At 73.8% G+C, this 57,379-nt stretch carries 47 protein-coding genes and 1 pseudogene (1 of these 48 cut by a window edge); 30 read left to right on the top strand and 18 right to left on the bottom strand.

Going from position 1 to position 57,379, the window contains the following annotated elements; translation table 11 throughout:
• Window positions 1-958 carry the 5' portion of a cryptochrome/photolyase family protein gene (locus tag ABT354_RS28715; RefSeq protein ID WP_351499080.1) on the bottom strand. 404 nt of this gene lie to the left of the window's left edge, so the window shows 958 of its 1,362 coding nt (coding positions 1-958); the start codon lies at window positions 956-958; its stop codon lies off the left edge, out of view.
• A 710-nt stretch (window positions 959-1,668) separates the two neighbouring features.
• The gene (locus ABT354_RS28710; RefSeq protein WP_351498997.1) at window positions 1,669-2,619 is read right to left on the bottom strand and encodes a hypothetical protein; all 951 of its coding nucleotides are present in this window, start codon (window positions 2,617-2,619) and stop codon (window positions 1,669-1,671) included.
• A 303-nt stretch (window positions 2,620-2,922) separates the two neighbouring features.
• Here ABT354_RS28710 and ABT354_RS28705 point away from each other — a divergent pair, with 303 nt between their 5' ends.
• Window positions 2,923-3,651, top strand: coding sequence for a MerR family transcriptional regulator (locus ABT354_RS28705; RefSeq protein WP_351498995.1), 729 nt, complete (start codon window positions 2,923-2,925; stop codon window positions 3,649-3,651).
• 222 nt (window positions 3,652-3,873) lie between these two features.
• Here the strand turns inward: ABT354_RS28705 and ABT354_RS28700 are convergent, their stop codons facing one another.
• Together ABT354_RS28700 and ABT354_RS28695 are read right to left on the bottom strand one after the other, a co-directional pair.
• Entirely contained in the window at window positions 3,874-4,722 is an 849-nt protein-coding gene (locus tag ABT354_RS28700; protein WP_351498993.1) for a siderophore-interacting protein, read from the bottom strand.
• Window positions 4,723-4,809: 87 nt separating this feature from the next.
• Window positions 4,810-5,715, bottom strand: coding sequence for a 5'-3' exonuclease (locus tag ABT354_RS28695; RefSeq protein WP_351499078.1), 906 nt, complete (start codon window positions 5,713-5,715; stop codon window positions 4,810-4,812).
• A 334-nt stretch (window positions 5,716-6,049) separates the two neighbouring features.
• On the opposite strand from ABT354_RS28695, the gene ABT354_RS28690 reads away from it, so the two are divergent.
• From ABT354_RS28690 to ABT354_RS28675, 4 genes are all read left to right on the top strand, one after another.
• A complete protein-coding gene (locus tag ABT354_RS28690) occupies window positions 6,050-7,267 on the top strand; it encodes a quaternary amine ABC transporter ATP-binding protein (protein WP_351498991.1) in 1,218 nt (405 codons plus the stop codon).
• Window positions 7,260-9,050, top strand: coding sequence for an ABC transporter permease/substrate binding protein (locus ABT354_RS28685; RefSeq protein WP_351498989.1), 1,791 nt, complete (start codon window positions 7,260-7,262; stop codon window positions 9,048-9,050). Before ABT354_RS28690 ends, ABT354_RS28685 begins: the two co-directional genes overlap by 8 nt.
• A 175-nt stretch (window positions 9,051-9,225) precedes the next feature.
• The gene (locus ABT354_RS28680; protein ID WP_351498987.1) at window positions 9,226-9,831 is read left to right on the top strand and encodes a helix-turn-helix domain-containing protein; all 606 of its coding nucleotides are present in this window, start codon (window positions 9,226-9,228) and stop codon (window positions 9,829-9,831) included.
• A 2-nt stretch (window positions 9,832-9,833) separates the two neighbouring features.
• Window positions 9,834-10,601, top strand: a complete 768-nt coding sequence (locus tag ABT354_RS28675) for a helical backbone metal receptor (RefSeq protein WP_351498985.1) — start codon at window positions 9,834-9,836, stop codon at window positions 10,599-10,601.
• Here ABT354_RS28675 and ABT354_RS28670 read toward each other — a convergent pair.
• The 3 genes from ABT354_RS28670 to ABT354_RS28660 all read right to left on the bottom strand — a co-directional run bounded on the left by ABT354_RS28670 (window position 10,503) and on the right by ABT354_RS28660 (window position 13,632).
• On the bottom strand, window positions 10,503-11,243 hold the full coding sequence (locus ABT354_RS28670) for a gamma-glutamyl-gamma-aminobutyrate hydrolase family protein (RefSeq protein WP_351498983.1): 741 nt from the start codon (window positions 11,241-11,243) through the stop codon (window positions 10,503-10,505). The two genes, ABT354_RS28675 and ABT354_RS28670, sit on opposite strands and share 99 nt — an antisense overlap.
• Window positions 11,240-12,700, bottom strand: coding sequence for an ethanolamine permease (gene eat, locus ABT354_RS28665; RefSeq protein WP_351498981.1), 1,461 nt, complete (start codon window positions 12,698-12,700; stop codon window positions 11,240-11,242). The genes ABT354_RS28670 and eat overlap by 4 nt, the downstream gene beginning before the upstream one ends.
• Window positions 12,701-12,876: 176 nt before the next feature.
• Complete coding sequence (locus ABT354_RS28660) at window positions 12,877-13,632, bottom strand: FadR/GntR family transcriptional regulator (protein ID WP_351498979.1); 756 nt, start codon at window positions 13,630-13,632, stop codon at window positions 12,877-12,879.
• A 77-nt stretch (window positions 13,633-13,709) separates the two neighbouring features.
• Between ABT354_RS28660 and ABT354_RS28655 the strand changes: the two genes are divergently transcribed.
• From ABT354_RS28655 to ABT354_RS28645, 3 genes are all read left to right on the top strand, one after another.
• Entirely contained in the window at window positions 13,710-15,074 is a 1,365-nt protein-coding gene (locus ABT354_RS28655) for a glutamine synthetase family protein (protein ID WP_351498977.1), read from the top strand.
• An 81-nt stretch (window positions 15,075-15,155) separates the two neighbouring features.
• Window positions 15,156-16,562: an aldehyde dehydrogenase family protein gene (locus tag ABT354_RS28650; RefSeq protein ID WP_351498975.1), complete on the top strand. Its 1,407-nt coding sequence runs from the start codon at window positions 15,156-15,158 to the stop codon at window positions 16,560-16,562.
• A gap of 5 nt (window positions 16,563-16,567) precedes the next feature.
• Entirely contained in the window at window positions 16,568-17,371 is an 804-nt protein-coding gene (locus tag ABT354_RS28645) for a 3-oxoacyl-ACP reductase (protein WP_351498973.1), read from the top strand.
• Window positions 17,372-17,395: 24 nt separating this feature from the next.
• Here ABT354_RS28645 and ABT354_RS28640 read toward each other — a convergent pair whose 3' ends face one another.
• Entirely contained in the window at window positions 17,396-18,598 is a 1,203-nt protein-coding gene (locus tag ABT354_RS28640; protein WP_351498971.1) for an amino acid deaminase/aldolase, read from the bottom strand.
• Window positions 18,599-19,527: 929 nt separating this feature from the next.
• Here ABT354_RS28640 and ABT354_RS28635 point away from each other — a divergent pair.
• On the top strand, window positions 19,528-20,673 hold the full coding sequence (locus ABT354_RS28635; RefSeq protein WP_351498969.1) for a hypothetical protein: 1,146 nt from the start codon (window positions 19,528-19,530) through the stop codon (window positions 20,671-20,673).
• Window positions 20,670-21,863: a type VII secretion-associated serine protease mycosin gene (gene mycP, locus ABT354_RS28630; protein WP_351498967.1), complete on the top strand. Its 1,194-nt coding sequence runs from the start codon at window positions 20,670-20,672 to the stop codon at window positions 21,861-21,863. The genes ABT354_RS28635 and mycP overlap by 4 nt, the downstream gene beginning before the upstream one ends.
• 27 nt (window positions 21,864-21,890) lie before the next feature.
• On the opposite strand, the gene ABT354_RS28625 is transcribed toward mycP, so the two are convergent.
• Window positions 21,891-22,493: a serine hydrolase gene (locus tag ABT354_RS28625; protein ID WP_351498965.1), complete on the bottom strand. Its 603-nt coding sequence runs from the start codon at window positions 22,491-22,493 to the stop codon at window positions 21,891-21,893.
• A 186-nt stretch (window positions 22,494-22,679) separates the two neighbouring features.
• Here ABT354_RS28625 and ABT354_RS28620 point away from each other — a divergent pair, with 186 nt between their 5' ends.
• Window positions 22,680-23,411: an SseB family protein gene (locus tag ABT354_RS28620; RefSeq protein ID WP_351498963.1), complete on the top strand. Its 732-nt coding sequence runs from the start codon at window positions 22,680-22,682 to the stop codon at window positions 23,409-23,411.
• Window positions 23,412-23,475: 64 nt separating this feature from the next.
• Here ABT354_RS28620 and ABT354_RS28615 read toward each other — a convergent pair whose 3' ends face one another.
• Entirely contained in the window at window positions 23,476-23,856 is a 381-nt protein-coding gene (locus ABT354_RS28615) for a DUF1844 domain-containing protein (protein ID WP_351498962.1), read from the bottom strand.
• Between the two features lie 334 nt (window positions 23,857-24,190).
• Between ABT354_RS28615 and infC the strand changes: the two genes are divergently transcribed.
• The 9 genes from infC to ABT354_RS28570 all read left to right on the top strand — a co-directional run bounded on the left by infC (window position 24,191) and on the right by ABT354_RS28570 (window position 34,518).
• On the top strand, window positions 24,191-24,907 hold the full coding sequence (infC, locus tag ABT354_RS28610; protein ID WP_351499076.1) for a translation initiation factor IF-3: 717 nt from the start codon (window positions 24,191-24,193) through the stop codon (window positions 24,905-24,907).
• A 124-nt stretch (window positions 24,908-25,031) separates the two neighbouring features.
• The gene (gene rpmI, locus ABT354_RS28605) at window positions 25,032-25,226 is read left to right on the top strand and encodes a 50S ribosomal protein L35 (RefSeq protein ID WP_073920388.1); all 195 of its coding nucleotides are present in this window, start codon (window positions 25,032-25,034) and stop codon (window positions 25,224-25,226) included.
• Between the two features lie 129 nt (window positions 25,227-25,355).
• Window positions 25,356-25,742 (top strand): 50S ribosomal protein L20, encoded by a 387-nt coding sequence (gene rplT / locus ABT354_RS28600; protein ID WP_323448328.1) that lies wholly within the window; start codon window positions 25,356-25,358, stop codon window positions 25,740-25,742.
• Window positions 25,743-25,948: 206 nt separating this feature from the next.
• The gene (locus tag ABT354_RS28595) at window positions 25,949-26,785 is read left to right on the top strand and encodes a TrmH family RNA methyltransferase (RefSeq protein WP_351498959.1); all 837 of its coding nucleotides are present in this window, start codon (window positions 25,949-25,951) and stop codon (window positions 26,783-26,785) included.
• Window positions 26,786-26,923: 138 nt separating this feature from the next.
• Window positions 26,924-28,090, top strand: a complete 1,167-nt coding sequence (locus tag ABT354_RS28590; protein ID WP_351498957.1) for a sensor histidine kinase — start codon at window positions 26,924-26,926, stop codon at window positions 28,088-28,090.
• Between the two features lie 284 nt (window positions 28,091-28,374).
• Window positions 28,375-29,496 carry a phenylalanine--tRNA ligase subunit alpha gene (pheS, locus tag ABT354_RS28585; RefSeq protein ID WP_351498955.1) on the top strand — a complete coding sequence of 374 codons (1,122 nt, stop codon included), beginning with the start codon at window positions 28,375-28,377 and terminating at the stop codon, window positions 29,494-29,496.
• Window positions 29,496-32,054 (top strand): phenylalanine--tRNA ligase subunit beta, encoded by a 2,559-nt coding sequence (gene pheT / locus ABT354_RS28580; protein ID WP_351498953.1) that lies wholly within the window; start codon window positions 29,496-29,498, stop codon window positions 32,052-32,054. Before pheS ends, pheT begins: the two co-directional genes overlap by 1 nt.
• A gap of 452 nt (window positions 32,055-32,506) precedes the next feature.
• Entirely contained in the window at window positions 32,507-33,847 is a 1,341-nt protein-coding gene (locus tag ABT354_RS28575) for an NsdA family TPR-like regulatory protein (protein ID WP_351498951.1), read from the top strand.
• A 140-nt stretch (window positions 33,848-33,987) separates the two neighbouring features.
• Window positions 33,988-34,518 carry an NUDIX hydrolase gene (locus tag ABT354_RS28570; protein WP_351499074.1) on the top strand — a complete coding sequence of 177 codons (531 nt, stop codon included), beginning with the start codon at window positions 33,988-33,990 and terminating at the stop codon, window positions 34,516-34,518.
• 63 nt (window positions 34,519-34,581) lie between these two features.
• Here the strand turns inward: ABT354_RS28570 and ABT354_RS28565 are convergent, their stop codons facing one another.
• Window positions 34,582-35,442, bottom strand: coding sequence for a 3-hydroxybutyryl-CoA dehydrogenase (locus ABT354_RS28565; RefSeq protein ID WP_351498949.1), 861 nt, complete (start codon window positions 35,440-35,442; stop codon window positions 34,582-34,584).
• A gap of 170 nt (window positions 35,443-35,612) precedes the next feature.
• Between ABT354_RS28565 and ABT354_RS28560 the strand changes: the two genes are divergently transcribed.
• Complete coding sequence (locus ABT354_RS28560) at window positions 35,613-36,872, top strand: glycoside hydrolase family 10-like protein (protein WP_351498947.1); 1,260 nt, start codon at window positions 35,613-35,615, stop codon at window positions 36,870-36,872.
• Between the two features lie 162 nt (window positions 36,873-37,034).
• Here ABT354_RS28560 and ABT354_RS28555 read toward each other — a convergent pair whose 3' ends face one another.
• Entirely contained in the window at window positions 37,035-37,226 is a 192-nt protein-coding gene (locus tag ABT354_RS28555) for a DUF1918 domain-containing protein (protein WP_351498945.1), read from the bottom strand.
• Window positions 37,227-37,360: 134 nt separating this feature from the next.
• Window positions 37,361-38,368, bottom strand: coding sequence for a DMT family transporter (locus ABT354_RS28550; RefSeq protein WP_351498943.1), 1,008 nt, complete (start codon window positions 38,366-38,368; stop codon window positions 37,361-37,363).
• On the opposite strand from ABT354_RS28550, the gene ABT354_RS28545 reads away from it, so the two are divergent.
• Window positions 38,367-39,806, top strand: a complete 1,440-nt coding sequence (locus tag ABT354_RS28545; RefSeq protein ID WP_351498942.1) for an aminotransferase-like domain-containing protein — start codon at window positions 38,367-38,369, stop codon at window positions 39,804-39,806. The two genes, ABT354_RS28550 and ABT354_RS28545, sit on opposite strands and share 2 nt — an antisense overlap.
• On the opposite strand, the gene ABT354_RS28540 is transcribed toward ABT354_RS28545, so the two are convergent.
• Window positions 39,796-40,473: a CGNR zinc finger domain-containing protein gene (locus ABT354_RS28540; RefSeq protein ID WP_351498940.1), complete on the bottom strand. Its 678-nt coding sequence runs from the start codon at window positions 40,471-40,473 to the stop codon at window positions 39,796-39,798. The two genes, ABT354_RS28545 and ABT354_RS28540, sit on opposite strands and share 11 nt — an antisense overlap.
• A 38-nt stretch (window positions 40,474-40,511) precedes the next feature.
• Between ABT354_RS28540 and ABT354_RS28535 the strand changes: the two genes are divergently transcribed.
• The gene (locus ABT354_RS28535) at window positions 40,512-41,207 is read left to right on the top strand and encodes an MFS transporter (RefSeq protein ID WP_351498938.1); all 696 of its coding nucleotides are present in this window, start codon (window positions 40,512-40,514) and stop codon (window positions 41,205-41,207) included.
• Window positions 41,208-41,329: 122 nt separating this feature from the next.
• The gene (locus ABT354_RS28530; RefSeq protein ID WP_351498936.1) at window positions 41,330-41,833 is read left to right on the top strand and encodes a hypothetical protein; all 504 of its coding nucleotides are present in this window, start codon (window positions 41,330-41,332) and stop codon (window positions 41,831-41,833) included.
• Here ABT354_RS28530 and ABT354_RS28525 read toward each other — a convergent pair.
• On the bottom strand, window positions 41,793-42,248 hold the full coding sequence (locus ABT354_RS28525) for a carboxymuconolactone decarboxylase family protein (RefSeq protein WP_351498934.1): 456 nt from the start codon (window positions 42,246-42,248) through the stop codon (window positions 41,793-41,795). The genes ABT354_RS28530 and ABT354_RS28525 overlap by 41 nt on opposite strands.
• 184 nt (window positions 42,249-42,432) lie before the next feature.
• Between ABT354_RS28525 and ABT354_RS28520 the strand changes: the two genes are divergently transcribed.
• Entirely contained in the window at window positions 42,433-44,652 is a 2,220-nt protein-coding gene (locus ABT354_RS28520; RefSeq protein WP_351498932.1) for an NADP-dependent isocitrate dehydrogenase, read from the top strand.
• 96 nt (window positions 44,653-44,748) lie between these two features.
• Here the strand turns inward: ABT354_RS28520 and ABT354_RS28515 are convergent, their stop codons facing one another.
• Entirely contained in the window at window positions 44,749-46,185 is a 1,437-nt protein-coding gene (locus ABT354_RS28515) for an FAD-dependent monooxygenase (protein WP_351498930.1), read from the bottom strand.
• Window positions 46,186-46,487: 302 nt separating this feature from the next.
• The gene (locus tag ABT354_RS28510) at window positions 46,488-47,678 is read right to left on the bottom strand and encodes an MAB_1171c family putative transporter (RefSeq protein ID WP_351498928.1); all 1,191 of its coding nucleotides are present in this window, start codon (window positions 47,676-47,678) and stop codon (window positions 46,488-46,490) included.
• Between the two features lie 698 nt (window positions 47,679-48,376).
• Between ABT354_RS28510 and ABT354_RS28505 the strand changes: the two genes are divergently transcribed.
• The 4 genes from ABT354_RS28505 (at window position 48,377) to ABT354_RS28490 (ending at window position 55,908) form a co-directional block, all read left to right on the top strand.
• The gene (locus ABT354_RS28505) at window positions 48,377-49,624 is read left to right on the top strand and encodes a serine hydrolase domain-containing protein (protein WP_351498926.1); all 1,248 of its coding nucleotides are present in this window, start codon (window positions 48,377-48,379) and stop codon (window positions 49,622-49,624) included.
• Between the two features lie 88 nt (window positions 49,625-49,712).
• Entirely contained in the window at window positions 49,713-50,690 is a 978-nt protein-coding gene (locus tag ABT354_RS28500; protein WP_351498924.1) for a hypothetical protein, read from the top strand.
• Between the two features lie 205 nt (window positions 50,691-50,895).
• The gene (locus tag ABT354_RS28495) at window positions 50,896-52,755 is read left to right on the top strand and encodes an HSP90 family protein (protein ID WP_351498922.1); all 1,860 of its coding nucleotides are present in this window, start codon (window positions 50,896-50,898) and stop codon (window positions 52,753-52,755) included.
• Window positions 52,756-55,908, top strand: coding sequence for a tetratricopeptide repeat protein (locus tag ABT354_RS28490; RefSeq protein WP_351498920.1), 3,153 nt, complete (start codon window positions 52,756-52,758; stop codon window positions 55,906-55,908).
• Window positions 55,909-55,993: 85 nt separating this feature from the next.
• Here the strand turns inward: ABT354_RS28490 and ABT354_RS28485 are convergent, their stop codons facing one another.
• The gene (locus ABT354_RS28485) at window positions 55,994-56,809 is read right to left on the bottom strand and encodes a hypothetical protein (RefSeq protein ID WP_351498918.1); all 816 of its coding nucleotides are present in this window, start codon (window positions 56,807-56,809) and stop codon (window positions 55,994-55,996) included.
• A gap of 211 nt (window positions 56,810-57,020) precedes the next feature.
• Between ABT354_RS28485 and ABT354_RS28480 the strand changes: the two are divergent.
• A pseudogene (locus ABT354_RS28480) lies at window positions 57,021-57,379 on the top strand (N-acetyl-gamma-glutamyl-phosphate reductase); the annotation flags it as partial.

Below are 57,379 nucleotides of genomic sequence, written 5' to 3'. Positions count from 1 at the left end.
GCTGCCGCATCCCGGCGTCCACGATCGGGCAGCCGGTGCGGCCCTCCTTCCAGGCGGCGATCTCCTGGGTGTCGTCGCGCCAGTGGTCCCCGCGCGGACGGTAGTCGGCATGGGCCGCGTCCGGCCGCGCCGCCAGCACCTGGTGGTGGAAGTCGCGCCAGGCCAGCTGGCGGATGAAGGCCTCCGCCCCGGCCCCGCCCCGCCGGCCCGCCCGCTGGACCAGTTCGGCGGCGGAGAGGGTGCCGAAGTGCAGATGGGGCGAGAGCCGGGAGGTCCGGTCGCCGGAGAGATCGTCGTGCTGGTCCTCGTAGGAGTCCGCGTCCCGGGAGAGCCAGGCGCCGAGGCGGGCGCGGCCGTCGTGCTCACCGCCCCGGGGCAGCGCGGGCGACACCCCGGTGACCGCCCGGCGGCCGGGGAGCGGAACGCCCGCCAGCTCCGGGACCCGCACCGTGCGGGGGGCGGCGAGGACCGCCCGGGTCCCGGTCGCCGCCCAGCGGCGGAAGTACGGGGTGAAGACGGCGAAGTGGTCCCGCCCGGCCGGGGTCACGGCCCCCGGGGGCAGCGCGGTGACCACGCCGTCGTGGACCCGGAGCGCGCAGCGGACCGCTTCCAGTCCGGTACGGAGGCGGTCCTCCCGGCGGCGGGCGTAGGCGCTGACGCCCGCCGCGACATGGACGGAGCGGGCGCCGGTCTCGGTGACGACCCGGCGCACCTGCTCGACAGGGTCCCCGGTACGGACGACGAGCCGCCCGCCGCGTTCGCGGAGCCCGGTGTCGAGGGAGGCGAGGCAGTCGGCGAGAAAGGCGCGGCGGTTGGGCGCGTCGAAGCCGGCGCGCGCGATCCCGGGGTCGAGGACGAACAGCGGCACCACCTGGTCGGCCTCCCGTACGGCGGCGGCCAGCGCGGGATGGTCGTGCACCCGGAGATCGGAGGTGAAGAGCATGACGGAGACGGTCATTCGCCGTCCTTCCTCGGGCGGGGCGGTCGTCGCGGTCATCGAGGCTGTCGAGGTCATCGACAGGGGGTGGCTCGTCGTCCGCGCGGGCGTGCGCAGATGGTCGCACGCGCGGGGCGCCGCCGATGCCGGCGCCGCCCCTGCGGCGTTCCTCCCTTCGGGTGAATACCGGGTGCGCGATCCGTACCCGTGCCCCGGCCCGGCGCGGGAGCCGAGCCCTCGCCCGTGGCTCCGCCGGTGTCCGTGACCCGTCCGGCCGCGGCGGTTCCCCGCACGGCACTTCCCGCCGTACGGGCGAGCACCCGGCCTGTCGCCGGGCCCGGGTGCTCGCGGCGGGGCCCGGCGCCACGGCTGTGCCGATGCTGTCGGCCGATACCTGGTCCGGAGTCAGGGCCCGCTGACCCTAAGGCTGTTGGCCGAGTGCTGCTCCGGGCGGGTCGGAGGGAGGGCCGGACCCTCGCCCATGGCCGCGGCGGTGTCCCTGGTCCGGTGGCCTGTCCGGCTGCCGCGGCTCCTGGCAGGGCACTTCCCGCCGTGCGGGTGAGGACCGGGCTGTCGGCCGGCACCCGTTCGGGCTCAGGATCCGCCGGCTGTCCAGCCGTTGACGGAGTGCCGGGGCGGGGCGTCGGCAGGGGAGCGGGTGCCCCGTCGTGCGATCAGGATCCGGTGGCCGGGCGAGGGCGTCCGCGAGGGGCGGACGCCGTGGCGTGGGGTCAGGGCCCGGTGACCGGGCGGGGGGCGGGTGATCGGAGGGAGAGCCAGACGCCCGCCGCCGTCGCGGTGAGGATCGCCGCCAGGGTGGCGAGGGTGGCGGCGTCGGGGCTGAGCAGGGGCTGGCCGCGCAGGGCCTGCCAGGTGGTCAGGGCGACCAGCGCGGCGTAGCCGAGGGACGCGGTGACGGTCAGCCGGACCAGGGTGTGCTCCGCGCGCAGCCGGGGGAGCCGCCCGGCGAGCAGGGTCAGCGCGAACACCAGCAGGGGCAGCAGCTGGAGGGCGTGCATGCCCACGAAGTGGGGGATCCGCAGATCGCCGCCGGTGGTGGACCAGTCGGTCAGCGGCATCGACGGCCCGCCGTCGGGCACGCCCACATTGTGCGCCCCGGAGATCGGCGGAACGCCGTCCCCCGCCTTGTCGAGCTGCTCCTCCGTCGGCATGGTCATGAGGAAGCCGAGCGCGGCACCGGCCAGGGCGATCACCGTGCCGAGCCGCAGCGCCCAGGCTCCCGCGCGGTCGGCGAGCGGGGAGCGCATGAGCAGGACGGCGATGACCAGCGAGGCGGCCCACAGGACGACGACGGTGTTCCCCATGACGCTGAAGACGGCCTCGTCGAAGGGCGTCTCCTGGTTGAAGTGGCTGCGCTTGCCCCGGATGACCTGGGTGATGATGAGCGCCATCTCCACGGCGACGGCCACCGCGACGACCGTCCCCGACCACCAGCCCAGCCGCCGGGCACGGGTCGAGAGGGAGAGCATCCACGCCAGCGAGAGCGTGTACACCACGAACGAGAGCGAGAACTTCAGCGGCTTGAGCCAGATGGGCGCGCCGGTGAGGACCCGGTCGTCCACGATCAGACCGATCGCGCAGACCACGGTGAGGACGGCGACCAGGGCTGCGGCGGCGAGGAGCGGCCGGTGCCAGTGGGGCCAGTCGCCGAGGGAGCGCATCAGGGGCGGCGCCGACGCGCGGGCCTCGGCGGGGCCGGAGGAGGGGCGGGCATCGGGGGTCCGCGTGGGCCTGGGGCCGTCCGGGGCGCCGGCTGCCGGGGTGGGCGGCGGCTGCGGTGCCCCGGACGGCAGGGGACCCCCGTGGGGGTCCGGAAGGGAGGTCTGGCGGGATTTTCTGGATATGCGGAACGGTCGATCAGGCATACTTCCCCCCGGAATATAGATAGTGGAGATGTCCACTATCTATGGGCCACTATCTATGATGGGGAACGGAGAGAGCAAGTACGGAGAGGTGACAGCGCCTTGCGCATCGGCGAGTTGAGCCGCAGGACCGGCGTACCGGTCCCGACGATCAAGTACTACGTCCGGGAGGGGCTGTTGCCCCCCGGGCGGCTCACCAGCCCCAATCAGGCGTCCTACGGCGAGGCGCACGAGCACCGGCTCCGGCTGATCCGCGCACTCCTTGATGTGGGCGGGCTGAAGATCGCGTCCGTGGTGGAGGTGCTCGCGGCGGTCGACGACCCGGATCTCTCCGTCTACAAGGTGCTGGGGGTCGGGACGGATCTGCTGGTGCCGCAGTACCCCGAGGGCGAGCAGGACGAGGCGCTGGCGGCGGCGCGGGCGCGGGTCGAGGAGCTGATCGAGCGGCGCGGCTGGCGGATCGGGCCCCACTGTCCGGCCCAGGATTCACTGGCCGCGGCGCTGGCGACCCTGGAGCGGCTGGGGCACGGCGACTTCACCGAAGTCCTCGACACCTATGCGGCGGCGGCGGAGCGGATGGCCGTGGCCGACCTGGAGTATGTGACCGCCGACGACGACCGCGACGGGCTGGTGGAACGGGCGATCATCGGGACGGCGGTGGGCGGCGCGATGATGGCCCCGCTGCGGCATCTCGCGCATGTCGACCGGTCCGCCCAGCTGTTCGGCGACGGGACGGCGGAGCCCGGCACGGCCCCCGGGTCCCCGAAGCACGCGGTGGAGCCCCTGCCCCGTGCGGGGTCCGGCGCGGGCGCGGGGGGCCGTACCCGCTGACCCCGGTGCCGGGCGGGCCCCGGCGGGCAGCACGACGGCCCGGCCGCCAGGGGCGACCGGGCCGTTTCTCCGTGCGGTGCGGTGCGGTGCGGGGGCGGGCGGATCGGACCGCTCACCCAGGGCGGCTCACCCCCGAGGGTGGCCCACCCGCCGGGGCAGCTCACCCCCGAGGGCAGCTCACCCCCGAGAGCGGATCGCGCCGCCCTGCTCCGGGGCGGGGTATCAGACCGCCGGGGTCTGCTCCTGCTCCCGCTCGACCTGCTCGTTCCACTCGCGCTTGACCGCGCGCCAGGCCTCGTCGTTCTTGCCGAGCCGCCAGTACCCGGAGATCGACAGCTGCTCGCGGGCCACTCCGCGCTCCAGCCGCAGATGGCGGCGGAGCTCCTTCACACACCCGGCCTCGCCGTGGACGAAGGCGCACACCGTGCCCTCGGGGAACTCCAGCGTCCGTACGGCCTCGACCAGTGCCTGGCCGGTCGGCCGGCCCGCGCGGTGCAGCCAGCGCACGGCGACCCCGTCCGGGGTGATGATCTTCTGCTCGTCCTCCGGCCCCTCGATCTCGACGAAGGCGTGGACGACGGCGCCGGGCGGCATGGCCTCCAGTGCCGAGGCGATGGCGGGCAGCGCGCTCTCGTCGCCCGCCACCAGATGCCAGTCCGCCGCCGGGTCCGGGGCGTAGCCGCCGGCCGGGCCCAGGACCTGGAGCACATCACCGGGCACCGCGCGCCCGGCCCACGGCCCGGCGAGCCCCTCGTCGCCGTGGACCACGAAGTCGATGGTCATCTCGTGCCGGACGGCGTCCCAGCTCCGCACGGTGTAGGTGCGGTTGGCGGGCCACTGGTCGCGCGGCAGCTCGGCGCGGACCCGGTCGATGTCGAACGGCTCCGGGTAGCTCACACCCTCCTGCGGGAACAGCAGCTTCACATAGGAGTCGGTGAACCCCTCCACGGCGAACTGCGCCAGCCCCTCGCCACCGAAGACCACCCGGGTCATATGGGGCGTGAGTCGTTCGGTGTGGACCACACGCGCCTCATAGGACGTCGGTTCCTGGCGGGCCGGTCGTTCTGCCACGGCGGTCTCCCTGGGCTCGTCATCGTGCTTAGGCAAGCCTAAGTTAACATCCCGTGAGGGAGATCTCAGCCCGGGGAAAGCGCTTCCTCAGTCGCGCAGGGTCACCAGCAGCCTCTGGAGAGCGCTCCCGAGGCCCCAGCGCGCCGAGAGCGCGTCCAGGGTCGCGGGGTCGCGCGGGGTGGCGGGCAGCGCCGGATCGAAGGGCGGCAGCGGTGCGTCGGAGGCGACCCGCACCACCTTGGGGGCGACCGCGAGATACCCCCGCGCCTCGTCCAGCCGGCGGCGCTGGGCCGGGGTCAGCCGGGAGGCTGGGTCGTCCACCGCCGCCATGATCCCGGCCAGATCGCCATAGCTGTCCAGCAGCTTCGCCGCCGTCTTCTCGCCGACTCCCGGCACTCCCGGCAGTCCGTCGCTGGGGTCGCCGCGCAGCAGTGCCAGATCCGCGTATCCCGGGCCGTCCACGCCGTACCTCTCGCGCAGCCAGGACTCGTCCGTCAGCTGGAGCGTCCCCACCCCCTTGATCGGATAGAGCACCCGGCGCCCCCGGGCGTCGTCCACCAGCTGGAAGAGATCGCGGTCGCCCGTGACGATGTCCACCGGCCCGGTGGCCCGTGCGGTGAGGGTGCCGATCACATCGTCCGCCTCGTAGCCGTCGGCGCCGACCCGGGCGATACCCAGGGCGTCCAGCACCGCGGCGATCACCGGGACCTGGGGCGCCAGGGTGTCCGGCGTCTCCTCGGTGTCCGGCCCCGCCGCCGTCTCCTCGGCCACCCGATGGGCCTTGTACGAGGGGATCAGCTCCACCCGCCAGTGCGGCCGCCAGTCGTTGTCCCAGCAGGCCACCAGCTCGTCCGGGCGGTGGTCCTGGACCAGCCGGGTGATGAACTCCAGCAGCCCGCGCACGGCGTTGACCGGGGTGCCGTCCGGGGCCCGGATCGTATCGGGGACCCCGAAGTAGGCGCGGAAGTACAGGGAGGCGGTGTCGAGGAGCATCAGGCGTCGCGTCACACCCCGATCATGCCGCAGCCCACTGACAGTCGCGCCGCCAGTCGCCGCCGGGCGCCGGAAGCCACCGCCGGGCGCCGTCGGACGTCGCCGGGCGCCGTCGGACGTCGCCGGTCCCCGCCGGCCGCCGCCCACCGGGGTGATGTGAAGTGGATCACTTTTCCGTTTCGTCCTGGAGTGCGGGGGCAGGCGCGGACCCGGAGCCGACCCCGTTGCACGTTACAACGACTTTTCGGGGTGGCGCGGGCCGGTCCCGCCGGGCTCCACGGCCCGCCCGCCGGGGGTGGTGGCGGACCGTTTCGTTCCAACCCGTGAGGTGTATGTGTCCAGGCTCCAGGCCGAGCACGTCTACAAGGTCTTCGGCAGACGACCCGAGGAAGCGATCCGCAGGCTGGAAGGGGGTGCCGACCGCGAGGAGCTCCGTAACGAGGGCACGACCGCGGCCGTGATCGACGCATCCTTCACCGTCGAGCCGGGCCAGATCTTCGTGGTCATGGGCCTCTCGGGATCCGGCAAGTCCACCCTGCTGCGGATGCTCAACGGCCTGCTCGGCCCCAGTGGGGGCCGGGTCCTCTACGACGGTCAGGACCTCACCTCGCTGAGCCCGGCGGAGCTGCGCACCGTCCGCTCCACCCGGATCAGCATGGTCTTCCAGCACTTCGCGCTCTTCCCCCATCGCAGCGTGCTGGAGAACGCCGGATACGGCCTGGAGGTCCAGGGCGTCCCCCGGCCCGAGCGCGACCGCCGGGCCGCCGAGGCGCTGGCCCTCGCCGGGCTCAAGGGGTGGGAGGAGTCCTGGCCGGACGAGCTGTCCGGCGGTATGCAGCAGCGGGTCGGGCTCGCCCGCGCCCTGGCCACCGACGCCGATCTGCTGCTCATGGACGAGTCCTTCAGCGCGCTCGACCCGCTGATCCGCCGGGACATGCAGGACCAGCTGCTCCAGCTCCAGAAGACCCTGAAGAAGACCATCGTCTTCATCACCCATGATCTGAACGAGGCCATGCGGCTCGGTGACCGGATCGCCGTGATGAAGGACGGCAGGATCGTCCAGCTGGGCACCGCCGAGTCCATCCTCACCAGCCCGGCCACCGAGTATGTCGCCTCCTTCACCCAGGACGTGGACCGCTCCCGGGTGCTCACCGCCGGGGCGATCATGGACGGCGTCCCCGGTTCCGCCACGGTCCCGGCGGCATGCGCCGGCCGGGACCCGGAGTCGGTGATCGCCGACGCCCCCGCCGTGGTCCGGCGCGACACCCCCATCGTCGAGCTGTTCACCCCCTGCTCCGCCAGCGGCGCGCCCGTGGCCGTGGTGGGGGAGGACGGCGCCCTGGTCGGCGTGGTGCCCCGGGCCCGGCTCCTCGAAGTCCTCGGCGAGCCCATGCCCGCGGTGGACACCGCTCCCGACACCGCTCCTGACACGATTGCCGAAACCGCGACCGACATGGCCACCGAAACCGCGACCGACATGGCCACCGAAACAGCTCCCGGCACGGCCACCGCTCCGGCCACCGGCGAGCCCCAGGCGGTGACCCGTGCCTAGGATCCCGCTCGGTGACTGGGTCGACCGCGGTGTCGACGCCCTCCAGATCCACCTCGAATGGCTCTTCGACGCCATCAGCGCCGTGGTCACCGGTATGTACGACGGTGTCGACGCCGCCCTCTCCGCCCCCGAGCCGCTGCTGTTCGCGGGCATCCTCGCCGTCGTCGCCTGGTGGCTGCGCGGACTGCTGGCCGGTGTGCTCGCCTTCGCCGGTCTGGCGCTGATCGACTCGGTCCAGCTGTGGGACGAGGCGATGTCCACCCTCTCCCTGGTGCTGGTCGCCACCGTCGTGACCCTCGCCATCGCCCTGCCGCTCGGCATCTGGGCCGCCCGTTCGCAGACGGTCAGCGCGGTCGTCCGCCCGGTCCTGGACTTCATGCAGACCATGCCGGCGATGGTCTATCTGATCCCCGGCATCATCTTCTTCGGCGTCGGGGTCGTCCCCGGCATCATCGCCACCATCATCTTCGCCCTGCCGCCCGGCGTCCGCATGACCGAGCTGGGCATCCGCCAGGTCGACCCGGAGCTGGTGGAGGCGGCCGAGGCCTTCGGCACCACCCCGCGCGACACCCTGCTGCGGGTCCAGCTCCCGCTGGCCGTCCCCACCATCATGGCCGGGGTCAACCAGGTCATCATGCTCGGTCTGTCCATGGTCGTCATCGCGGGCATGGTCGGCGGCGGCGGCCTCGGCGGCGCGGTCTACCGGGCGATCGGCAATGTCGACATCGGCCTCGGCTTCGAGGCCGGTGTCTCCATCGTCATCCTCGCCATGTATCTCGACCGGATCACCGGCGAGCTGGGCCGCCAGGCGTCCCCACTGGGCCGCCGCGCCCAGGCCCGCGCCCGGGCCGCCGCCGGTACCCGGATCTGGCGGCACCGCCCCCAGGCGTCCTTCGCCGTGGTGGGCGTGGTCGTCCTCGCCCTGGTCGCGGGCGGGATGAGCGTCTTCGGTGAGGACAAGGGCAAGGCCACCCGCGGCTCCGGCGTCGGCAGCGGCCAGGAGATCACCATCGGCTACATCCCCTGGGACGAGGGCATCGCCTCCACCTTCCTCTGGAAGGAGGTGCTGGAGCGGCGCGGCTTCACCGTGGAGACCCAGCAGCTGGAGGCCGGAGCCCTCTACACCGGCCTCGCGGGCGGGCAGATCGACTTCCAGACCGACGCCTGGCTGCCGGTCACCCATGACCAGTACTGGAAGAAGTACGGCGACCGCCTGGAGAACCTGGGCTCCTGGTACGGACCCACCTCGCTGGAACTCGCCGTGCCCTCCTATGTGCGGGGGGTCGACTCCCTGGACGACCTCAAGAAGCACGCCGGGACCTTCGACGGCCGGATCATCGGCATCGAGCCCAGCGCCGGAATGATGGGCCTGCTCAAGGACGAGGTCCTGCCCCGGTACGGACTGGAGGACACGTACACGGTCGTGGACGGCTCCACCCCCGGCATGCTGGCCGAGCTGAAGCGCGCGTACCAGAAGAAGGAGCCGATCCTGACCACCCTCTGGTCACCGCACTGGGCCTACAGCGGCTTCGATCTGAAGAAGCTCAAGGACCCCAAGGGTGCCTGGGGCAAGGGTGACACCATCCACACCGTCGCCCGCAAGGGGTTCTCCTCCGATCACCCGGAGATTGGAGCCTGGCTGAAGGACTTCAAGTTGACCGAAAAGCAGCTGACCAGTCTGGAAGCCGAGATCCAGCGCACCGGAAAGGGCGAGGAGCAGACCGCCGTACGCTCCTGGCTTTCGAAGAATCCGCAGGTCGAGGAGGCCATGGCGCCGGTGTGACGCCCCCCGGGGCGCCCGGTCCGCCATGACGCTCCGGAACGGGGTGGTTCCCGCCGGTGGCGGGGCCACCCCGTTCCGCTTCCCCTTCCGGCCCCGCCGCCGGACAATCGTAGGCACGCGGCCCCTGCCGGAAGCTGCGTATGGTGGGACAGGACCAGGAAGGGGAGCCCGGCGGATGGAAGCCAAGGACGGCAAGGAGCCCAAGGAGACCGAGCGTCTTCGGGTGGGCGCCGCCGTGCGCCGGCGCCGGCGGGCGCTGGATCTCACGCTCGCCGCCGTCGCCGAGCGCAGCGGTCTGTCCGTGCCCTTCCTCAGCCAGGTGGAGAACGAGCGGGCGAGACCCAGCAAGCGTTCCCTGGAGCGGGTCGCCGACGCGCTGGAGACCACGGTGGCCAAGCTCATCGAGGCGTCCGACGCGGCCAGGACCGTCGCCGTGGTGCGCGCCCTCCCGCCGTGCGACACCGAGGGGGAGACCGCCCCGGGCCTGCCCGACCACACCCCCCGTACCCGCCGTCTGGTGCGCGGCCGGCATCAGCTGGAGGCGCTGGAGTTCACCGGTGAGCACGACACCGACGGAGAGTTCCAGCACCGCAACGACGAGCTGATGTATGTCGCCGACGGCGCGGTGGAGGTCGAGGCCGAGGGCCGCGCCTACCGCCTGGGGCCGGGCGACACCCTCTTCCTCTCCGGCGGGGTCCTGCACCGCTGGCGGGTCACCGTCCCCGAGACCCGGGTCGTCGTCGTCACCGTCGCCGACCACATCGAGACGCCGGACGCCTGACCGTGCGGGTGGTGTCGCTGGTGCCCTCGCTGACCGAGGCGGTGGCGGTCACCGCACCCGGGCTGCTCGTCGGGGTCACCGACTGGTGCACCCATCCGCCGGGGCTCGACGCGGTACGGATCGGGGGCACCAAGAACCCGGATGTCGCCGCGGTGCTGCGGCTGCGCCCCGATCTGGTGATCGCCAATGAGGAGGAGAACCGCCCCGCCGACCTCGCAGCGCTGCGGGCCGGTGGCGCCGAGGTGCTGGTGACCGAGGTCCGGGGCCTGGAGCAGGGGCTGAGCGAGCCGGCCCGGGTCCTGGCGGGGTGCGGGCTGGCCCGTCCGGAGTGGCTGGACCGGGCGGCGGCGGCCTGGGCGGCCCTGCCGGAGCCGGGGGAGCGGGTCCCGGCGGTGATCCCGGTCTGGCGGCGGCCCTGGATGGTCCTCGGCCGGGACACCTTCGCCGGTGATCTGCTGGCGCGGCTGGGCGTACGGAATGTGTACGCGGACCACCCCGAGCGCTATCCCCGGATCCCCCTCGACGGACCCGGCGGACTCCGGTCGGCCGGGGCCCGTCTGGTGGTGCTGCCGGACGAGCCCTACCGCTTCACCGCCGACGACGGGCCCGAGGCGTTTCCCGGGCTGCCCGCCGCACTCGTCGACGGGCGCGCCCTCACCTGGTACGGGCCCTCACTCGAAGCGGCGCCCGCCGTGCTCGGCGCCGCCCTGGGCGCGGCGCTGGGTCGCGTGCTCCCGGGCGGCGGCCACCAGGGCGCCCATCACCCGTAGATCGCCGCCCATCTCCGGGTGCCACTGGACCCCGAGGACCCAGGGCCCGCCGTCCCGGTCCGGCTCCACCGCCTCCACCGTGCCGTCCTCGGCGCGGGCGCTCACCGTCAGCCCGGGGGCGATCCGGTCCACCGCCTGGTGGTGGTAGGTGGGGACCTCGGTGGCCTCGGGGACGACGGCGGCGTACCGGCTGCCGGGCACCGGTTTGACGGTATGGCTCCCGATCACGCCCTCGCCCGCCGTGTGCCCGTCCAGATGCTGGTGGAGGGTGCCGCCGAGGGCGACATTGAGCAGCTGCATCCCCCGGCAGATCCCCAGCAGCGGGATCCCGGCCGCCAGGGCGGCGTGGACCAGGGCGAGTTCCCAGCTGTCGCGCTCCGGTGAGGGGGGTCCGGTACGGGGGTCGGGGGCGGCCCCGTAGCGCGCGGGGTCCACATCCGAGCCGCCCGCGATCACCAGGGCGTCGATCCGGGCGACGACCGCCCCGGCCTCCTCGGCCGCCGCGGGCGGCAGCATGACCGCGAGCCCGCCGGCCCGCTGGACATGGTCGGGGTAGGCGGCGGGCAGCAGTGCGGCGGGCAGGTGCCACACCCCCCAGGAGGCGGGGCTGAGGTAGGTGGTGACACCGATGAGGGGCTTCATGGCTGCTTCCTGTCGAGTTCGGCCTCGGCGGCGGCCAGCGCCGCGAACTCCTCCTCGGGCGCCCTGGCGACCAGCCGGAACCGACTGTAGGACGCGAAGTAGACGATCGCCACGGCGTAGACGGCCAGCGCGATGAAGGCCGCGTCCGGGTCCACCAGGAAGGTCGCCACCAGTGCGGAGAGGGCGAGGACCAGGGCGACGGTGGAGGTCGCGACCCCGCCGGGGGTGCGGTACGGGCGGTGCAGGCCCGGTTCGCGCAGGCGCAGCACGATATGGGAGAGGGCCATCAGCGCGTAGCTGATGGTGGCGCCGAAGACGGCGATATTGAGCATGCGCGGCCCGTCGCCGGTGGAGGCGGCCAGTGCGAAGCCGATCGCACCGGGGATCAGCAGCCCCAGATAGGGGGATTTGCGACGGCTGGTCAGGGAGAGGAAGCGGGGCAGGTATCCGGCCCGGGAGAGGGCGAAGAGCTGCCGGGAGCCCGCGTAGATGAGGGAGAAGAAGGAGGCGACCAGACCGGCGAGACCGGCGTAGTTGACGAGGCGGCTCAGTGGGGTGGGCTCGCCGTCCGGCTGGAGCGCCTGGACGAGGGGGTCGCCGACGTCCTTGAGGGCGGCGGATCCGGCGGCGCCGGTGGCGGCGAGGAAGGTGATCAGGGCGAGCAGGGCGAGGATGCCCATGGAGACGGCGAGCGCCCGGGGGAGCGAGCGGACCGGGTCCTTGGCCTCCTCGGCGGCGAGGGGGACGCCCTCGACCCCGAGGAAGAACCACATGCCGAAGGGGAAGGCGGCCCAGATGCCGAGGAGGCCGTAGGGCAGCCAGGAGCTGGAGCCGAAGGCGTCGGGGTCGGCGGGGATGTCATCGAGGTTGCCGCCGTCGAACTCGGTGAAGGCACCGGCCGCGAAGATCAGCAGGGCGACGACGGCGATCACGGTGACGACCAGGCTGAAGCGCAGGGCCTCGCCCACGCCCCACAGATGGATCCCTATGAAGACGGCGAAGCAGGCGAGGTAGACGGGCCAGCCGGACTCCAGGCCGAACAGGTTCAGGGATTCGATGTAGTCGCCGATGAAGATGGAGATCGCGGCCGGGGCGAGGATGTACTCGATGAGGATCGCGGTGCCGGTGAGAAAGCCGCCGAGGGGGCCGAGCGCCCGGCGGGCGAAGCCGTAGCCGCCGCCCGCGGTGGGCAGGATCGCGGAGAGTTCGGCGAGGGCGAAGACCAGACAGGCGTACATCACGCCCATCAGGAGGGTGGCGATGGCCAGTCCGCCGAAGCCCCCTTCGGCCAGGCCGGTGTTCCAGCCGGAGAAGTCGCCGGAGACGACATAGGCGACCCCGAGGCCGGTGAGCAGCAGCCAGCCGGCGCTGCCCCGGCGCAGGGCCCGCCGCTGGAGATAGCGGTCGTCCACCGAGGTCGGCGATGCGGGGTCGGGGGTGGTGTTTCCTTCGGCCATGGGCGCTCCTGGCGTTCAAAGGTATAGGCGGAGTACCTTTGCGGCAGAAGCGGTCGGAGCGCAAGGGGTTCCGCACAACACCCCGATGACGCAAGGCCGTCGGTCCGGCTCGTCGAGGGTCGTGAGGCCCCGGATGTCCTGAGGACCGGATGTCCTGACGCCCCGGGGTTCCGCGCTCAGGAGAGAAAGCCGCGCAGCAGCGCCGCCGTGCCCTCGCAGTGCTCCCGCATGACCCGCCGCGCGCCCTCCGCGTCCCCGCGCAGCACCGCCTCGACGATCGTGGCGTGCTGCCGCTGGGAGTGCTCCAGATTCCGCACCAGCAGCGGTATGCAGTCGAGCAGGTCGTTGAGGGTCGCGCGGACCGCCGCGTACCGCGTGGTCAGCGTCGGGGAGCCGGACAGCTCCGCCAGGGTGAGATGGAAGAGGGTGTCCTGGCGGCGGTACTCCGCCAGCGGGGCGTCCCGGGTGGCCGCCAGCGCGCCGCGCAGCCGCCGCGCCTCGTCCGGGCCGAGCGGATACGCCGCGCACAGCCCCGCCGCCCCCGTCTCCAGCACCTCGCGGAAGCGCAGGGTGTCCTCCACGTCCACCGCCACGTCCGCGACCCGCCGCCGCAGTTCGTCCTCGCCCGCCGGATGCTCCGCACGCTCCCGTACGAAGGTCCCGCCGTAACGCCCCCGGCGGCTCTCCACCAGCCCCTGGTCGGTGAGGACCTTCAGTACCTCGCGCAGGGTGACCCGGCTGATCCCCAGCCGCCCGGCCAGCTCCCGTTCGGCCGGGAGCCGCGCGCCGCCCGGCACCAGACCGAGCCGCAGCAGCTGGAGGATCTGCTCCAGGGCCTCCTCGAAGCCGTTGCCCCCGCGCACCGGGCGCAGTACCGCCGCCAGCCGGCCGTCGTTCCCCGGGTCGCCCGTCGCATCGCCCGCTGTCGCCACGTCGCAGCCCCTCTTCCCAAGCAATGGTCTTCAGCAATACCTTATGGCTTCCGGCTGATCCAAGGAGGCACGACCCCGTGGCAGACCGCACACCCCCGCTCCCGGTCGAGGAGCTGCGTGACCTCGTCGCGAGCGGCGAGATCGACACCGTGGTGCTCGCCTTCCCCGATATGCAGGGACGGCTCCAGGGCAAGCGGTTCGCCGCCCGGTTCTTCCTCGACGAGGTCCTGGAGCACGGCACCGAGGGCTGCAACTACCTGCTCGCCGTCGACACGGAGATGAACACCGTCGACGGTTACGCCATGTCCTCCTGGGACCGGGGCTACGGTGACTTCGCCATGCGCCCCGATGTCTCCACGCTGCGCCGCGTCCCCTGGAACGAGGGCACCGCGCTCCTCGTCGCCGACCTCGCCTGGAACGACGGCTCCCCGGTCGTCGCCGCGCCCCGCCAGATCCTCAGGCGCCAGCTCGACCGGCTCGCCGAGCACGGACTCACCGCCCGGGTCGGCACCGAGCTGGAGTTCATCGTCTTCAAGGACACCTACGAGCAGGCGTGGGACCGCTCCTACCGGGGACTGACCCCGGTCAACCAGTACAACATCGACTACTCCGTCCTCGGCACCGGACGGGTGGAACCCCTGCTGCGCCGGATCCGCAACGAGATGGCCGCCGCCGGACTCACCGTCGAATCCGCCAAGGGCGAGTGCAACCCCGGCCAGCACGAGATCGTCTTCCGCTACGACGATGCCCTGGTCACCTGTGACCAGCACGCCATCTACAAGACCGGGGCCAAGGAGATCGCCGCCCAGGAAGGCGTCTCGCTGACCTTCATGGCGAAGTTCAACGAACGCGAGGGCAACTCCTGCCATATCCATCTCTCCCTCGCCCGCACCGACGGCAGGACCGCCATGAGCGGCGAGGGGCCCGGCGGGATGTCGGCGGTGATGCGGCACTTCCTCGCCGGACAGCTCGCCGCGCTGCGCGACTTCTCCCTGCTCTACGCGCCCAACATCAACTCCTACAAGCGCTTCCAGCCCGGCTCCTTCGCGCCGACCTCCGTCGCCTGGGGATACGACAACCGCACCTGCGCCCTGCGCGTCGTCGGCCATGGCGCGTCCCTCCGCTTCGAGAACCGGCTGCCCGGCGGTGATGTCAATCCGCACCTCGCCGTCGCCGGGCTGATCGCCGCCGGACTCCACGGCCTGGAGCAGCGGCTGGAGCTGCCCGAGGAGTGCGTGGGCAACGCCTACGCCGCCGACTGCGCCCAGGTCCCCACCACCCTGCGCGAGGCCGCCGAACTCTGGGAGAACAGCCCGCTGGCCAAGGCGGCCTTCGGCACCGAGGTCGTGGACCACTACACCAATATGGCCCGCGTCGAACTCGCCGCCTTCGACGCCGCCGTCACCGACTGGGAGCTGCGCCGCTCCTTCGAACGACTGTGACGTTCAACCGACTGTGACGTTCAACCGACTGTGACGTTCAACCGACTGTGAGGTTCGAATGATTGTGAGGTTCGACCGACTGTGAGGGACGACGTGTCCGCACCCCCGACCGCACCACCGTCCGCACCCGACGCCCATGACATCCTCGACCCGTCGACCGGCGAGCGGATCGCGACCGTACCGGCGACCACCCCCGCCGAGGTCGACGCCGCCGTCACCCGCGCCGCCCGCGCCCAGCGCCTCTGGGCCGCCCTCGCCCCCGCCGACCGCGCCCGCGCGCTGCGCCGCTTCGCCGCCGCCGTCGACGGCGCCGCCGAGGAACTGGCCCTGCTGGAGGTCCAGGAGGCCGGCCACACCATCGGCACCGCCCGCTGGGAGGCGGCCAATGTCCGCGATGTCCTCGACTTCGCGGCGGGCGGCGTCGAACGGCTCAACGGCCGGCAGATCCCCGTACCCGGCGGACTCGACATCACCCTGCTGGAACCCCTCGGCGTCATCGGGGTCATCGCGCCCTGGAACTACCCCATGCCCATCGCCTTCTGGGCCACCGCCCCCGCCCTCGCCGCCGGGAACGCCGTCCTCCTCAAGCCCGCCGAGACCACCCCGCTCACCGCGCTCCGCCTCGCCGGGCTGGCCCTGGCGGCGGGCCTGCCCGAGGGCCTCTTCCAGGTCCTCCCCGGCGCCGGGCCGGTGACCGGGACCGCCCTGGTCGACCACCCCGGAGTGGCGAAGATCGTCTTCACCGGCTCCACCCGGGTGGGCAAGGAGATCATGGCCCGCTGCGCCGCGCGGGTGAAGCGGGTCACCCTGGAACTCGGCGGCAAGAGCCCCAATATCGTCTTCGCCGACGCCGACCTGGAGGCCGCGGCCGCCGCCGCGCCCATGTCCTTCCTCGACAACAGCGGCCAGGACTGCTGCGCCCGCAGCCGCATCCTGGTGCAGCGCTCCGTCTACGACCGCTTCCTGGAACTGCTCGCCCCCGCCGTCGAGTCCGTGGTGGTCGGGGACCCCCGGGACGAGAAGACCCAGATGGGCCCGCTGATCTCGCGGCTCCAGCTCGACCGGGTCACCTCCCTGGTCGGCCCGGAGCCGGCCGGGATCCGGGGCAGCGCCCCCACCGGCCCCGGCTTCTGGTTCCCGCCGACCGTGCTCACCGGACTCGCGCCGGACGCCCCCGCCGTCCGTGAGGAGATCTTCGGACCGGTCGCCGCCGTGCTGCCCTTCGAGGACGAGGAGGACGCCGTCCGCCTCGCCAATGACACCGCGTACGGGCTCTCCGGCTCCCTCTGGACCCGTGACCTCGGCCGCGCCGTCCGGGTCTCCCGCGCCGTCCAGGCCGGGAACCTCTCCGTCAACTCCCACAGCAGCGTCCGCTACTGGACCCCGTTCGGCGGCTACAAGCAGTCCGGGCTCGGCCGGGAACTCGGCCCCGACGCCCTCGCCGCGTTCACCGAGACCAAGAACGTCTTCTTCAGCACGGAGGCCTGAACCCCATGACCGAGCCCACGACCGAGCCCACGACCGAGCCAGTCTGCCGCCGCCTGGTCGGCCGTACCGCCGTCGTCACCGGAGCCGGCAGCGGCATCGGACTCGCCACCGCCCGCCGGCTCGCCGCCGAGGGCGCCAACGTCGTCTGCGGCGATATCGACGCCACCGCGGGCAAGGCCGCCGCCGAGGCCGTCTCCGGCACCTTCGTCCAGGTCGACGTCACCGACGCCGAGCAGGTCGAGGCGCTCTTCAGGACCGCGTACGAGACCTATGGCTCCGTGGACATCGCCTTCAACAACGCGGGCATCTCACCCCCCGACGACGACTCCATCCTCACCACCGGTCTGGACGCCTGGAAGCGCGTCCAGGACGTCAACCTCACCTCCGTCTACCTCTGCTGCAAGGCCGCCATCCCCTATATGCGGCGCCAGGGCCGGGGCTCGATCATCAACACCGCCTCCTTCGTCGCCCGGATGGGCGCCGCCACCTCGCAGATCTCCTACACCGCGTCCAAGGGCGGCGTCCTCGCCATGTCCCGGGAGCTGGGCGTTCAGTTCGCCCGGGAGGGCATCCGGGTCAACGCGCTCTGCCCCGGCCCGGTCAACACCCCGCTGCTCCAGGAGCTGTTCGCCAAGGACCCCGAGCGGGCCGCCCGCCGGCTGGTGCACATCCCGGTGGGGCGGTTCGCGGAAGCGGAGGAGATCGCCGCCGCGGTGGCCTTCCTCGCCAGTGACGACGCCTCGTTCGTGAACGCCGCCGACTTCCTGGTGGACGGCGGGCTCTCCGGGGCGTACGTCACCCCGGTGTAGCGGTAGTGGGGCGGGGGCGGGGGGCTACAGAAACGTCTGCCCCTCGCCCCGGTAGGTGGGGACCGTCGCCGTCACCCGGTCCCCCTCCACCAGACACAGCGCCGCGAACCGCTCGCACAGCTCCCCGGCCTTGGCGTGCCGGAACCACACCTTGTCCCCGATCAGCAGATCGTCGGCGGCGGACCCAAGGAGCGGGGTCTGCACCTCGCCCGCGCCCTCCCGGGGGTCCAGCCGCAGCCCCCTCGGCAGATACGGCACCGGGGCACGGTCCGGGCCCGTCGCCCCCGACGCCGGATAGCCGCCGCCGAGCACCGTCACCGCGCCGACACCCGGACGGCGCACCACCGGCTGGGCGAAGAGCGCCGCCGGGCGGCCCGTGTACGAGGAGAAGTCGTCGAACAGCCCCGGCTGATAGAGCCCGGAGCCCGCCGCGACCTCGGTCACCGCCGGCTCCGCCACCGTGGACTGCACACTGCCGGTGCCGCCGCCGTTGACGAACTCCAGCTCCGGGGCGACCGCCCGGACCGCGCGCACCGCCTCGGCCCGGCGCGCCGCCAGCTCCTGGCGGGAGACCCGCTGGAGGAGCCGTATCCCCAGGGACCGCACCGCCGCGCCGGGCACCCGGTCGGGGACGCCCGCGATCTGGGCCTCGTACCCCATGACGCCCACCAGCCGGAAACCCGGCCGCCGCACCACCGAGCGGGCCAGCCCGGCGAGGTGCGCCGGTGCGTGCAGCGGTGAGCGGCGCGATCCGATCCGTATCCGCCCGCCCAGCAGGCGCAGCGCCGTGTCCAGCTCCAGACAGACCCGTATCTCCTCGGAACCGCCCGCCCGTGCCGCCTCGATGAGGTCGAGGTGCGCGGGGTCGTCCACCATCACGGTCACGGCGGCGGCGAGCCGGGGGTCGCCCGCCAGTTCGGCGAGGGCGGCACGGTCCGTGGTGGGGTAGGCGACCAGGAGGTCCCGCACCCCGGAACGGGCCAGCCAGAGGGCTTCGGCCAGGGTGAAGGCCATCACCCCGGAGAAACCTTTCATCGAGAGCACCCGGTCGAGCAGCGCCCGGCACCGCAGCGACTTGCTCGCCACCCGGATCGGCTTGCCGCCCGCCCGCCGGACCAGATCCGCCGCGTTGGCGTCGAACGCCGCCAGGTCCACCAGGGCCAGCGGGGCGTCGAGATGGGCGGTGGCCCGGTCGTAACGGGCCCGGTCCAAGGCGTGCGGCGTCATGCGGAGAGCCTGCCAGACAGGGCTACCGGGTGGTAGGGGGATGTTCTGGGCAGATCACCATGGAGCCCGGGACACGGTCCCGCCAGGAGCGTTCCAGCCCGTAGAGTGACGCGGGAAGCGTTGGCGGACCGGTCTGTTCGGACAGTTCGGATGGTTCGGACGATTCGGATGGTCCGGGTCCGGGCAGGAGGAGGACGGCCGGCGCGGGTGGTGCGGAGACGGGGGGCGGCATGAGTACGGGCACACCACGCCCCGGGCGTCCCGACGGTGCCCCGGACCGGGTGACCGGAGAGCGGCCGCCGTCCCCGGTGCCGGGTGAGCCGGGCGTACGCGCCCCGCAGCAGCGTCGCCCGTCCGGGTCGGAGCCCGAGTGTCCGGGCCCCCGGGCGGGGGCCGTGCCCACGGCCCCGGACATGCCGCCGATACGGCCGGCCGCCGGAGCCCCGTGGGCCGGGGCCGACCGCGCCGGACGCGCCTCGATACGGCCGGGTGCCGGACCGCTGCCGGACGAGACCGCCCCCGCGCGCCGTACCGGCCGAGGCGGCTCCCCGCGCCCGGCGGCGATTCCGCCCCCGCGCACCGACATAGCCCCCGCCGCCCCTCCCGCCCCCGCGTCGGGCCGGGACCCCTTCCCCCGCGACCCGGCCCCCCGTACGCCCCCCGCCGGCCGCGCGTTCCCCCCGGGCCCCCCGGCTTCGCCCCGGCGCGGTACCCCCGACGGCGCTCCCGGTACGCCGGGTGGGCGCCTTCCCCGCCCGCGCGGAGGCCTGTCCGCACCGGGCCCGGTGGCCCGTGACGGCGTCGCGGACCCGCGGAGTTCATCCGGTACGGGTGGCGCCTTCCCCCATGGCGGCGCGGGCCCGGTGGGCCCGGGACGGCCCCGTGGTGCGGATGGCGTCGCCGGTACGCCGGGTTCATCCGGCACGGGTATGGCGGGCCGTGTCCCCGGTCCGCAGGGCTCGCCCGCATCGGCTCCCGGCCGGCGGAACGGCGCTTCCGGTACGGGGAGTTCGCCCGAGGCGTCCGACGGGGGCGGCCCGGGCGGTGCGCCCGCCCGGGGCGGGTACCCGCAGGATGCGGACGGCCCGTCAGGAGCGCGGCCCCGGCCGCTGCCGCCGGGAGTCGGCCCGTACGGCGAAACCGCCCACGGCGACCCATGGAGACCGGCCCGGCCCGGGGCCGGACCGCTGCCCGCCGAAGGGGCGTACCCCCGCACCGCGCGGACCACCGCACACCCCGGTACCGCACCCCTGCCCGGATGGGCCACCGCCGAGTACCCCGCCGGGGCCACCGGCGCCCGCCCGCGCCGCCCCCGGGGCCGGGCCTCCCTGCGTACCCTCGCCGCCGTCGCCTGCGGCCTGCTCGGCCTCGGCCTCATCGGCGGCGCCGCGACCGACGCCTGGCTCACCGCCGACTCCAGCGCCGACACCACCGCGGGCTCCGCCTACCCCACCGCCCGCACCCTGTGGCACACCGCCCCCGTCGACTCCCTCTTCCCGCGCACCCTCGACGGCGAGGGCGCCGGTCCCGGCCGGGCCGACCGGGTCTGGACCAGGATCGCCGTCGCACCCGACAGCACCTGCGCCGGCCAACTGCCCCCCGCGCTGCTGACCACCCTGCGCCCGGTCGGCTGCGCCCGGCTGCTGCGGGCCACCTACACCGACGCCACCGCCAGCCATGTGACCACCGTCGGCCTGGTCTTCACCGAGGCGGACGCCACCGCCATGCACGCCCTGAACGGCCGTTTCGACGCCGACGACCTGGACCGGAACCCGGAGCTGATGCCCCGTACCCTCCCCGCCGTGGACACCGTCGCCGAGCGGTTCACCGCCGCCCAGCGGGCGAGCTGGACCCTGGAGGTACTGACCGACGCCCCCGTGGTGGTGTACGCGGTCTCCGGCTTCACCGACGGCCGGGTCGTCCCGCTGCCGCAGCCCGCCGACGACGCCCGGGCCCGGGGCGCGACCACGGCACCCGCCCAGGCGGGGCTCGGCCATGAGGCCCAGGGTGTCGCGGACGCCGTCACCCGCGCCCTGCGCTCGGGCGTCCGCGAGGCGACGGCGGACGCCCGGTGACCCCCGCCCGCCCGCCGCGCCGCAAGGCCGCCGCCGCCCTGCTCACCGCCGCCGTGCTCACCCTGCTGTCCGCCGCGCCCGCCCGCGCCGACGGCACCGGCATCCGCCCCCAGCAGTGGGGGCTCGACGCGCTCAACACCGAGGAGGCGTGGCGTACCACCAAGGGCGCGGGGGTCACCGTCGCCGTCCTCGACACCGGTGTGGACGACCAGCACCCCGACCTGGTGGGCAATGTCCTGCCCGGCAAGGACCTCATCGGCTTCGGCGCCGGCCGGGGCGACCGCCCCTGGGCCCGCCACGGCACCGCGATGGCCGGGATCATCGCCGCCCACGGCCATGGCCCCGGCCATATGGACGGGGTCATGGGCATCGCCCCCGAGGCGCGGATCCTCCCCGTACGGGTGATCCTCGAAAGCGGTGACGCCGCCCGCGAGAAGGCCCGCGGCTCCCGGGGCACCGCCCTCGCCGAGGGCATCCGCTGGGCCACCGACCAGGGCGCGGACGTCATCAACCTCTCCCTCGGCGACGACAGCGAGTCCGCGCACGCGGAGGCGGGGGAGGACGCGGCCGTCCAGTACGCCCTCTCCAAGGGCGCGGTGGTCGTCGCCTCCGCGGGCAACGGCGGTGAGAAGGGGGACCGGGTCTCCTACCCCGCCGCCTATCCCGGGGTGATCGCGGTGACCGCGGTCGACCGCTTCGGCACCCGCGCCTCCTTCTCCACCCAGCGCTGGTACGCCACGGTCAACGCCCCCGGCGTCGATGTGATCATCCCGGACCCGGACCGCAAGTACTACCAGGGCTGGGGCACCAGCGCCGCCGCCGCCTTCGTCTCCGGCGCGGTGGCACTGATCCGCTCCGCGTACCCGGATCTGACCCCGGCCCAGGTGAAGACGTTGCTCATGGAGACCGCCCGGGGCGGCCCCGAGGGCGGGCGGGACGACGCCAAGGGGTACGGGATGGCCGACCCGGCGGCGGCCCTCGCGGCGGCGGCCCGGATCGAGCCGGCCGACCCCAAGCGGGCCACCGCGGGGTACACCAAGCGCTACTTCGGGTCCGGGCCACCGGACGACCCGCCCTCCGCCGAACCGGCCGGCTGGCTGGGCCCGCTCGCCGGGGGCGCGGGCGCCGTCGCCCTCGCCGCCGCCGTGCTGCTCTGGCGCACCTCCCGTACGGCACGGCCCGCCGGCTGACCCCCGGGTGCCGGGCCCGAGGAGCGGTCAGGGTGCGCCCAGCGCCTCCCGGACGGCCGTCTCCACCGCCGCCACCCCCGCCTCCATCGTGGGGTGCCCCTCGGAGAGCACCGCTATCGGGCGCCCCCCGGCGGCCCGCCCCACCGAGTGGACGACCCAGAGCCCGGTGGCCCGCATCGGCATCCAGCCGTTCTTGAGCGCCCAGCCCGCCCCGGCGGCGGAGACCCCCCAGGACTGGCCGGGGTCTACCGCCGCCATCAGCCCGGTCAGCGCGGCCAGTTCGGGGAAGCGGCCGTCGAAGACCGCCCGCATCAGGGTGAGCTGGTCCCGGGCGGTGGTCCGGGTCATCCCCCAGGCGCGATCGGCCCGGGTCCCGGTGAGCCCCAGCCGGGCATGGGCCGCGTCCAGACCGTCCGGGCCGCCGATGGTGGCGTACAGCTCGGTGGCGGCGTCGTTGTCGCTGCGCACGATCATCGCGTGGGCCAGCTCCCGCTCCCGTACGTCCAGGGGGCGGTCCTGCTGGAGTCTGGCGGCGAGGATGGAGACCTTGACGATGCTGGCCGAGGGGTAGGCGCGGCCGTCGTCACCCTCGGAGCGGCCGGCCAGCGCCACGGAGACAGAGGCAGTCATGACCGGGAGGTTAGGGCACCGCCGCCGCCCGCTGAAGCCCCGCACGGGCCGAGGCCCCCGAGTCCGCCGAAGCCCCGGGTCCGCCGGAGCCCCGCACGGGCCGGGGCGGCCCCGGCCCCGGCCACCGATCATGGGCGGGTCCGCCCCGGGCGCCGGCCCGTTCCCGGGGCGGACTACGCTCGACGCGTGGAGCTCAAGAACATTCCCGACCCCGGCTTCTCCGACGACGACGGGACCGCCGACCCCGCGCTGACCGGGGCCCTCGCCGCCTGGGCGGTGGACCGTACCGCCGAGCGGCCGGTGCTGGAGGCCCTCCAGGGGGCCCGGCTGCTGGTCCCGGTGGTGGCCCTGCTCGGTGAGGTCGAGGTCGACGAGAACGGGCTGCGGCGGGAGAAGACCAGCGAGATGGCGGTGCCCACGCTGACCGCCGGGGACCGCCGGGCCCTGCCCGCCTTCACCTCGATGGAGTCGCTCGCCCGCTGGGACCCCCAGGCCCGCCCGGTGGCGGTGCCGCTGCGCCAGGCCCTCCAGGCCGTCGCCCATGAACAGGCCGACACCCTGGTCCTGGATCTGGCCGGGCCGGTCCCGTACCAGCTGACCGGGGTGGCGCTGCGGGCCCTGGCGGAGGGGCGCACCAGCGCCGACCCGCTGGACGACCCGGCGGTGACGGGTGCCGTGCGCGAGGTGGTGGCGGCCGAGTCCGCCGTGGCCCGGGCCCATCTGGGGCCGGGCAGCGCCGACGGCATCCTCGCCCTGGTGCTCGCCCCGGACGCGGTCCCGGTGGAGGCGGTACGCCGGGTCGCGGGGGCGCTGGCGGGCCACGATGTGCTGAGGGCCCGCCTGGTGCGGGGCCTCGACCTGGCACTGCTGCCGGCCGGGGCCACCCCTCCGGGCGAGCCCTTGTTCGTACGGGAGTGAGCCCCCGGGCCCCTGATCCACCGGGGCCGGGCTCCTCGGCTGTCGGCCGTGGGCCGGACCGCCGCTAGCCGTAGACCGGACCGGTGTACTTCTCGCCCGGTCCCTGCCCCGGCTGGTCCGGTACGAGGGACGCCTCGCGGAAGGCCAGCTGGAGCGACTTCAGCCCGTCACGCAGCGGCGCCGCGTGGAAGGAGCTGATCTCCGTGGTGCTCGCGTCCAGCAGCCCGGCGAGGGCGTGCACCAGCTTGCGGGCCTCGTCCAGATCCTTGTGCTCGGCGCCGTCCTCGGTGAGCCCGAGCTTGACGGCGGCGGCGCTCATCAGGTTCACCGCGACCGTGACGATCACCTCCACGGCCGGGACCTCGGCGATGTCGCGGGTCAGGGCGGTGAAGTCGGGGGCCTCGGCGGGCTCGGCGGAGGCTGCGGTCGGGGTGGTGTCGCTCATGCCGCCCACGATAGGCCGACCCGCCCGGGGGGCCGCCATCCGGGTGGCGGCCGGGCGGCGCCGGGATGTCCCGTTAGCGCCCACCCCGGGGAGCTGCTAACCTTGTGTGACGACCGGCTGGACATCTATGTGCCCAGCCCACAAGTGGAGGCTCCGTTCTCCCACCTTGCCGCCCTCCGGGTGGCGGGTCACCGGTCAGGTGGCACCCATCGTTCCGTACGGACGATGGACGCCCCCTCGATATGCGCCCCGCGGTTGGCCGCGGCGGTGTTCCGGTAGTGATGGAGCATCCGCCTGTGTCCCGTCCGGGGCATTTTTTCGTGTTCTGGCGCGGCTGGTCTTACCAAACAGACGTTGCGCGGTCGGCTGCCATTCGGCCGCGTGGTGCTACCGAGGAGGATCCATCAGCGCAGAGCCCCGCATCAACGACCGGATTCGCGTTCCGGAAGTGCGGCTTGTCGGTCCCAGCGGTGAGCAGGTCGGAATCGTTCCGCTCGCCAAGGCACTGGAGCTGGCACAGGAGTACGACCTTGACCTGGTCGAGGTCGCGGCGAACGCCCGGCCGCCCGTGTGCAAGCTCATGGACTACGGGAAGTTCAAGTACGAGTCGGCCATGAAGGCCCGTGAGGCGCGCAAGAACCAGGCGCACACGGTCATCAAGGAGATGAAGCTCCGGCCGAAGATCGACCCGCACGACTATGACACCAAGAAGGGTCATGTCGTCCGGTTCCTCAAGCAGGGCGACAAGGTCAAGATCACGATCATGTTCCGTGGTCGTGAGCAGTCCCGCCCCGAGCTTGGCTTCCGTCTGCTCCAGCGTCTCGCTTCCGATGTCGAGGACCTCGGATTCATCGAGTCGAACCCGAAGCAGGACGGCCGGAACATGATCATGGTTCTTGGCCCGCACAAGAAGAAGACCGAGGCCATGGCCGAGGCGCGTGAGGCCCAGGCCGCACGCAAGGCGGAGGCCAAGGGTCTGCACACCGAGGCCGAGGCCCCGGCCGAAGCACCGGTCGAAGCGCCGGTCGAGGACGAGGTTTCCGGGGAGTGATCCCGCCGGGCCGCCGCAAGGGGGCCCCGGGTTCCGCCCGGATCCAGACATCAAGCATCTGACGCTCCCCGCACGCGGTGCCCGCGCACCGGGGGAGCGCCACTGACGAGGAGATAACGGCGCGATGCCGAAGAACAAGACGCACAGCGGTTCCAAGAAGCGCTTCAAGATCACCGGCACCGGCAAGGTGCTCCGTGAGCGCGCCGGCAAGCGCCACCTGCTGGAGCACAAGCCGTCCACGCTGACGCGCCGCCTCACGGGCACCGCGGAGATGGCTCCGGGCGACGCCAAGAAGATCAAGAAGCTTCTCGGCAAGTGACGTCCCGGCCCGCGCCCTCCGGTGATGGAGTGCGCAGGCCCGCAGGACAGTCAGGACCGGGACCTATTCGAACTCGGGTCGGGTGGCCTCAGGGTATGAGCACCGACCCCGCTACAAGGAGTTAAACAAGTGGCACGCGTCAAGCGGGCAGTCAACGCCCACAAGAAGCGCCGGGCGATCCTGGAGCAGGCCAGCGGCTACCGCGGTCAGCGTTCGCGCCTGTACCGCAAGGCCAAGGAGCAGGTCACCCACTCCCTGGTCTACAACTACAACGACCGCAAGAAGCGCAAGGGCGACTTCCGTCAGCTCTGGATCCAGCGGATCAACGCCGCCGCTCGCCAGAACGGCATGACGTACAACCGCCTCATCCAGGGTCTGAAGGCCGCCAACGTCGAGGTGGACCGCAAGATCCTGGCCGAGCTGGCCGTCAACGACGCCAACGCGTTCGCCGCGCTGGTCGAGGTCGCGCAGAAGGCCCTCCCGGCCGACGTCAACGCGCCGAAGGCCGCTGCCTGAGCCTCCCGCCAGGTGTGAGCTTCCGGACCCGCAGGCCCTCGGGCCTGCGGGTCCCGTGCGTCTGACACCCCGCGCGCCGGCACCCGGTGCGCACGGGCGGCCCCGGTGTGCCCGGCTGCCCGCGGGCCCGCACCGCCCTCCGGCCCCGGGTCGCCCCATCGCCCCGACGAACCGTGCCGCCGAACCGTGCCGACGAAAGTGAGTCCATGGCCGCCCCCGAGTTGATCTCCCCGCGCTCCCCCCGGGTCGCCGCCGCCCGCCGGCTGGCGAAGCGGAACTTCCGCGGCAAGGACCGGCTGTTCCTGGCCGAGGGGCCGCAGGCCGTCCGGGAGGCCGCCACGCACGCCACCGCCGGGGTGCCGACCCTGACCGAGCTGTTCAGCACGGTGGAGGCGGCCGAGCGGTACGCGGACATCCTGGGCGCCGCCGAGGCCGCCGGGGCACGGGTGCATCTCGCCGACGAGGCCGTGATCGCCGATATCTCCACCACGGTCACCCCGCAGGGCCTGGTGGGCGTCTGCCGCTTCCTGGACACGCCGTTCGACGCCGTGATCCGCTCCCGGCCCACGCTGGTCGCCGTCCTCGCCAACGTCCGCGACCCGGGGAACGCCGGAACCGTCCTCCGCTGCGCCGACGCCGCCGGGGCCGACGCCGTGGTCCTCACCGACGCCTCCGTGGACCTCTACAACCCCAAGGCCGTCCGCGCCTCCGTCGGCTCCCACTTCCATCTCCCGGTGGCCGTCGGGGTCCCCGTGGAGCGGGCCGTCCAGGGCCTGCGCGAGGCCGGGGTGCGCATCCTCGCCGCCGACGGCGCGGGCGAGCACGACCTCGACGCCGAGCTGGACGCGGGCACCATGGGCTCGCCCACCGCCTGGATCTTCGGCAATGAGGCCTGGGGACTCCCGGCGGAGACCCGTGCCCTGGCCGACGCCGTCGTACGGGTTCCGATCCACGGAAAGGCCGAGAGTCTGAACCTCGCGACCGCCGCGGCCGTTTGTCTGTATGCCTCGGCGCGCGCCCAGCGCACCGGGGGCGCGCGCTGAACCGCGAGGGGCTCACGGGAACAAGCGGGGCTCACTGAGGGGACTACTCGCTCAAGGGCTCCGCACAGTCACACGCAGCTAGTAGGGTGACGGGCTCGGGGGCCCACTGAGCGTCGGCCGAGAGGTGGGGATAACGGGATGACTGTCGGGACGAGCAGGCCCGCGGAGACACACGGCGCGTTGCTGTGCCCCCTGGACGGGGCAGGGCCGGGACCCGGTGTGTTCGGGGTCGACCCCGACGACCTTCCCGACGGCCTCGTCATCGCCGACGAGCGGTCCCGGGTGATCTGCTTCAACGCCGCCGCGGCCCGTATCACCGCCGTGAAGGCCGCCGATGTGCTCGGCCTCCCGCTGGAGCGGGCGCTGCCGCTGGAGGACCTCAAGGGCCGCCGCTGGTGGCCCCTGACCGACCCGTACGGCGGACTCGCCACCCGGGTGGGCCAGCCCGAGCGCAATCTGCTGCTGCCCGGCGGGCGCGAGATCCTGGTCTCCGTACGGTATGTGCGCGAGCGCCCCACCGGCCCGGTCCGGCGGCTGGTGATCAGCCTGCGGGGCACCGAGGCCCGCCGCCGCAGCGAGCGCAGCCACGCCGAGCTGATCGCCACCGTCGCCCATGAGCTGCGCTCCCCGCTCACCTCGGTGAAGGGGTTCACGGCGACCCTGCTGGCGAAGTGGGAGCGGTTCACCGACGACCAGAAGCGGCTGATGCTGGAGACCGTCGACGCCGACGCCAACAGGGTCACCCGGCTCATCGCCGAGCTGCTGGACATCTCCCGTATCGACTCGGGCCGGCTGGAGGTGCGCCGCCAGCCGGTGGACATCGCCGCCGCCGTGGGCCGCCATGTGCAGGCCCATGTGGCCAGCGGAGAGGGCGCCGACCGCTTCTTCGTCCGGATCCGGCGGGACCTCCCCATGCTCTGGGCCGACCCCGACAAGATCGACCAGATCCTGGGCAACCTCCTGGAAAACGCGGTGCGCCACGGCGCCGGAACCGTCACCATCGATGTAGCACCCACGATGGCGCCGGGCGGTACCGGCGCGGACGGCGAGGACGGCGTACCGGGCGAGAGGGGGACAGCGGTGACCGTGAGCGACGAGGGCCCCGGTATCCCCGAGGAGTCGATGAGCCGTGTCTTCACCCGCTTCTGGCGGGGCAGCAAGCGCGGCGGCACCGGTCTCGGCCTCTATATCGTCAAAGGGATCGTCGAGGCGCACGGCGGCACCATCACGGTCGGCCGCGGACCCGGCGGTGGCGCCGAGTTCCGATTTATCCTGCCCGTGGGCGCCCCGGCCTTTCTGGCCTGAGCCGTCCACGGGCGCTCCCGGCCCGTACTCAGCGGCGCCCTCCCGGGCGCGCGTACGGGCCGTCATCCAAGGTCACGGACGGTCGTCAGGACCGTCCTCCGGGGGCGGACCGCGGTCCGGCCCGGAGCGGGCGCCGGACCGATACCCTCTGCCCGCCCCTTAGACTCGGCCCTTGGCACCTGTACAGCGCTCCCGCACACCGAGCGGCGCACACAGGTCCGGGGGTGTCCCCCGGTAAAGGCAGCATCCAGCGCAGCACCAGCCAATCGGAAGCACGGGAAGATATGTCGGCACCCAACAAGTCGTACGACCCTGTCGAGGTCGAGTCACTGAAACCGGAAGAGATCGAGCGCATGCGGGACGAGGCGCTCGCCGCCTTCGCCGCCGCGGGCGACCTCGACGCGCTCGCCCAGGCGAAGGTCGCGCACACCGGCGGGACCTCGCCGCTCGCGCTCGCCAACCGCGAGATCGGCGCACTGCCGCCGCAGGCGAAGGCCGAGGCCGGCAAGCGCGTGGGCATGGCCCGGGGCGCGGTGAACAAGGCCCTCGTCGCCCGCCAGGCCGAACTGGAGGCCGAGCGCGACGCCCGGGTGCTGGTCGAGGAGGCGGTGGATGTCACCCTCCCGTACGACCGGGTCCCGGCCGGCGCCCGCCACCCGCTCACCACGCTCTCGGAGCGCATCGAGGACGTCTTCGTCGCCATGGGCTACGAGGTCGCCGAGGGCCCCGAGGCCGAGGCCGAGTGGTTCAACTTCGACGCGCTGAACATCGGCCCCGACCACCCCGCCCGGGGCGAGGCGGACACCTTCTTCGTCGCCGCCCCCGACGGCTCGGCCGACTCGGGCCTGGTGCTGCGTACCCACACCTCCCCGGTGCAGATCCGCTCGCTGCTCGACCGCGAGCCCCCGGTCTATGTCATCTGCCCCGGCCGGGTCTACCGCACCGATGAGCTGGACGCCACCCACACCCCGGTCTTCCACCAGGTCGAGCTGCTCGCCATCGACGAGGGCCTGACCATGGCCGACCTCAAGGGCACCCTGGACCACATGGTCCAGTCGCTCTTCGGCCCGGACATGAAGACCCGGCTGCGGCCGAACTTCTTCCCGTTCACCGAGCCGTCCGCCGAGATGGACATGGTCTGCTACGTCTGCCGGGGGGCCTCCGTCGGCAACCCGGACCGGCCCTGCCGCACCTGCTCCAGCGAGGGCTGGATCGAGCTGGGCGGCTGCGGCATGGTCAACCCCAAGGTGCTCGTCGCCTGCGGGGTCGACCCCCAGAAGTACAGCGGATTCGCCTTCGGCTTCGGCATCGAACGAATGCTGATGTTCCGCCACAACGTCGAGGACATGCGAGACATGGTCGAGGGTGACATCCGGTTCACCCGGCCGTTCGGGATGGAGATCTGATGCGGGTCCCGCTTTCCTGGCTGCGGGAGTACGTCGACCTGCCGGTGACGGAGACCGGCCGTGACGTACAGGCCAAGCTCATCGCCGCCGGCCTGGAGGTCGAGGGCGTCGAGCAGCTCGGCGCCGGGCTCACCGGCCCCCTGGTCGTCGGAAAGGTCCTCACCATCGAGGAGCTGACCGACTTCAAGAAGCCCATCCGCCACTGCACCGTCGATGTCGGGCAGGCTGGGGGCACCTCCCAGGCCGGAGGCTCTGGGGGAGGCACCGGCGAGCCGCAGGAGATCATCTGCGGCGCCCGGAACTTCGCCGTCGGCGACAAGGTCGTCGTGGCCCTCCCCGGCGCCGTCCTCCCCGGCGACTTCCGGATCGCCGAGCGCAAGACCTACGGCCGGATGTCCCGGGGCATGATCTGCTCCGGCGACGAGCTGGGCATGGGCGACGACGGCACGAACGGCATCATCGTGCTGCCGCCGGAGTACGAGGTCGGCCTCGACGCCACCGCCCTGCTGGAGCTGTACGACGAGGTCCTCGACATCGCCGTCACCCCCGACCGGGGCTACTGCCTGTCGCTGCGCGGGGTCGCCCGCGAGGCCGCCACCGCCTACGGGCTGCCGCTGCGCGACCCGGCCCTCCTCGATGTGCCCGGCCCCAACACCCAGGGCTACCCGGTGAAGGTCGCCGACCCCATCGGCTGCGACCGCTTCACCGCGCGCACCGTCACCGGCCTCGACCCGGAGGCGCACTCCCCGATCTGGCTGCGCCGCCGCCTCCAGAAGGCGGGGATGCGCCCGGTCTCGCTCGCCGTCGACATCACCAACTATGTGATGCTGGAGCTGGGTCAGCCGCTGCACGCCTATGACCGCACCCGGGTCCAGGGCGCGATCGGGGTCCGCCGTGCGGAGCCCGGCGAGAAGCTGACCACGCTCGACGGGGTCGCCCGCGTGCTGGACGCCGACGACCTGGTCATCACCGACGACCGCGGCCCCATCGGGCTCGCGGGCGTCATGGGCGGCGCCAACACCGAGATCGCCGACGCCGTCGCCGACCCGGAGACCGGCCGGATCCAGGGCACCACCGAGGTGGTCGTCGAGTCCGCCCACTTCGACGCGGTCACCATCGCCCGTACCGCCCGCCGTCACCGGCTCGGCTCCGAGGCGTCCCGCCGCTTCGAGCGCGGTGTCGACCCCCAGGCCGGGGCCGCCGCCGCACAGCGCACCGTCGATCTGCTGGTCCTGCTGGGCGGCGGCACCGCCGAGCCCGGCGTCACCCAGGTCAGCTCCCCGTCGGCGCCGCGCACCATCAGCATGGCCGCCGACCACCCCGACCGGGTGGCCGGAGTCGCCTACGGCCGGGAGACCGTGGTCCGCCGCCTCCAGGACGTCGGCTGCGATGTCTACGGGCAGGACGAGCTGATCGTCACCGTCCCGTCCTGGCGGCCCGACCTCGCCGCCCCCAACGACCTCGCCGAGGAGGTCATCCGGCTGGAGGGGTACGAGAACCTGCCCTCCACGCTGCCCCGCCCGCCCGCCGGGCGCGGACTGACCACCCGGCAGCGGCTGCACCGCCGGGTCGGCCGGGCCCTGGCCGGGGCCGGCTATGTGGAGGCGCCGAACTACCCCTTCATCGGCGAGCAGGCCCTGGACCAGCTCGGGCTGGCGAAGGACGACCCGAACCGCCGGGTCGTGAAGCTGGTCAACCCGCTCTCCGACGAGGAGCCGGCGCTGCGCACCACGCTGCTGCCCGGACTCCTCGGGGCGCTGCGCCGCAATGTCGGACGCGGCAGCCACGATCTGGCGCTCTTCGAGACCGGGCTGGTCTTCCACCCGCTCGCGACGCCCCGGACCGCCGCCGTCCTCCCGGTCGACCGCAGGCCCACCGACGAGGAGATCGCCGGTCTCGACGCGGCCCTGCCCGTGCAGCCGCGCCATGCGGCCGCCGTGCTCACCGGTGAGCACGAGAGTTCCGGCTGGTGGGGCAAGGGCCGCCCGGCCGACTGGGCCGACGCCGTCGAGGCGGCGCGGACCGTCGCCCGGGAGACCGGCGCACCGCTCCTGACCGAGCAGGCCCAGTACGGCCCCTGGCACCCGGGCCGCTGCGCCGCGCTGGTCACCGTCGTGGACGGGGAGCGGACGACTGTCGGTCACGCGGGCGAGCTGCACCCCCGGGTCACCAAGGCGCTGGGGCTGCCCGCCCGTACCTGCGCCATGGAGCTGAACCTCGACCTCCTGGCGCGCGCCGCCGACGAGGTCGTGACCGCGCCCCGGATCTCCACCTTCCCGGTCGCCACCCAGGATGTGGCGCTCGTGGTCGACCAGGACGTCCCCGCGGCGTCGGTGGAGGAGCAGCTGCGGCTGGGCGCCGGAGCGCTGCTGGAGTCGATCCGGCTGTTCGATGTGTACACCGGTGACCAGGTCGAGCCGGGCAAGAAGTCGCTGGCGTACGCGCTGCGGTTCCGTGCCCAGGACCGGACGCTGACGGTGGAGGAGGCGACCGCGGCCCGTGAGGCGGCGGTGGCCCGTGCCGCCGACGCCACCGGAGCGGTGCTGCGCGGCGCCTGACCGGTACAGCGGTACATGTGAGGGGAGCACCCGGGGAACCGGGTGCTCCCCTTCCGTTCGTGCTGGGGGCCTCACACAGAAGGCGAGGTGGGGGAAGACACCCGACGACGGCCCTCAGTGCCGTGACCGGAAAGGTTCACCGGTCCGAGCACGGGCGCCCCGACGTGGGTCGTACGGGGCCGGGCGCCCCGGAGGGCCGTCGCGCGGCCGGCGCCGCCCGTCCCGCCGAGGAGTGTCGGGCAGGTCGACGGGACGAACGGGGCGAAGGACGACCACCGCACTGTACGAGGGGGAGCCCGGTGGTCCGGCCGCCTCTGTGAGAGGACGTCTCAGTCAACCTCCGCGCCCCGGGCGGCGGGAGAGCGCGCGACGTCCCGCCCTGGGCACTCCGTTCACACCCCGTGTGAAGCGGACTCCACTACGCTGGGCCCACCGAGTCTCCGGAGGGCCCCATGCAGCCCAACACCCTGCTCGACGCCTTGCTGGACGAGGCCGGATTCTCCCGCGCGGGTCTCGCCGCGCGGGTCAACCGGGCGGGCGGCGCCCGGGGACTGACCCTGCGGTACGAACACACGGCCGTGGCCCGCTGGCTGAAGGGCCAGCGCCCCCGGGGACAGGTCCCCGACCTCATATGCGAGGTGCTCGCCGGACGGCTGGGACGCGCGGTCTCCCTCGCCGACATCGGCCTCGGCACCCCGGGGGACCCGGACGGCGCTCCCGGCTCCCCCCTCTCCGGCTTCGTGGAACGGGCCACCGCGCTCTGGCGCTCGGACGAACAGCAGCGCCCCCATGTCATCGAGGCCCCCGCCGTCACCGGCACCCCCGCCGTGATGCCGGTCTGGGAGTGGGAGAACCCGCCCGAGGACGCCGATGTCTCCCGGGCGGGCCGTACCGCCGTCTCCCCGGCCGATATCGCCCTGCTGCGGACCGCCAGGGCCCACTACGAGCTGATGTACCGAAGATGCGGCGGCATCGCGACCCGCGCCCGGATCGCCGGCTTCCTCAGCTCCGAGACCGCGCCGCTGCTGCGGGGCTCGTACAACGACGCCCTGGGCCGGCAGCTGCACCGGGCCACCGGGGGACTGGTCGCGGTCGCCGGTATCTGCGCCTACGACTCCGACGCCCAGGGGCTCGCCCAGCGCTACTTCCACCAGGCGCTGCGGCTCGCCAAGGCCAGCGGCGACCGGGGGCTCGGCGCCTATGTCATCGCCCTGCTGGTCAACCAGTCGCTGTTCATGGGGGAGCACCGGCAGGCGGTCGCCTTCGCCGAGGCGGCGCTGCGGGCGGCCGGGCGCACCATCACCCCCGCCCTCGCATCCGATCTCTACGCGATGCAGGCCAAGGCGTACGCACATCTCGGGGACGGGGCCGCCGCGCTGCGCCGGATCCGGCACGCGGAGCGGGAGGCCGGGCTGATCCTGCCGGGGCGGGAGCCGGACGAGACCGGCTATGTCCAGCCGGGGCTGGTCAATGTCCAGGTCGCGGAGGCGCTGCTGTACCTCGGGGAGGTGCGGGCGGCCCATGGGCACGCGGCGGCGGCGGTCGGCTCGCCCGCCCATGACCGGGGGAGGGTGCACCGGCTCGCCATGCTCTGCCGGATCGAGCTGCGCCGGGGCGAGCCGGAGCGGGCGGCCGTCACCGCCGCCGCCATGGCCGAGCAGGCGCGGGGGATGGAGTCGCAGCGGCTGCGGGACCGGCTGCGGGTGGTGCGGGAGCAGCTGGTGGAGAGCGGCTCGGCCCCGGCGCGGGACGCCGCCGAGCTGATCGACGGGGCGCTGCGCGTCCCCCTGTGAGCCTGCCGCGGCGCGCGCCCTCCGAGGGCGGGTACGGGGCCGGCGGTGACCGGCCGTCGGTCCGCCCGGAGGGTGCCTTTCCGGTGCGGGAAACGCCTGCTGCGATGTTGCCACCTACCGGTCGAAAGGTGGAACAGAACATGCAGTGGGCGAACTTAAACGAACAAACTGTGTATGAGAATCGCTGGTTCCGGGTCCGGCTCGCGGATGTGGCGCTCCCCGACGGCAGCCGTCTGGACCACTTCCTCATCCGGATGCGGCCGGTCGCCATCGCCACCGCCGTCAACGAGGCCAATGAGGTGCTGCTGCTGTGGCGCCACCGCTTCATCACCGACAGCTGGGGCTGGGAGCTGGCCGCCGGTGTGGTCGAGGACGGCGAGGAGATCCCGGTGGCGGCGGCACGGGAGATGGAGGAGGAGACGGGATGGCGCCCCGGTCCGCTCAGACATCTGGTCACCGTCGAACCGTCGAACGGGCTCACCGACGCCCGTCACCATCTCTACTGGGCCGAGAGCGCCAGCTACACCGGGCCCCCGCAGGACGGCTTCGAGTCCTCCCGCCGGGAGTGGATCCCGCTGAAACTCGTCCCCGACATGGTCGCCCGGGGTGAGGTCCCGGCCGCCAATATGGCGGCCGGGCTGCTGATGCTGCACGCTCTGCGGCTGGGCTGACCGGGGCCGGGGCGTCCCGGCCCGGACCGGCTCGGACCGGCTCGGCCCGGCTCGGTCACCGCATCAGGGGTACGGGTAGAAGCCCGAGCCCGTCTTCCGGCCGAGACGCCCCGCGTCCACCATCCGCTGGAGCAGCGGGGGAGCGGCGTACAACGGCTCCTTGAACTCCTCGTACATCGAGTCCGCCACCGAGGCCACAGTGTCCAGACCGATCAGATCCGCCAGCTTGAGCGGCCCCATCGGGTGGGCGCAGCCCAGCTCCATCCCGTTGTCGATGTCCTCCCGGCCGGCGATGCCGGACTCGAACATCCGGACCGCGGCCAGCAGATACGGGATCAGCAGCGCGTTCACCACAAAGCCGGAGCGGTCCTGGGCGCGGATGGGGTGCTTGCCGAGTACCTGCCCGACCACGGCCTCCGCCCGCTTGACGGTCTCCTCGGAGGTGGTGAGGGCCGGGATCAGCTCCACCAGCTGCTGCACCGGCGCCGGGTTGAAGAAGTGGATCCCGATGACCTGGTCCGGCCGGGAGGTGGCGACCGCCAGCTTCACCAGCGGGATGGAGGAGGTGTTCGAGGCGAGAATGGCGTCCTGGCGGGTGACCACCTGATCGAGCACCTGGAAGATCTCGGTCTTGACCTGCTCGTTCTCCACGACCGCCTCGATGACGAGATCACGGTCGGCGAACTCGCCGAGGTCGGTGGTGAAGCTCAGCCGCTCCAGGGCGGCGTCCCGCTCCGCCTCGCTGATCTTGCCGCGCTCGGCGGCCTTCGCCAGCGAGTTCAGCAGCCGGGTCCGGCCGAACTCCAGTGCCTCGCCGGTGGTCTCGGCGACCTTGACCTCCAGACCGCTGCGGGCGCACACCTCCGCGATGCCCGCGCCCATCTGGCCACAGCCCACCACTCCGACGCGTGCAATGTCGGCCATTGTGTCCGTCACCTCGTGCCTTTCGATGATCCGAGTGCTGCTGGTCCGTCGGCGTGTCCCGCTGGGGTGCCGGAACCGGCCGATTCCCCGACGTTACTCCGACCGGGCCGGTGCACGGGGGCCCGGGGCGGGCATGCTGACCAGGAGAAGCGTCCAAAGCGGGGTGGCGTATGACACATTTCGGAAGAAGAGCCTTCACTGCTACGGCGGCGGGTGCGCTCGCCGGGCTCACGGTGGCCGGGGAGGCCCTGGCGGGGGAGATCCGCGCCGGTCGGGCCCCGGGCCGGGGCGGCGGCGCGGCCTGCCGGGAGTTCCGGGGGATGTGGCTGGCGACCGTCACCAACCGCGACTGGCCCTCGCGGACCGGGCTGACCGCCGCACAGCAGCGCGCGGAGCTGATCGCCCATCTCGACACCGCCGTCGCCCGCCGGCTGAACGCGGTGGTGCTCCAGGTGCGGCCCACCGCCGACGCCCTGTGGCCCTCGCCCCATGAGCCCTGGTCCCAGTATCTGACCGGGACCCAGGGGCGGAACCCCGGCTGGGACCCGCTGGGCACCGCCGTCCGGGAGGCCCATGCCCGGGGTCTGGAGCTGCACGCCTGGTTCAACCCGTACCGGGTGGCGATGCACACCGACCCGTCCCGGCTGGTGGCCGACCACCCGGCGCGGCTGCACCCCGAGTGGATCGTGCCGTACGGCGGAAAGCTCTACTACAACCCCGGGCTCCCGGAGGTCCGGGCCTTCGTCCAGGACGCGATGCTCGACGCCGTCCGCCGCTACCCCGTGGACGCCGTCCACTTCGACGACTACTTCTACCCGTACCCGGTGGCCGGGCAGACCTTCGACGACGCCGCCGCCTTCGCGCGGTACGGCGGTGGCTTCGCGGACCGGGCGGCCTGGCGCCGGGACAACACCGACCGGCTGATCCGGGAGATCTCCGGGAGGATCAAGACGGTGCGCCCGGGGACCGCCTTCGGGATCAGCCCTTTCGGGGTCTGGCGCAACAAGGCCACCGACCCGGAGGGCTCCGACACCCGTGCCGGGGTCCAGACCTACGACGATCTCCACGCCGACACCCGTAAATGGGTCCGCGAGGGGTGGATCGACCAGATCATTCCGCAGGTCTACTGGAACATCGGCTTCGCCGCCGCCGACTACGCCAAGCTGGTCCCGTGGTGGAGCGAGACGGTCCGGGGGACGGGGGTCGACCTCTACATCGGCGAGGCGCTCTACAAGGCGGGCGACCCGGCGCAGCCCGCGCCCTGGCAGGATCCGGCGGAGCTGTCCCGGCATCTGACCCTGGCGGGGGAGTACCCGGAGGTCCGGGGGCACTGCTACTTCTCGGCCAAGGAGGTCGGTACGGACCGGAACGGGGCGATGGCGAGGGTGGTGGCGGACCACTATCCGACCCGGGTCCGGCCGCCGCGCTGATCCCCGGGCCCGGCCCGGGTCGCTCGGGCCGGGTCGCTCGGGCCGGGCGACCCGCCGGGCCGTTGGCGACCGGGCCGTCTCCGACCGTGCCGGGACCCGGTACGGCCGGGCCCCGGGTGCGCCGGTGCCGGGGTCAGGGGTGAGCCGCCGGTGGGGGCGGGGTCAGGCGGGTTCGTGCGGCCGGACCACACAGTCCGGGCCGGGGGACATCACGGTCTCGTGGCCGTCCTCGAAACGGACCCGGTAGGGAGGGGAGCCCTCGGGGCCCAGCACCTCGACCACCTCGGCGATCCGGTCGTGCTGCCCCACGATCCGCCCGTGCACCAGCAGCTTGTCACCCACGCTCGCTTGCATCAGGAGAGACCTCCTCGACTACGTGCCCGGGGAACCGGGTCTCGGGGAACCGGGTCCCCGTGGAACCGAGTCTACGGACGGAGGGCGGGCCCGCATCCGCGGCGCGCGGCGGCCCGGCGGGCGCCCACCGGGGGTCAGCTGCGGGCGCGCTGGGTCACCGCGATGCAGACCAGCACCCCGATGGCGGCGAGCGGCGCGGCGGGGGCGAGCCGCTCGCCCAGCAGGGCCACCGACCAGACCAGGGTGAGCAGCGGCTGGGCGAGCTGGAGCTGGCTCGCGCGGGCGATACCGATCGCGGCCATGCCCCGGTACCAGACGTACAGACCGACGAACTGCGACATCACGGCGACCCAGAGCAGTCCGGCCACCCCGCGCACCGTCGGCTCCACCGGCTCCAGGCCGAGGGCGACCGCACCGCCCGCCAGGGTCAGCGGCAGACAGAACACCAGCGCCCAGCCGATCACCTGCCAGCCCGGCAGGTGCCCGGCCAGCCTGCCGCCCTCGGTGTAGCCGGCGGCGCAGGCCAGCAGCGCCCCGAAGAGATAGAGATCGCCCCGCTGGAGGGTGCCGCCGCTCTCCGCCACGGTGAAGGTGATCACCACGGCGGCCCCGGCGAGGGCGGCCAGCCAGAAGGTACGGGAGGGGCGGCGGCCGGTGCGGACGGCCGCGAAGGCGGCGGTGGTCAGCGGCAGCAGGCCCACCACCACGGCGGCGTGGGAGGTGGTGGAGGTCTGGAGCGCCAGCGTGGTCAGCAGCGGGAAGCCCACCACGACCCCGGCGGCGACCACGGCGAGCCCTCCCCAGTGGCGGCGGTCGGGGAGCGGGACCCGCAGGGCCAGCAGAAAGCCGCCCGCGATCAGTGCGGCGAGGACACAGCGGGCGGTCACCAGGGACCAGGGGCCGAAGGAGTCCAGGCCCCAGGCGGTGGCGGGGAAGGTGAGGGAGAAGGCGATCACACCGAGGCCGGCGAGGAGGGTGCCGCCGGTCGCGCCCGCGCCGGTGCCCGCAGCTGTCCCCGCGTCGGTCTTTGTTGCCGCGTCGGCCGCCGCCTGGGGCCGGGTGACGCCCGCCCGGTACGGGGCTTCGCCGGGCCCGGTGACCGCTATCGCAGTGGTGCCAGTAGCGCTATCCTGTGCTGTCATGCATGAGCGTACCAGCGTCGCTGAGCTGGCTTCGAGGTTGAAGCAGGAGCTGAACCGCTACTCTCCCGATGAGAAACTGCCATCGAGCCGGTCCCTGGTGGAGCGCTACCGCGTCTCCCCGGTGACCGTCTCCCGGGCCCTCGCCCAGCTGGCCGCCGAGGGGCTGGTCGTCACCCGCCCCGGCGCCGGCGCCTACCGGGCGCGCCCCCGGGTGGGCGAGGGGGTCCCGCTCGGCGACACCTCCTGGCAGGAGGTCGCCCTGAGCGCGGAGTCCGCCCCCGACCGGGTGCCGCGCTCCGTCGACGCCTCCGGGGTGCTGGTCACCCTCGCCGAACCGCCACCGGGTGTCATCGAGTTCAACGGCGGCTATCTCCCCGCCGGGCTCCAGCCCGAACAGGCCCTGGCGGCGGCGCTCGCCCGCGCCGGACGGCGGCCCGGTGCCTGGGGCCGCCCGCCCACCGAGGGACTGCCCGAGCTGCGCGCCTGGTTCGCCCGGGGGGTCGGCGGCCCGGTCGGCGCGGCCGATGTCCTGATCACCGCGGGCGGCCAGTCCGCGCTGACCTGCGCCCTGCGGGCGCTCGCCCCGCCCGGCGCGCCCGTGCTGGTCGAGTCGCCCACCTATCCGGGGATGCTCGCCATCGCCCGCGCCGCCGGGCTGCGCCCCGTCCCCGTCCCGGTGGACGCCGACGGGGTCCGCCCGGAGCTGCTGGAGGCCGCCTTCCGTGCCACCGGCGCCCGGGTCCTCGTCTGCCAGCCGCTCTTCCACAACCCGACCGGCGCGGTGCTGGCGCCCGCCCGCCGGGGCGAGGTGCTGCGGATCGCTCGCGCCGCCGGGGCCTTCGTGGTCGAGGACGACTTCGCCCGGCGGCTGGTCCACGAGGACGCGGGCCCGCTGCCCGCGCCGCTCGCGGCGGACGACCCGGACGGGGTGGTCGTCCATGTCACCTCCCTGACCAAGGTGACCTCGCCGAGTCTGCGGGTGGGGATGCTCGCCGCGCGGGGGCCCGTCCTGGAGCGGCTGCGGGCCATCCATGTCGTGGACAACTTCTTTGTTCCGAGGCCCCTCCAGGAAGCCGCCCTGGAGCTGGTGGGGACGCCCGCGTGGACCCGCCATCTGCGGGCCCTCGCCATCGAGCTGCGGGCCCGGCGCTCCACCATGACCGCGGCGCTGCGGGAGCGGCTGCCGGAGCTGTCCCTGCCGCAGCTGCCCGGCGGCGGGTTCCATCTGTGGCTGCGGCTGCCCGACGGCACCGACGAGGCCGCCCTGGTCGCGGCGGCGCTACGGGCCGGGGTCGCCCCGGCGCCGGGCCGTCCCTACTTCTGCGCCGAGCCCCCGGCGGGGCATCTGCGGCTGAGCTTCGCCGGGGTGGCGGGCGCCTCCGAGATCGCCGAGGGGGTGCGCAGACTCCGTACCGCCCTCGACGAGGTCATGCGCTGACTCCCCGCCCGGCCCCCGGCCCCCTGCCCGACTCCCTGTCCCGCTTCCCGCCCGGCTCTCCGCCCGGTGGTGCGGCCCGGTGCCGGGCGGTGCGGCGGTGGGCCGCGACCCGCTCCCGGGTGGCGCACCGCCGGGAGCAGTAGCGGCGCTCGGGGCCACCGCCCGAGGTGAGGAAGACCCGGCCGCAGGAGGGTGAGGCGCACACCCCGCCGGGTGGCCGCTGGCGCTCCCAGACCAGCACGGTCAGGGCGAGCGCGGAGGAGGCGAGCAGCCACTCGCCCCAGGACGCCTCCTCGTCGTCGCGGTCGAGATGGGGGTGCCAGGGGGTGGTGCCGCCGTGCGAGGTGAGCCGCAGCGGCCCGGGGGTCCGGGCCAGTACCCCGTTCAGCCGGGCGGCGGCCTCGTCGGGGCCGGTGGCGGCGAAGACCGTACGCAGCAGCGCGGCGGCCTGGCGCAGCCCGGTGAGACCGTCCGCGCCGAGCCCCTCGGCCGGGACCGCCTCCCCGTGCTCGCGGAGCACCCGGGTGACCTCATCGGCGGTGGGGTCGGCGCCGGTCAGCACATTGACCAGGGCCGCGGTCCGCTCGGCGGCGGACCGGACGGAGAGCCGGGCGGCCCCGGGCGCGGGGTGCGGGGACGGATCGATCACCCGGCGAATGTAACGCATCTGGCGCAGGATTGAGTTACCTGCGTAACGTGCCCGAAGTGCTGAAGCGTTACATGCTGGGGGCGCTGGCCGCCCGTACCGGGGACGAGATGTCCGGACCCGCGCTGCTCCTCGTCGGACTCGCCGCCACCGGGTCGGCGGGCCCGGGTGCGGCCCTGCTGGCGGGGGCGACCGCCGCCGCGGCGGTCGGGGGGCCGGTCGTCGGGGCGCTGCTCGACCGTTCGCCGCGCCCGGGGCGGTTGCTCGCCTGGGCCATCGGCGGCCATGCGGCGGCCCTCGCCGTGCTGCCGGCCGGGCTGGGGCACCTCCCGTACGGCTGGATCCTGGCCGTCGCGGTCTGCGCGGGACTGCTCGGGCCCGCCCTCTCCGGAGGGTGGTCCTCGCGGCTGCCCACCCTGGTGGCGGGCGATGGGCTGCCCCGGGCGAACGCCCTCGACGCGATGAGCTTCACCCTCGCCGGCCTCGCGGGCCCGGCCCTCGCCGCCGGCCTCGCCCTCCTTCTGGGCGCCCCCCTGGCGCTCACCCTGGCCCTCGCCCTGATGACCCTCGCCGTCCCGGCCGCCCTCCTCCTCCCGGTGGCCCCGGCCCCCGCGCCGGAGGGGAGCGGTGCCCCGGCGGCCCCCGGAAAGGACCCCGGGACGGTCCGGTCGGTACAGGAGGTGACGGGCCGGTCGGTACGGGAGGTGACGGGCCGGTCGGTACGGGAGGAACTGATCGCGGGGCCAGGGCGCTGATCGGGATCCGGCCACTCGCGCGGGCGACCGCCGTCTCCACCGTCTGCTGCGCCGCCGAGGGCGTCCTCGTCGCCTCGCTGCCCCTGCTGGGACGGCAGGTACTCGGCGACCCGGCGTACGGAGTGCTGCTGCCCGCCGTCGCCGGTCCGGTGGCCCTCGCCGCGAACGCCCTGATCGCGCGGCGCCCCGCCCCCTTCCGGCCCGACACGGTCCTGGTCGCGGGCGCCGCCGTCCTCGCCCTGGCCTGTCTGCTCGCCGCGGCCGCCCCCCGGCTGGGCCCTCCGGCGCTGCTCCTCGCCGCCGTACTGCTGGGGCTCGCCGAGGGACCCCAGCTCACCGCCGTGTTCGCGATCCGCCACCGGGAGGCCCCCGCCGGGCTGCGCGGCCAGGTCTTCACCACCGGCGCCAGCCTCAAACTCACCGGCTTCGCCGCCGGCGCCGCCCTCGCGGGTCAGCTGGCGCCCTGGTCCCCGACCGGCGCGCTGCTGGCCGCCGCCGGGATCCATCTGCTGGCCGTGGCGCTGGGCGCGGCGCTCCGTACCCCCCGGTGCGCACGGGGGTACGGAAGCCCGCGGTCCGCCGGGTCTACCAGGTCGGACCGGCGACCTGGCGGGTGGCCACATTGACCCGGTTGAAGAGATTGGTCATGCCCACCATCAGAACGATCGACCCCAGCTGCTTCTCGTCGAAGTGCTCGGCCGCCGCGTCCCAGATCCGGTCCGGCACCGGGTCCGAGCTGTCGCTCAGCCGGGTCATCGACTCGGCCAGCTCCAGCGCGGCCCGCTCCGCGTCGGTGAAGTACGGGGCGTCCCGCCAGGCCGTCACCGCGTGCAGCCGCTCATCGGTCTCCCCCGCCTTCTTCGCCGCCGCGACCCCGCCCACCACACAGAAGCCACAGCCGTTGATCTGGCTCGTCCGGTGGTGGAGCAGATGCATCGTGGTCTCCGGCACACCGCCCTCCCCCGCCGCCTTCAGGATCTCCTGGACCGCCGGGTAGACCGTCGGGAAAAGGGCCACCGGGTTCTTGATCCGTGCCTGCATGGGATGTTCCTTCCGCTGCTCAGTGGACCCGCTGTTCCGCGGGCCGGGCCCGCCGGAAGCGGGCCGTCACCCCCTGGACGCGGCAGGCCCGGGAAATGTGACAGCGGAGGGCTCTTTCGAGGAGCCCCCATCGACGAGATATCTTGATGTCGAGCAATGTTGCAGACGTGGAGCGGAGCACCCGGTGACTGACTCGACCATCATCTACACGCACACCGACGAGGCCCCTGCCCTGGCCACGCACTCGTTCCTGCCGGTGGTCGAGGCGTATGCCTCGACGGCCGGTGTTCGGGTGGAGAGCCGGGACATCTCCCTGGCGGGCCGGATCATCGCGAGCTTCCCCGAGCGTCTGGAGGAGAGCCAGCGCATCGACGACGCCCTCGCGGAGCTGGGCGAGCTGGCCAAGACCCCCGGCGCCAACATCATCAAGCTGCCGAACATCTCGGCCTCCATCCCGCAGCTGAAGGCGGCCGTCGCCGAGCTTCAGTCGCAGGGCTACGCCCTCCCGGACTACCCGGACGACCCGAAGACCGACGAGGAGCGCGACATCCGCGCCCGTTACGACAAGGTCAAGGGCAGCGCCGTGAACCCGGTGCTGCGCGAGGGCAACTCCGACCGCCGCGCCCCCGCGTCGGTCAAGAACTACGCCCGTAACCACCCGCACCGCATGGGCGCGTGGACCGGCGACTCCAGGACGAATGTCGCCCACATGGTCGCCGACGACTTCCGCTCCACCGAGAAGTCCGTGGTGATCTCCGAGGCGGGCTCGCTCCGGATCGAGCTGACCGGCGAGGACGGCACCACCACCGTGCTGCGCGACGCGGTCCCGGTCCTCGCGGGCGAGGTCGTCGACGCCTCCGTGCTGCGGGTCGCCGCGCTGCGCGAGTTCCTGACCGCCCAGGTCGCCCGGGCCAAGGCCGAGGGCATCCTGTTCTCGGTCCACCTCAAGGCCACCATGATGAAGGTCTCCGACCCGATCATCTTCGGCCATGTGGTGCGCGCCTTCTTCCCGAAGACCTTCGCCGAGCACGGCGCCGCGCTGGCCGCCGCCGGACTGAGCCCCAACGACGGTCTCGGTGGCATCCTCAAGGGCCTGGAGTCCCTGGCGGGCGGCGACGCGATCAAGGCCTCCTTCGAGGCGGAGCTGGCCGAGGGCCCGGCCCTCGCCATGGTCGACTCCGACCGCGGCATCACCAACCTGCACGTCCCGAGCGATGTCATCGTGGACGCCTCCATGCCGGCCATGATCCGCACCTCCGGCCACATGTGGGGCCCGGACGGCCAGGAGGCCGACACCGTCGCCGTCATCCCGGACAGCAGCTACGCCGGGGTCTACCAGGCCGTCATCGAGGACTGCCGCGCCCACGGCGCCTATGACCCGGCCACCATGGGCTCGGTGCCCAACGTCGGTCTGATGGCGCAGAAGGCCGAGGAGTACGGCAGCCACGACAAGACCTTCGAGATCGCCGCCGCCGGTACCGTGCGCGTCCTCGACGCCCAGGGCACCGTCCTGCTGGAGCAGCAGGTCGCGCAGGGCGACATCTTCCGCGCCTGCCAGACCAAGGACGCCCCGATCAAGGACTGGGTGAAGCTGGCCGTCAGCCGCGCCCGCGCCACCGGCGACCCGGCCGTCTTCTGGCTGGACGAGGAGCGCGCCCACGACGCCCGGCTCATCGAGAAGGTCCGCCAGTACCTGCCGGAGTTCGACGTCGACGGCCTGGACATCCGGATCCTCTCCCCGGTGGAGGCGACCAAGCTCTCCGTGGAGCGCATCCGCCGCGGCGAGAACACCATCTCCGTCACCGGCAATGTCCTCCGTGACTACCTGACCGACCTCTTCCCCATCCTGGAGCTGGGCACCAGCGCCAAGATGCTGTCGGTCGTCCCGCTGATGAACGGCGGCGGCCTCTTCGAGACCGGCGCGGGCGGCTCCGCCCCCAAGCACGTCCAGCAGCTGGTCAAGGAGAACTACCTGCGCTGGGACAGCCTCGGTGAGTTCCTGGCCCTCGCGGTCAGCTTCGAGCACCTCGCGCAGACCACCGGCAACGCCCGTGCCCAGGTGCTCGCCGACACCCTCGACCGCGCCACGGCCACCTTCCTCAACGAGGACAAGTCGCCCAGCCGTCGCCTCGGTGGCATCGACAACCGCGGCAGCCACTTCTACCTCGCCCTGTACTGGGCGCAGGAGCTGGCCGCGCAGACGGAGGACACGGAGCTGGCGAAGTCCTTCGCGGAGCTGGCCACCGGCCTCGCCGCGCAGGAGGAGACCATCGTCGCGGAGCTGATCGCGGTGCAGGGCGAGCCGGTCGAGATCGGCGGCTACTACCAGCCCGACGTGACCAAGGCGTCGGCCGTGATGCGTCCCTCGGCGACGTTCAACGCGGCCCTGGCCCAGCTCGGCTGAGCCCGGTCACCCGGTTCCACGGACGCGCCCCCGGCCTTCACGCCGGGGGCGCGCCCCGTTCCACCGGCTCCTTCACCGGCTTCGTCACCGGCTCCCTCAGTGGCGCAGACCGGGTGCGGCACGGCCCCGTAGCAGCGCCCGTTCGGCCTGGGTCAGCGGCGGCTCCTCCAGGGGCCGCAGCCGGGGTCCCAGCGCTGTGGCCAGCAGGGTCGTCGGTGCCATCAGCCGGTGCGGCGGCGCGCCCAGCGAGGTGACGTCCGTGAACCTCCGCATCACCAGAAAGGTCCCGGCCGCTGTCCGCAGCAGCCGGTCGGTGTAGCGGCCGGCCAGCCGGTCCAGGGGTCCGGGCGGCCCGCCGACCGCCCCCGGATAGAAGATGTCCAGACCGGTCGCCATCGACCACGCGGGGGAGACGGACCGGGCGATGTCGCGCTGCGCCCGGCGGGCCAGCCGGGGGCCGGTGATCCCCGAGGCCGACAGCCGTGCGCCCAGCGCCGCCGCGCCCTGGGCGGCGACGGCCATCCCGTGCCCGTACAGCGGGTTGAAGGTGGCGACCGCGTCGCCGAGGACCACGAACCGCTCCGGCCAGAGCCTGGACCGTTCGTAGAAGCGGCGCAGATTGCGGGTGCTGTGGTTGACCGTCACCGGGCCGACCGGCTCCAGGCCCGTGACCAGATCGGCGATGACGGGATGGCGCAGCCCCCGGAGGAAGGGCTCGAACTCCTCGGCCCGTCTGCTGGGTTCGGCGCCCCGGGTGCCGGAGGCCGTCACCAGCCACTGGCCGTCCTCGATCGGCAGCAGGCTGGCACTCTGCCCGGGGCCACCGGAACGGGCGTCGGGGGTGACACTGACGATGGGGAACCGTTCGGTCCCCCCGGGTGCCCGGAAGCGGCGGCTGGCATAGACCAGGCCCGCGTCCACCACCCGTTCCGGTATCGGGCCGATGCCCAGTTCCCGCAGCTGCCGGGGGGTACGGGAGCCCCGGCCGCTCGCGTCCACCACGAAGTCGGCGGTCAGCTCCTCCTCGGTGCCGTCGTCCCGGCGCACCACCACCCCGGTGACCCGGTGCGCGTCCCCCAGCAGCCCCACGGCCCTCCCGCACACCAGCCGGGGGGCGCCGGGGCCGGTCAGCACCCGGCGGCGCACCACCGCCTCCAGCAGGTCCCGGCTGCACGCGATCACATAGTGGGTGTCCCGCCCCCAGCGCCGCATCCACCCCTGGGAGCTGTACGCGAGGATGTCGGTGGGTACGGGTATCCGCCGGGCCCCCGCGGCCAGCCAGTCCCCGGTGATGCCGGGGAGGACGGTCTCCGCCGCCCGTGCCCCGCCGCTCCACATCAGATGGACATGGTTCGCCTGGGGCACCCCGCGCCGGGGTGCCGCGCCCTCGGGGAGCGTGTCGGGCTCCACCACCACGATCTCCTCGGCCGCTCCCCGCAGCGCGGCCACCGCCAGCAGGCCGGCCAACCCCCCGCCGACGACCACGGCCCGCGCTCGCGCGGCGGACGCAGGACACGTTCTGGCCTCTGTCATGGACGACTCTCCCGTTGCGTGCTGGACGTTCCGGCCTGTGCTGGTTGTACGGGCCTGTGCTGGGCGTTTGGGCGTTGGAGCCTGTGCTGGTTGGTAGGGGCCTGCGCTCGGTGTGTACGGGGACTGTGCTGGTTGTACGGGCGGGCACTCGGTGTACGGGCCTGTGCTGGGTCTCCGGGCCTACGGTGCGGAAAACCCCGGGCAAAGCGGGCGGTGAGGGACCAGGGTGCCCCGCGGGCCGTCCGGCGGTACGAGCCGGTGGGGCGGGCCGGTGGGCGCGGCGGGCGGTCCCGGGCCGCAGGTCACATACGGATCCCCGCCCTCTGGAGCAGGGACGGCCGGGCGCTCTCCCGCCCCCTGCCGAGCAGGGCGAGGGAGACCCGGACGAGATCGCGGGACTCGTCCCCCGTGCCCCGCTGGAGCATGCGCGACGCGGCGATCACCCGGCGGCCGGGGTCCGCCCGGAAGGCGGCGAGCGCGGCGACCACCATCGCCGCCTCGGCGCGGGCCCGCGCCTCCGGCTCGGACGCCCCGGCGGTCACCTCCCGTACCACCGACTCCGCGCGCACCGAGAGATCGAAGTAGGGGTTGAGGATGAGCAGGGCGTCATGGATGTCCCGCTCCCGCTGGAGCAGCCGGATCCCGGCGCCCGCCAGCGGGAGTGACCAACCCGGGGCGCCGCCCCCGTCGCCGGTCGAGACACCGTGCACCAGCCGCCACAGCGGCCCCAGACGGCGGAAGCGGAGCCAGTCCTGGAAGGGCCCGTCCAGCCGCTGCACCACCAGCGGCATCCCGATCCCGAAGGCGATGAAGAAGGAGGCCGCGGAGACCAGCGGACGGGCCGCGTCGGTACTGAGCGTGTCCCAGTCCCGCCCCGACCAACGCGCCCCGAGCGCGGCGAACTTGGCCACGTCGTAGAGGAGCGTCAGCAGATAGCCGTGGACCATCAGCAGCAGTCCGGCCCGCAGCACCCCGGTGACATCCCGCGACCACCGCCAGCACAGAAACGTCATCACCAGCGCGGAGACCGAGTGGGTCAGCAGATAGAGGACGATCATCTCGCGGATGAAGGGCGTACCGGCGTAGTAGGTGTCCAGGTCGCGCAGCCGCTCCTCGGGGGTCTCCCCGAGGGCGAAGAGCACCACCAGCGCCACGATGATCAGGCCGTAGGCGGCGACACAGCGGCGGGTGGCCCGGCGGATCTCCTCCGGGGTGCCGCCCCGCCAGTTGATCAGCAGGACGACACATGCCCCGCAGAACGCGGTGAGCAGGGAGTACACCAGCGGGGCCGCGGCGTTGGGCACACCGGTCAGCCGGTTGACCGTCTCGATCGAGGGGATCGCCCCGAAGAAGAACACCCCGGTGGCGGTCAGCAGCAGCACCGCGACGGCGCGCAGCATCGGGTCCCCGGGGTTGCGCAGCAGGGCGGGCAGCCGCAGCAGGAAGGCGGTGGTGCCGAGGGCCGCGGGGAGATAGAAGCCGAGGTCGGACATGTCAGCCCCGGGTGGCCGTGCGGTGTGGGGACGGCGGCAGGCCGCGGACGTGCCGGGCTGCCTCCCGCCCTGCCCGCTGTGCCCGCCCCGGCCGGTCCGGCTGATCGTGTGCTCGCCGGGCCTGCCGGGCTTGCCCTTCGAGGGCTCCCCGGGTGCCGTCCGGGGCGGGACGGTCCACCGGGACCCTGAGCGATCGACACCTGGTCAGCTGTCCGAACACCGTTGTCTCCCCGCAGCGTTCACTGCTCCGTCTCCGGCGCGCCGGCCGGCCCGTCCCGGGTGTACCGGACCCTCCGTCCCTCGGCGACAGCCGGTCCGTCCACCCGCACGACGGCCGTCGCGGTACCGCCCTCGCCCCCTTGTCGAACATTAGTACTTGCCCTCCCCGCCCGTCATCGCGGTCCACGACCCGGGTCCGCCGGTCGGCGGAGCCGGGAGCGGTCACCGGCGGGAGTCTCCCCGCGCCCGCCCCGCCCGCATCGCGCAGGGCTCCTTCACGCCCCGGCGCGCGCCACCCGCGCACACCACGGCACCCACGCGGGCCCACACGTCCCGGAGCCCGGAGCCCGGGGTCGTTCTCCGCCCCCGACCCCGACCCGGCCGCCTCGGTGCCCCTGACAACGGCCCCTGTTCGGCTCCGGGAGATCCGGGGGGAGATCCCGGATGGCCGGGGCGACGCCACCCGGCACCCTCGATGTATGACACCTCTGCCCCGCCGCTCCCTGCTCGCCGGTGCCGGTGCCACCGCCCTCGCGGTGGGCGCCGCGCATCCCGCCCTCGCCCGCCCGGCCGGTCCCCACCGTGCGACGGCGCCCCCGTCCCTCCCCTCCCGCTCCGGTCGACACCCCACCCGGTCGGTCCCGTTGCCGCCCCCGGACACCGACGCCCTGCACACCGCCCTCCGCGATCTCGGCCATCCGCCCTCCATCTGCGCACAGTTACGGGTCGACACCCCCGACACCCACTGGTACGGCGGCGCGGGCAGGACCCGTCCCGGCGGCGGGCGGGCCCCGCGTTCCGGCGACCGCTTCCGCGCGGGCAGTGTCACCAAGGCCTTTGTCGCCACCGTCGTCCTGAAGCTGTGGTCCCAGGGCCGGCTGGGGCTGGACGACCCGGTCGGGCGCCACCTCCCCGGGCTGCTCCCGCCCGCCTCCGCCCGGATCACGGTGGCCCAGCTCCTGGACCACACCAGCGGCCTCCCCGACCACCGGGGACTGCCCGATCTGAGCACCCCGGAGGCGGTGCTGCGCCACCGCTTCGACCGCTGGACCCCCCGGCGGCTCGTCGCCACCGTCGCCCACGGCGGCCCCGTCTTCGAGCCGGGCACCGCCCAGGAGTACCGGGGCATCCATTACGTCCTGCTCGCCCTGATCGTCGAGGCGGTCACCGGGCGCCCCTACGGCGAGGTGATCGACCGTGAGATCGCCCGCCCCCTGCGCCTGGGCTCCACCCTGACCCCGGGGAACGACCCCCGGATCCATGGCCCGCACCTCCGGGGCACCCTGCGCATGAGCGACGGAAGCCTGCGCGACATCACCGTCCGCGACCGCTCCAGCGCCTGGGGCGAGGGCGAGCTGATCTCCACCGTCGACGACCTCGCCCGCTTCCAGTACGCCCTGTTCTCCGGCGAGTTGCTGCCACCCCACGCACAGGAGCGCCTCTTCGCCCTGCCGCCCGGTGATGTCCGCATGGTCGGCGGCGGTCCCGCCCGCTACAGCACCGGACTCCAGTGGGTGGCGGTGAACGGGGTGACCTTCTGGGGCAAGACCGGGGACACCCCCGGCTATCGCACCCGGCTGTTCGCCACCTCTGACCTGCGGCTCCGCTTCGTTCTCTCCTACACCCCGACCCCCTTGCGGACGGAGGAACAACTGGTCCGGCGGATAGCCGCGATCCTCACCGGTGGGGCGGGCGGCCGGGGCCACGGGGAGAGGGGAAACAAATAGGCGATTGTCGGTCGCGCATGATAGTCACTACCTCCACGAGGGGGGTGATCAAAGGCCTCCCCGTTCGCACAGGGCAAGGGTGGGGGACATGACATCGCTCCGTGATTGGGGCTCCACGCTGGGCAAATGGACCGGCCGGCCCGTGGCACGGGTCCAGAAGGACTCCGGCGACCCCGAGGTGGGACGGATCCGGAAGGCAGCCCGGGCGGCGGAGTGGACCGCCGTACGGGAGATCCTCGAAGCGCGGCCCGAGAGCGAGGACCGGACCGAGCTGCTCTGGGCCGTCGCCGACACCGAGGAAGTGGAGCGGTGGATGCCCGGTGTCATCCGGGCGGAACCCGACGCCGCACTGCCCCGGATCGTGGCCGGATTCCGCTTCATCACCTGGGGATGGGAGGCCCGCACCGGCGCCTATGCGAAGGATGTCTCCCGCGAGCGGTTCGAGCTGTTCCACGCACGGCTGCGCTCGTCCGAGGAGTGGCTGTACGAGGCGGCCGAGCGCGAGCCCGGGTGGATCTCGCCCTGGTACGGCCTCCAGATCACGGCCCGTGCCCTCTCGGCCGGCCCGGTCGTCGCCCGGCGCCGGTTCGAGGCGACGGTCCGGCGCGCGCCGCACCATGTGGGCGCCCACCAGCAGTACTTGCAGCAGATCTGTGCCAAGTGGGGCGGCTCCCACGAGGAGATGCACACCTTCGCGCGCGACTCCGTCCTCGCCGCCCCCGGCGGCACCCGGCTGGGCTCCCTGGTCCCGACCGCCCATATCGAGCAGTGGCTCTCCCTCGACGAGGGCGAGGACACCGCCTATATGCGACGGCCCGAGGTGACCCGGTCCCTGCTGGAGGCCGCCGACCACTCCTACCGCCACCCGGACTTCGAGCGCCGGGGCTCCTGGCTCGGCGTGCTCAACACCTTCGCCATGGCCTTCTCCCTGGCCGGGGAGCGCGACGCCGCACGGGAGTGCTTCCGGGCCACCGAGGGCCGCGTCACCGAGTCCCCCTGGGACTATCTGAACGGCGCCAGCCCCGCCATGGCCTACCGGAAGCACCGTTCGGCCGCCGGGCGCTGACCCGGCCCCGCCGCCCCGGGCCGCCCGCACCGCCACCACCGGGACCTCCTCCCGGCCGGTCCCGCAACGCCCGCGCCCAGGGCCCAGGCCACCCCGGCCCCGCCCCTGACGGGCGCCCCGCCGGAGCCCCGTACCCCCGCGCCCCCCGTCCGCACCCGTCCGCGCCGCCCGCCGGTCCGGACCCGCCACCGAAAGACGCCACCAGGTGCCCCACTCCGAGACCTCCCACACCTTCCAGGTCGATCTGCGCGGCCTGGTCGACCTGCTCTCCCACCACCTCTACTCCAGCCCCCGCGTCTATCTGCGCGAACTGCTCCAGAACGCGGTGGACGCCATCACCGCCCGGCAGGCCCTGGACCCCGGCGCCCCCGGCGCCATCACCGTGCGCACCGGCGACACCCTCACCGTCACCGACTCCGGCATCGGTCTGACCGAGGCCGATGTCCACCGCTTCCTCGCCACCATCGGACGCAGCTCCAAGCGGAGCGCCTCGGGCACCCTGGACGGCGCCGGGCTCGACGTCGACCGGGGCGACTTCATCGGCCAGTTCGGCATCGGACTCCTCGCCTGCTTCGTCGTCGCCGACGAGATCACCGTGCTCAGCCGCTCCGCCGCCGACCCGTCGGCCCCCGCCGTCGAATGGCGCGGCCACAGCGACGGCCGCTACACCATCCGCACCCTCCCCGCCTCCGCCGTGCCCGAGCCCGGCACCACCGTCCGGCTCGTCCCGCGCGCCGACAACGCCGAGTGGACCACCCCCGAGCGGGTCCTCACCCTCGCCCGGCACTACGGCGGGCTGCTGCGCCACCAGGTCACCGTCGCCGGACCGCACGGCGAGACCCGGGTCAACGAGACACCCCCCTGGGAGCGCGCCCACCGCTCCCCGCTCGCCCGCCGTGAGGCACTCACCGCCCACTGCCGCGACCTCTTCGACTTCACCCCCCTCGACACCATCGAGCTGGACCTGCCCGCCGCCGGGCTGCGCGGGGTCGCCTATGTCCTGCCCACCCCCGTCAGCCCCGCCCAGCGCGCCGGCCACCGGGTCCACCTCAAGGGCATGCTCCTCACCGACCGGGCGCCCGAACTCCTCCCCGACTGGGCCTTCTTCGTGCGCTGCGTGGTCGACACCACCAGCCTCCGCCCGACCGCCTCCCGCGAGGCGCTCTACGAGGACGGCACCCTCTCCGCCGTACGGGACGCCCTCGGTGAGCGGATCCGCGACTGGCTCACCGGACTCGCCGCCAGCGACCCGGCGCTGCTGCACCGCTTCATCGACACCCACCACCTCGCCGTCAAGGCACTCGCCCGCTACGACGACGAACTGCTGCGGATCGTGCTGCCCTGGCTGCCGTTCGAGACCACCGACGGCCAGGTCACCCTGGAGGAGTTCGCCCGCGCCCACCCGACCGTCCTGGTCACCCGCAGCGTCGAGGAGTTCCGCCAGGTCGCCCCCATCGCCTCCGCCGCCGGACTCGGCGTCGTCAACGGCGGCTACACCTACGACCACGACCTGGTCCACCGGCTCCCCGAGATCCGCCCCGGCACCGCCGTCACCGATCTCGACCCGGCCACCGTCACCGCCCATCTCGACGCCGTGGACCCCGCCGCCGAACTGCGCGCGGCGGCCTTCCTCGCCATCGCCCGCGAGACCATCGGCGTCCACGACTGCGATGTCGTCCTGCGCGACTTCCAGCCCGTCACCGCCCCCGCGCTCCTCCTCGACAACCGGGAGGCGCGCCACGAGCGGACCAGGGCCGGCCTCGCCGCCGACAGCGACGGGCTCTGGGCCGACATCCTCGGCTCCCTGCGCCATGAGACCCCGCGCGCCCAGCTCGTCCTGAACCACCTGAATCCGCTGGTCCGCCAGGCACTCACGATCACCGAGCGCGGGCTGGCCGTCACCACCGCCGAAGCCCTCTACGGCCAGGCGCTGCTGCTCAGCCGCCGCCCCCTCAGGGCGACCGAGAGCGCCCTGCTCAACCGGGCCTTCATCGGCCTGCTCACCCACGCCATGCACCAGCCCGGCACGGCGGCACCCGGCTCCGAGCCCCGGAAGGAACTGTAGATGCTGGACACCCCCGAGGCCGTGTTCGAGGCGCTGCGCGAGAACAACGACCGTCCCCACGGCCTCCAGCGCACCGTGACCGCCGAGGAGCTGAGCGAGGCGGCCGAGGCCTTCGAGGAGCCCGATGTCCTCGTCACCGCCCTGCTGGAGCTGATGACGGCCTACGAGTTCACCGGCGAACACCGCAAGGCCCCCGTCGTCTTCGCCCGGCTCCTCAAGCTCTGGGACACCGCCCCCGGATCCTTCAGCCAGTGGGAGGCCCACCAGGTCTTCTGGCGCTTCAAGTGGGTGACCACCTCGCTGCTCCAGGTCCCCGAGGTGCCGCTGGCCACCGTCGAGGGCTGGATCGAGCGGATGGCCGACCGCTACCGGGCCGCCGACCACGGCATGCAGCCGGTGGCCGCCATGCGCTTCCACCTCGCCGCCCACACCGGCACCGGGGCCGCCGACGCCTTCGACCTGTGGGTCACCCGGCCCCGTACCGAACTGAGCGACTGCGAGGCCTGCGAGACCCGCCACCGCGCCTGGCACCAGGTGACGGCGGGCGACGACGCCACGGCCCTGGAGAGCTGGCGGCCCGTCCTCGACGGTGACTCGGGCTGCACCGAGGAGCCCCAGATGACCCAGGCCCGCGTCCTGCTGCCGCTGGTGCGCCAGGGCCGCGCCGACGAGGCCCGCTCCCACCATCTCACCGGCTACCGGCGGGTCCGGGGCAGCACCGGGATGCAGCACGAGGTCGGACTGCACCTGGAGTTCTGCGCCCTCACCCGCAACGAGGGCCGAGGGCTGGAGATCCTCGCCGAGAACCGCCCGCTCTTCGCCGCGACCGGCGCCCCGCTGGCCCGCCTCGGCTTCCTCACCGGTGCCGAGGTCCTGCTCGCCCGGCTGGTCGAGGAGGGCCACACCGACACCGCCGTCGCCGGGCCGCCCGGCCGTAACTGGACCGCGAGCGCGCTCCTCGCCCAGGTCCGCGCCGAGGCCGCCCCGCTCGCCGCCGCCTTCGACGCGCGCAACGGCACCACGGCCGTCGGCGACGCCCGCCGGCTGCGCCTCGGGCGCCGCCCGCTGCTGGACCAGCCGCTCCCGCTCGGACTGCGCAGCTCCGTCCTCCCCGCCACCGCCCCGGCCGGCTCCGCGCCCGCCACCACCGCGCCCGAGGCAGCCGGGGCCGGGGAGCCAGAGGACTTCGTCGCCCTGGTGCGCGAGGCACGGCGGCTGGAGGCGCTCGGCCACCCCCGCGCCCACCGGCTCTGGCCCCGGGTCGCCGAGCGCCTCGCCGACGGCACCGGCGTCCACGACGACCGGCTCGGCCCCGAGGACCTGCTGACGGCGCAGCTCGCCGAGGACCAGGCCTATCGGCTGGTACGGGAGGACCGCCATGCCGAGGGTGTCGCCGAGCTGACACGGGCCGCCGGGCTCTTCGCCGGGCTCGGGATGGAGTGGCACGCCCTCGCCGCCCGTGCCCGCGCCGTCGCCTGGGAGGTCGTCTCCGACCAGGACACGCCGGAGGGGACCGCCGCCGAGCAGGACACCGCCGTACCGCAGGACAGTGGCACCCCGGAGGAGACCCCCGCCCAGCAGGACACCGCCGCCGACCTGGGGATACGCGCCCGTGTCGACGAGATCCTGCGCGAGGCGGAGCGGCTGCGGACCGGAGCCCCGTTCCCGGACGGCGGCAGCTCCATCGAGGGGTCCGAAGGGTCCGAGGGATCCGAGGTGGTCGAGGAGCCCGACGGCGGGGCCGCGCGTGCCCGGGAGTATCTCGTCGTGCTCAACACCTGCGCCTTTGTCGCCTACCAGGAGGTGGCGCGGCAGCTCCCCGAGCCCGCCGACGACGCCCTGGAGCGCTTCGAGGAGTTCACCCGGACGCTCCGCGCCGAGGCGGAGCGCCTCTCCGTGCCCCACCAGGCGGCGAGCGCATGCCAGCTGGTGGCCGATATCGCGGGCCGGCGCGGCGACGTCGCCCGCGCCGAGACCGAGCTGCGCGATGCCCTGGAGCGGGTGGAGGCCTCCGGGCGGCCCTGGCGCGGCTCCCGGCCGCGCGCCCTCCTCGCCCAGCTGCTGATCGCCAAGGGAGAGCCGGCGGCGGCGGTGGAGCTGCTGCACCGGGCCCTCGCCGACACGGCCCGCCACGACGACACGGAGTTCGCGCTGGCGCCGACGTACGCCCTGCTCGGGCATGCCGCCCTGCATCTGGAGGACCACGGTTCCGCCGTGCGCCATCTCTCGGAGGCGGCGGCCCGCTTCGACCGGGACGGGGAGCACGGCGACGCCCTGGACGCCCGGCTCCAGCTCGCCGACGCGCTGTCCCGCTCCGGGCAGCGGGCCGACGCCGTCGCCGTTCTGGAGTCCCTGCTCTCCGACGGCCCGGACCCGCGCTCCGGGGCGGGTTCCACCGCCGCCTCGCTCGATGTCCGGCAGCTCGCCCAGATCCGGCTGAACCTGGCGCGCGGGCTCCGTGCGCTGGACGAGCACCGGGCCGCCGCCGAGGAGTTCCTGCGGCTCGCGGATCTGGTCGCCGAGTGGGAGTACAACCGGGTGATCCACACCCTGGTGGCGGCGGACGCGGCCGTCGAGCTGGCGACGACCGACCACTGGAAGGCGGCCCACACCGCCTACGACCGGGCGGTCGCCTCGCACGCCGAGCACCCCGCGCCGTCCGCGATCACCAACATGATGTGCGAGTTCGCCCGGCTGATCATGGTGGACGCCGGTGACGACGAGGTGGCGGAGGCCCTGGAGCATCTGGCGCGGGCCGAGGCCGTCGTGGCCGCCGTCCCCGAGGACGCGGCGGACGCGGAGGACACGGCGGGCGCGGAGGACACGGAGGACTTTGTGTCCTGGTACGAGAAGGGCATGGTGCACTACCGCCGGGCCCGGGTCCTCGCCCAGGCCGAACGCTTCCCGGAGGCCCTCGTCGAGGCCGAGGCCGCCATCGCCGCCCAGGAGGAGGGCGGGGAGGAGGGTGAGGTGCCCCGCGCCGAAGCGGTCCGGATCGCCGCCCTGATCGAGGCGAAGGGCCTGGGCCGCTATCTGGACGCCGCCACCCGGCTGACGGCGGCGGCCGGCCGTTGCCGGAAGGCGGGGCACACCGAGGCGGCGGACATCCTGGACAACCTGCGCCGGGAGTACGAGGGCCGGCGCGAGGACTGAGTCACCGCCCCGGTGCCCCGCACCCCCGCCGCTGCCCCTGCCTCCGGTGACACGGAGACGGGGGCAGGGGTGCGGGGCGGGGAAATCACAGGGGAAGCACCGGCCGGGTGGAGAGGTCGTCCAGGAGATCCCCACCGGCCGGGCCGCGCAGGAACTCCGCCAGATCGGGGCCGCGATGGGCGGTGGCGAGCGGCAGCCACCCCAGCAGTGCGCCATAGCCCCCGCAGACCGACTCACCGCCGTCCCCGCCGTGCACCGAGCCCGGGTCGCTGGACAGCTCCATCCGATAGGTGTCGTACGCGATCCGCAGCCCGAAGGCGCCCGGCCGGTGCTGCGGCCCGTCCCCGTCGTCATAGGGGACACGGTCGAGGGGGCAGGTGTCGCCCCAGCGGAAGAGTGTCTCCGCCCCGGCCCCGCAGGCGTGCTCCCACTCGTCGGCGCCGGGCATCCGCAGCCCCTCGGCCGCGAGGACGGCGGGGATGTCGGAGATGGCGCGGATGTCGTGGGGTCCCTCCCCCAGCTCCTCGTCCTCGACCGCCATCAGCACCGTGGGCAGGGTGACCTCCCGGCGGGGGCTCAGCACCCGGGCGAGATGGGCCCGCAGATCGGGGCCGTGGCCGAACCCCTGCTCCAGACTCGCGGCATAGTCGGCGCTCTGCCCCGGCGTCGGCCGCCAGCGCTCGGGATCGAAACCGAGGGTCACCGTGCCGCCGGGTATCAGGGCGAACTCCCGCTCCGCCCGCTCGACCCGCACCCGGTGCAGCGGGGCGCCCAGATGCTCCACGGTCTCCACCCGGACCACCCGGCCCCCGACCCGGTCCGCCACCTCCTGGGCGAAACGCTGTGCTGCGGGCAACTCCAGGGAGCGCCACCGGTCGAGGGTGAGTTCGGCGAGAGACATGGCCGCAGTCTTCCACCCGGGTCGGACAGCGGTCCGGGCCCGCCCCCGCCCGCCCAGCGCCATCGGACCCGCCGGTCGCTCATGAGTCGCAGCATGCGGTGGTCAGAGTCGGTCATGGCCGGTCATGCCTGGTCAGCGGCGTGGTCACGAAGTCTTCATTGCATAAAAGTGCGGCACTGCGTATAGTCATGCCCTCTAGAAGGAGGGTCCCATGTCGGTGCGGGTGGCGGTGGCGGGTGCGAGTGGCTATGCGGGTGGGGAGGTCGTGCGGCTGTTGCTGGGGCATCCCGGGGTGGTGGTGGGTGCTCTGACCGCGCATGGGCAGGTGGGCCGTGCGGTGGGTGGGGTGCATCCTCATCTGGTGCCGGTGGCGGAGCGGGTGTTCGAGGAGACGTCGGCGGAGGTGCTGGCGGGTCATGACGTGGTGTTCCTGGCGTTGCCTCATGGTGCTTCGGCGGCTGTGGCGGAGCAGCTGGGGTCGGATGTGCTGGTGATCGATCTGGGTGCGGATTTCCGGTTGCGGGACGCGGGGGCGTGGGAGCGGTTCTACGGGTCGGCTCATGCGGGGGT

The organism is Streptomyces sp. NPDC000594 (genome assembly GCF_040299965.1).
Lineage (GTDB): Bacteria > Actinomycetota > Actinomycetes > Streptomycetales > Streptomycetaceae > Streptomyces.
The sequence above is the reverse complement of the archived record's forward strand: the minus strand, read 5'-3'. Positions and strand labels throughout refer to the sequence as shown.

What these genes read in the sequence shown, in the direction of transcription:
- ABT354_RS28485 (WP_351498918.1), bottom strand. Translation starts at nt 56,809, where the DNA reads ATGTCTCTCGCCGAACTCACCCTCGACCGGTGGCGCTCCCTGGAGTTG.
- ABT354_RS28570 (WP_351499074.1), top strand. Translation starts at nt 33,988, where the DNA reads ATGCAGTGGGCGAACTTAAACGAACAAACTGTGTATGAGAATCGCTGG.
- ABT354_RS28505 (WP_351498926.1), top strand. Translation starts at nt 48,377, where the DNA reads ATGACACCTCTGCCCCGCCGCTCCCTGCTCGCCGGTGCCGGTGCCACC.
- ABT354_RS28510 (WP_351498928.1), bottom strand. Translation starts at nt 47,678, where the DNA reads ATGTCCGACCTCGGCTTCTATCTCCCCGCGGCCCTCGGCACCACCGCC.
- ABT354_RS28565 (WP_351498949.1), bottom strand. Translation starts at nt 35,442, where the DNA reads ATGGCCGACATTGCACGCGTCGGAGTGGTGGGCTGTGGCCAGATGGGC.
- ABT354_RS28635 (WP_351498969.1), top strand. Translation starts at nt 19,528, where the DNA reads ATGGCGGGCCGTGTCCCCGGTCCGCAGGGCTCGCCCGCATCGGCTCCC.
- ABT354_RS28540 (WP_351498940.1), bottom strand. Translation starts at nt 40,473, where the DNA reads ATGCGTTACATTCGCCGGGTGATCGATCCGTCCCCGCACCCCGCGCCC.
- eat (WP_351498981.1), bottom strand. Translation starts at nt 12,700, where the DNA reads ATGGCCGAAGGAAACACCACCCCCGACCCCGCATCGCCGACCTCGGTG.
- ABT354_RS28555 (WP_351498945.1), bottom strand. Translation starts at nt 37,226, where the DNA reads ATGCAAGCGAGCGTGGGTGACAAGCTGCTGGTGCACGGGCGGATCGTG.
- pheT (WP_351498953.1), top strand. Translation starts at nt 29,496, where the DNA reads ATGCGGGTCCCGCTTTCCTGGCTGCGGGAGTACGTCGACCTGCCGGTG.
- ABT354_RS28670 (WP_351498983.1), bottom strand. Translation starts at nt 11,243, where the DNA reads ATGAAGCCCCTCATCGGTGTCACCACCTACCTCAGCCCCGCCTCCTGG.
- ABT354_RS28625 (WP_351498965.1), bottom strand. Translation starts at nt 22,493, where the DNA reads ATGACTGCCTCTGTCTCCGTGGCGCTGGCCGGCCGCTCCGAGGGTGAC.
- ABT354_RS28490 (WP_351498920.1), top strand. Translation starts at nt 52,756, where the DNA reads ATGCTGGACACCCCCGAGGCCGTGTTCGAGGCGCTGCGCGAGAACAAC.
- ABT354_RS28695 (WP_351499078.1), bottom strand. Translation starts at nt 5,715, where the DNA reads ATGCTCCTCGACACCGCCTCCCTGTACTTCCGCGCCTACTTCGGGGTC.
- rpmI (WP_073920388.1), top strand. Translation starts at nt 25,032, where the DNA reads ATGCCGAAGAACAAGACGCACAGCGGTTCCAAGAAGCGCTTCAAGATC.
- pheS (WP_351498955.1), top strand. Translation starts at nt 28,375, where the DNA reads ATGTCGGCACCCAACAAGTCGTACGACCCTGTCGAGGTCGAGTCACTG.
- ABT354_RS28595 (WP_351498959.1), top strand. Translation starts at nt 25,949, where the DNA reads ATGGCCGCCCCCGAGTTGATCTCCCCGCGCTCCCCCCGGGTCGCCGCC.
- ABT354_RS28515 (WP_351498930.1), bottom strand. Translation starts at nt 46,185, where the DNA reads ATGACAGAGGCCAGAACGTGTCCTGCGTCCGCCGCGCGAGCGCGGGCC.
- ABT354_RS28645 (WP_351498973.1), top strand. Translation starts at nt 16,568, where the DNA reads ATGACCGAGCCCACGACCGAGCCCACGACCGAGCCAGTCTGCCGCCGC.
- ABT354_RS28575 (WP_351498951.1), top strand. Translation starts at nt 32,507, where the DNA reads ATGCAGCCCAACACCCTGCTCGACGCCTTGCTGGACGAGGCCGGATTC.
- ABT354_RS28710 (WP_351498997.1), bottom strand. Translation starts at nt 2,619, where the DNA reads ATGCGCTCCCTCGGCGACTGGCCCCACTGGCACCGGCCGCTCCTCGCC.
- ABT354_RS28500 (WP_351498924.1), top strand. Translation starts at nt 49,713, where the DNA reads ATGACATCGCTCCGTGATTGGGGCTCCACGCTGGGCAAATGGACCGGC.
- ABT354_RS28615 (WP_351498962.1), bottom strand. Translation starts at nt 23,856, where the DNA reads ATGAGCGACACCACCCCGACCGCAGCCTCCGCCGAGCCCGCCGAGGCC.
- ABT354_RS28640 (WP_351498971.1), bottom strand. Translation starts at nt 18,598, where the DNA reads ATGACGCCGCACGCCTTGGACCGGGCCCGTTACGACCGGGCCACCGCC.
- ABT354_RS28590 (WP_351498957.1), top strand. Translation starts at nt 26,924, where the DNA reads ATGACTGTCGGGACGAGCAGGCCCGCGGAGACACACGGCGCGTTGCTG.
- ABT354_RS28550 (WP_351498943.1), bottom strand. Translation starts at nt 38,368, where the DNA reads ATGACAGCACAGGATAGCGCTACTGGCACCACTGCGATAGCGGTCACC.
- ABT354_RS28545 (WP_351498942.1), top strand. Translation starts at nt 38,367, where the DNA reads ATGCATGAGCGTACCAGCGTCGCTGAGCTGGCTTCGAGGTTGAAGCAG.
- ABT354_RS28680 (WP_351498987.1), top strand. Translation starts at nt 9,226, where the DNA reads ATGGAAGCCAAGGACGGCAAGGAGCCCAAGGAGACCGAGCGTCTTCGG.
- ABT354_RS28525 (WP_351498934.1), bottom strand. Translation starts at nt 42,248, where the DNA reads ATGCAGGCACGGATCAAGAACCCGGTGGCCCTTTTCCCGACGGTCTAC.
- ABT354_RS28560 (WP_351498947.1), top strand. Translation starts at nt 35,613, where the DNA reads ATGACACATTTCGGAAGAAGAGCCTTCACTGCTACGGCGGCGGGTGCG.